Raw genomic sequence first — 55,972 nt, 5'->3', positions numbered from 1 at the left:
CAAGCCCACGCTGACCAAGCCGGTCCGCAACGCGAACGTCCAGCTGTGGGGCATGGAGAAGTCCACCGACACCCCGCGCCAGCTCACCGCCGACTACCAGTACACCGGCGTCGACGACGGCGGCTTCAACCTCTGCTACACGCCCACCTCCACCACCTCGATGAGCAGCATGTGGGTGCGGTTCAGCACCGAGAGCACCAGGCTGTGGAAGGTCAGCGACGGCAACGGCACCCTGTACACCGTGGACTCGCCGACCTTGACCAACGTCGCCGCCAGTACCTCCCTCGGCACGCTCAAGCCGTCCGCCGGCACCGCCCGGGCCTGGCACGCCTTCGACACCGTCAACCTCCTGTGGTGGAACCGCAACAACCTCACCAGCGACTGCTGGTCCTCCCACGAGGCGAACAGCAACGCCTGCACCGAACTCAACATCCAGTGGACCGCCAACTCGGTCGACGGCCCGTACTACGACCTGGCCAACACCGTGCACCTGTCCGCCGCCGACCCCGACTCCGAGCACACCGTGCTCCACGAGGCCGGCCACTTCCTCATGCAGCGTCTGTACAACGGATGGTGGCCGAACGTCGCCAACTGCAACCCGCACTACATCGACAAGGCCAGCTCCGGCAGCTGCGCCTGGGTGGAAGGCTTCGCCGACTCCACCGCCGCCTACCTCCTCGGCGACTACCGCTACGTCTGGCCCGACGGCGGCAGCTACGCCTTCACCTACACCACCGGCTGGCACACCGGGGACCAGGTCCAGGGCAACGTGGACGGTTCGCTGCTCGACCTGTGGAAGAACGTCGACGGCGGCTGGAACGGCACCATCGCGCTGATGACCGCGCACACCCAGTCCACCTTCGCGGACTACTTCAAGGCCGGTCGGCCCGCTGCCAACCCCCCGCTCTCCACCACCGGAAGCGCGCTCACCTACCTGGCCACCCACGCCATCAACTACGGCCCCACGATCGTGAGTGACGGCCGAACCCACGTCCTCACCAACGGCGGCGGCCTGGCCCTGGAACGTGCCGACCAGTGCGGCGCCTCCGGCAGCTCCCCCGCCATCCTCACCACCTACGACTCCACGCGCGCCAAGCAGCGGTGGACGCTGAGGGCATACCCGAACGGCACCGTGAAGCTCATCGACGGCTGCCCGGACGCCCTCGTGCTGACCGCGCCCACCACCGCCGGCGCCCAGGCGACCCTGCGGGCCGTCAACTCCTCCAACCCGTGGCAGGACTGGCAGGTCACCCAGAACGGCAGCGGCACCTACACGATCACCAACCCGGCGACCGGATACTCCCTCGACAGCGCCTCCGTCACCATCGGCGCCGCCGTCACCGCCAACCCGGCCGGTAACGCCAACACCCAGAACTGGGCCGCCCTCACCTGACACCCGGCAGCGCGTCGGCGCTCCCGCAGCCCCCGGCCGCGGGAGCGCCCCTCACCCGCCAGCACACGAACCCGCCGTGGCAACGAACCTCCACCATGATGACCCCCAGCGCCCTGACCATGACCTCAGCACGGATGCGGACAGACTCCTTCCCAGGCCCTCAACGGCCAGGTCCTCGTCGACCCAAGGTGCGCCCACCGGCCGGACCCGCGCCCAGTCGAGGCCGGCCTCGAACCACACGTCCGAGACGGACCAGATCATGCCGAGCTGCTCCAGCATGTCGATCCGGTGTCGCGCCGGTTCGCTGCTCAACTCGCCAAACGAAGTGCTACTGAACCTGAGAGCGTGATGTCGGAGCCGTTTGCCTGACAGCTGCTGGGCGGGTCCGGTAGCCCCGAGCCTGTGAGATACGCGCAGGGCGGCGGGTTGACCGACGCTGAGAGGGCCGCGCGGGAGCGGATCCGGCTGCAGGCCGTGGAACGCTTCGCCCTGGGTTGGGCGGCCAGTGGCTATGGCGGGCAGACAGCGGCCCTGGTGCTGACCGCGATCACCTTGCCCCGAACCGTGTTCCTGCTGCTGGGTGGGGCGGTCGGGGATCGCTCCGCAAGGACACCTCGGTCGCGAGGGCCGACAGCTTGCTGGCCATCGCCATCAGCAGGCTTGGCCGCAGCGAGTCGGAGGTAGGACTTCCCCAGCTCGGCACCGAACTTCTCTTCGAGGGCCTCGCCCTCGTCCTCCGGAGACCTCGTCGGAGGAAGCGTGAGCCGGTCCATGCCACGGTTGGCCAGCAGGCAGGCCAGGCGGACACACTCCTGATCAAGGACGGTCACGTCGACGTACACGTGGGACTCCTTGAAGCTCGCGCGGATAGGTGCGGTTGGGGACGTCGGCAACAGTACGGGCACAGATCCCGGTGATCATGGAGTTGCGACGCTCTGTGATCACTGGGGAGAGCTGTGCCCGCGCTTCGAGGATGCGTCCGGACGGCGGGACCGCCTGTCGACCGTGGCGGGGTCGCCCGTGCCGACCGCGGCGATCTGTCGGCCGCGCTCATCCGCCCCGACGGCATCGTCGCCTGGGTCGCCGCCCCGGGCCTGCCCCCTGCGGACACCGCGGCTCTGGCGACCGCGCCGCGCACCTGGCTCGGCAAACCGCACACACGGATGACGAACGGCCAACGAGGTGAACCTGGTCAACCTGAAGGCAGGAAAGGCACCGGACAAACCAGAGGGGAGGTCTGATTGTGTGCGATCCACTCTGACGGTCGGTTCGGCACAGATCTGCCCTGATGCTGCCGAAAGGCCGTCCCGCCTCCGCACCGGCAAAACATCCGAGGAGCAGGAACGACGATGGCGCCCGATCCGACAATCGCCCAGGTGACCATGACCCTGGCTGCCCTTGCAGCCACCGGGGCCACCCCGCGTCCGTCCGGGGAAACCCTGGAGCAGCAGACCGAACGAATCATCACCGGCATCAACGCGCAACTGCGCGATCCCAGCCTTGCGACGCAGAACGCGTGGAAGCTGGTGTGGCTCGCCCTGAGCGAGGGCAACGCCAATATGGCCTACGTCGCACAGAGCACCAACGGCTCGAACGAGTTCGCCGTGGTCGCTCGCGGAACGGACGCTGATCTGATCGACATCCTCCAGGACCTCGACGTCGGCACGGTCGTCCCGTTCCCCGAGAGCGGATCGCCGAAGCCCATCGCCGTTTCCAAGGGGGCGATGGATGCGTTCAAACGGGTTGTCAACGCCCGCTCGATCGCCTCACCCTCCCCGAACGTCACGCTCGCTCAGGCGCTCGCCGTCGCGCTCAAGGCGGCGCCCTCCTCGCCGCAGCCGACCGTCTATCTGACCGGTCACAGCCTGGGCGGTTGCATCGCCACCATGCTCGCGCCGTACCTGCAGGCACAGACCTGGCCGAAACAGCCGAAGTTAGCGGTGATCACCTATGCCGCTCCCACCGCCGGCGTGCAGAGCTTCGTCGACTACTTCAACTCCGTGCCGTGGGTCATCGACGAGCGCCAGAACAACGCCTACGACCTGGTACCGCACGCGTGGGCCGATCTCGACATCACCGCCGGCTGGTACCCGAGCCCGGGACCGCAGGCGACCGAAGAAGTGAAGCTGCTCATCGGGGCGATCTCCGAGCGCACCAAGGGCAACGTCTACGTCCAGCCCGGCACGCTCTGCCTGATGAACACCGGATACACGAGCCTTGACAAGAGCCTGGTCAACAAGACCACCCAGGACTTCCTCGGCCAGGTCGCGTTCCAGCACGCCAACTCCACCTACCTGGACCTGGTGGGGGCGCCTGACGTCCCTTCCCCGCCGGTGGTGACCGACGTGAGCCCCACCTTCGGCTCACCAGGCGACACGGTGACCATCAACGGCACCGGCTTCAGTCAGGACAGCATGGTCGACTTCGGCCACTTCGCCTGCACCAAACGCGACGTCGACCCCTCCGGCATCAGGATCACCGCTCAGGTCCCCAACGGAACCGGCGTCGTCCACGTCCGCGTCACCAACACCCTCGGCACCTCCCCGGCCGTCGCGATGGGGCAGTTCGCCTATGGCGGACCCGCGCCTGTGGTGGTCAGTGGGGTCAGCCCGAACAACGGAAAGGTCGGCACCCCGGTCACCATCAGCGGCTCGGGCTTCGCCGATGGCGCCACCGTGCACTTCAAGGACAAGGCATCCGATTCGGTCAGGTTCGTCTCCACCGGCCAGATCATCGCAACCGCGCCCGGTCTGCTCGACGACCACCAGACGGTGAACATCACCGTGACGGTCGGCAAGGCCACCTCTCCCACCAGCCCGGCCGACGAGTTCACCTACACCGGACGGTAGCGTCCGCACGCCCCGTTCCCGGGATCGCCCTTCGAGCAGCCCCTGGCCCCTGCCGGCGAGCAGGCCACGGAGCTGTGCGGCACGGCCGAGCAGCTGCCGGGCCACCAGGTGCCCGGAACCCCCGGAGAGACCGGGACCGGGATGAGTCGAGGCACCGATGTGCCAGAGTCCGGGTACTGCGGTGCGGCGCGGCTCGACGACAGCCCCGGCCGCCGGATCAGGCGCTGGTCGGTCGGCGCAGCCGCCGTAGGGGTCGCCGCGGACGGCGTTGCGGTCGGCCGCGGCGACCCCCGCCGGACCGACCGCACTCCACCGGGTCACCAGGGCGCGCAGACCCGGGGCATGCGCCTCGGTCCGGCCGGGCATCCGCTCCACACAGCCCGCGACCAGCCGTCGTTCCGCCCGGGTTGCTCGCCCGCGCGATCTGCGCGGCCGGAGACGGGACTTGCCCGCCGGAGCGGGGACGGAGCGACAACTGACACCTCGGCAACTACACGGTCTTCGATCAGCCCCGAGCATGCCCGCTGATCAGGCTGGCACACCGGCAAAGCTCCAAGATCCCCGACAGAGTCAAGCCGAACACGTTCCCGGCGTCGGTGCCGGTGACGTTGAACAGCGTGTTGACGCAGTCCGTCGTCGAGCCCTGCACGAAGGCGACAAGGTCCGCGCCGCTGCGCGAGCCGAAGTCGGCGGGGGTGCAGGCGGCGGCCTGCGCGCTCAGCGCGCGCCTGGCCGGCGCGGGCGTCGACGGTTCGGCCTCGGTGTGCGGCGCGCCCTGCACGGCCGTCCCGGCCGGCTGCAGCGCCTGTCCGAGCCACTCGGGGCGTCGGCGGGGCGGCCCGCGGCTCCGGTCGCTGCGGCTGGGTGCCGCCGTGTCCAGCCCTCGCCGCAGGCCAGACCCTGGCGCCCTGTGGCCACGCTGACGGGGACCAGCATGTCCTCCCACAGATGGGACTACAGCGGCCCCTGGTGAGTCGGGCCGCAAGCCGTCGGCGGTGACGGCAATACCCTGCGTGACCTGTCCACCCCATCAGCGAAACGGCTGGCTCGCGCCGGCGGTGGACTTCTTCGGAGTTGGCGACAACTTGCTTGCCGAACGATCGCCGGCCGTCAGATACCTCGCCGATTTAGCGACAGTTGTCGTGCCGACCCGCCCGGAGAGCCGCACGTCGAGTAGCGCTGTTAGCGACAAGTAGCGTGCTGAGTCACAGGCGGCGTATGAAGACGCTCGTGGAAGAGACCGTCGTGGAGGAACTTCTGACCGGGGGAGACGAGGCGATTCGCCTGTACGTTGCAGCCTGCGCGGAGCGGATGGCTCCGCTGTTCATCGGCCTGCGGGCGGGCGAGAGGGGTCGGGAAGCCGACGTGGACTTCCACGTGACGTCCGTAGGCGACCTCTGGAGGATCGACTGTCCGCTCTCTGACGCCGACGACCGTGCACATCTGCTGGAGCGGTTCCCCGAGTTGCAGCCGCCCGTATCGGACGGCGCGCTGTGCCATGGGCGAGGCCCTCGTCACGGGCGGACCCCCGCACCGGACCGTGCTGTTCGACCTATCCCCGGCTACCACGACGGAGTACGGCGAGTTTGCCCGGAGACTCCTGTACAACCCGTTCGACCAACAGACCGACGTTAGGACCGAAGCAGGCAGCTATGGGTGGTAGAGGGCGTGGGCGCGTGTCACGTCGATAGGCCCGTCCTTGCCGATGTGGAAGAAGTAGTTCATCTGCCATGCCTGCGTGCTGCGGGCTTGCCGGTTGGTCGTGGTCACCCACGGCGGGTAGACGCGGAACCCTCGTTTCCCGCCGGAGCCGCTGCGGGAGACGATGTCGCGCTCGCACAGCACCTCTCGCGGGAAAACGAACTGCCCGAAGCCGTTGTCGTCGCGGCTGCTGATGACGAAGAGATCCACCTCGTCGGCGGCGTTGAAGGGCCGGATCGGTCCCTCCTTGGACCGCTGCCACACGGTCACGAACTGGCCCACCTTCGTCGGGGTGGTTTTGGCCACGCGGAACCGGACCGAGTTGCCATCGATCGTGAATCCGCAAGCCGCGTATTCGGCGCTCTCCGGTTCGGCCACCGGCAGCGAACAGACGAAACCGCTCGGGTCGTACACCAATGCCTTCGCCGCCAGCAAGTCGCCGTGAAGCCCCGCCCACGGCTGATTCGTCACCATCCCGTCATCCTGCCATCGCCACCGCCGATCAGCTCCAGCGGCTGCTGCGCCCCGGGGCGGCGTCGAACAAGGCGATCCGGCAGGCGCTGGGTGACCTCGACCTGTCCCGCCAGCCCGCCGGCCCGGTCCGCGCCACCATCGACATCCGCGACCCGGCCGGGAGGAAGGCGACGTACGACCTGTACGACGTGCGCGAGTCGATCCCCAGCCCGGCCACCGCCGCACAGCTCGACGCGGCCGCCGCCCGCCGCACCATCAGCCGTACCTGCGAGGACTGCGGCGCCCACCCGGACGCCCCCTGCACCCCGGCCGCCGAGGAGAAGCGGCGCGGCTCCTGGTGGCGCCGCTCCTGACCCCGCCTCACCCCGCCGCAGGCCGCTGACCTGCGCCGGGGAGTTTGGGCACCCCTGCTGACCTGCGGGCTGGTGAGTTTCGCCCCCGGGGCGGTGGTGGGTTTGCCCGCCCCAGGTCGGCCGCCGCCGGTGAGTTTCGGGTGTCCGTGCAGGTCAGTGGCCGCCGCCGTTCTGCCCGGGTGGCGGCCAGGTTCGGTGGGACGGCGGGGCGGGCAGAGCCTCCGGCATGACGACACCCTCCACCAGGCGTCCCCGTCGGCGGCGCCGTCCGGCGGCGCCCGCCGTTCCCGCACCCGCTGCTCCGGTCCGCGCCGCCAGGACGTCGGTCCTGGTCCGGTCCGGCGGCGGGTGCTGCCGGACCTGGTCCAGCGAGCACCTGACTCCGGGCGGGTCGCGGAGGTCGTGCGGCGTACGCACTCGGTCTTCAGCACGCTCCAGAAGTTCTCCGCCAGGGCGTTGTCGAACGAGTCGCCGACCGTGCCCATGCTTGCCTCAATTCCGGCCTTGAGCAGGCGGGTTGTGAGCTTGATGGATGCGTATTTCGTCTGGGCCCGGGCGCCGCTGTACGGCGCGCACGTGGATGACGTCGGGCGGCTAGCCGGCCGGCTCGCCGCCCGGCAGGGGTTCAGCGGGCGAGTTCGATGGTGAGGTCCTCGTCCACGCAGTCGGCGGAGATCCGGTGCATCGCGGTCTGCTCGGTGGTGTCGATGGAGAGGCCCCAGCGGGTCTTCGCGACGGTCCAGCGCGTGAGGTAGTCGCAGACCTCACCGTCCATCGGCAGCCATTCCGCGATGTCCTTGTCCGATCCTTCGCCGTGTTGGCAGGCGTCGGTCGCGAAGGCCACGTGGATCCGGCCGACGTCGAGCAGGTACTCGCGCCCGTGCCGGACGGCCGGCTTCTCCGCGCCCGGCACCGGGACGCCCGGGCGCAGGGCCTCGGGGAAAGCGGCCGTCACGGCGGAGCCGGCCGCGGTGCGGTAGGCGCGCCATCCTCCTGTCACCGTGATCAACCAGCAGAGGACCCCTCAATCAGCGACAGAGCCGGAAGTTGAGCCGGAGCCCGTTCTCGCGGACAGAGCCATGCAACCCTTGCGGCGGCGCGGCGGTGAGTAGGGCAGAGCGATGGTCCGATCGGGTTGTCGCGCGGACGCGAAGAGGAATTGGATGACCGCGAGCGTATTGCACATCCCGGTGGAGGACCCGCCCCCGTCCATCACAGCACCGGCTTCCGCAGGCGGCCCCGGCCTGCGGGAGCTGGACTTCGAGGGGTTCGCCGCCACGCGCTGGCGGCGGCTGGTGCGCACCGCCTACCTGCTCACAGGCGACTACCACGAGGCCGAGGACGTGGTGCAGGCGACGTTCGCGAAGGTCTTCAGGAACTGGTCCCGGATCAGCCGTCTGGAGGAGCCGGACGCCTATATCCACCGGGCCCTGGTGAACAACAACCTGAGCCGTCACCGGCGGCGCCGGGTCAGGCAGCTGCTGATGCCGGTCCTTCCCGATCGGGCGTACACCGCGGGCGGTGGCCACCGCGGCGTCGAGGAACGCTCGGTGCTGCTCCAGGCGCTGGCGGAACTGCCGCAGCGCCAGCGGGCCGTGGTCGTCCTGCGCTACTGGGAGGACATGAGCGAGTGCCAGGTCGCCGAAGTGCTCGGCTGCTCGCTGGGCAATGTCAAGAGCCAGGCCAGCCGCGGCCTGGCGAAACTGCGCGGCCACCCGGCGCTGGCCTCGTACTCGGCGAACGCCGGTTCAACGATCGACGGCACGAACGGAGACAACAGGTGATGGACACCGAGGACATGGTGCGCGGCGCCCTGCGGGACGAGGCGGCCCGGGTCGCGGTGGCGGACTGGTCCGCCGCGCCCGTGCGGGTCCAGGTGCGTAGGCAGCGGCGGGGGCGCCGGGTGGCGATGGGCGCGTCGGCTGTGGTGGCCGCGCTCGCGGTGGTGGCCGGCACGGGTGCGGTACTGTCCGCGCAGCGCGCGGTCCAGGCCGTCGGACCGGGCTCGCAGGCTCCGCTCGTACCGGAGGGGCCGGCTCCCGAGGCCGTGGTGGTGGAACCCGGCCAGCAGCTGCCGTTGGGCCGCCAGGACTGGTGGATGCAGCTGAAGGACCAGGAGATCTGCATCCACGACGCCCCCGCCTACCGCAGCGGTCCGGGGTGCGGCGGGCACTCCTGGGCGGGCGGCACGACCGAGATCACCATGCAGTACTACGGGAGTCCCCCGCAGTACCAGGAGGGTCTGTACAACCTCATCTACCACGGGCCCGGGCAGGTGGCCCGGATGGCCATCGAGGTAGACGGGCACGCGTACTGGGCCACCGTCGCCTCGCTTCCCGGCAACCCGGGCTACGCCACCGGTTATGTTTGGGGGCCCAGCCGTAATACCCCCAATGATCCGAAGGCATACCCGCTCGAGGGCATCAAGCTCGCCGCGTACGACGCCCAGGGGAGGGTACTGGCGAGCAAAACGCTGTCGTCCTGAACCAGACCGGCATCGCAGTCCTGGTGCCTGTCGCTCGCTGGTCGGGGGGATCGGGGTGGTGAAAGCGGTGGAGCCCACACGACCCTGTCGGCCGGTCAACCCCCGCTGACCTGTGGGGTTGGCCGGGAACACGATGGTGGTCTCCATCCCTTGAGCAGGGGGCCTGGGCGATTCAGCCGACTACGCCGGGGACTTGTCCTCGGCCTTGAGCAGGGCGGTCCGCAGGCGCGGTCGGCACGCTCGATCACCGCTCTCTCCAACGAGCAGTGGGCCGAGGAGGTCCGCGCGGCCGCAGTGCGCACGAGCCTTTCCTCCGGCGAGAACATTGCGACCGTCGTCCTGCACAGCGTGAAGCACATCCAGGACAGGCTGGCCTACGCCTACCACGATGGCGAGTGGTGGCGGCTGAACCTCTGGAACCCTGCGTTGGACCGGAGAATCCCGCAGCGGGACCACGAGCCCAGCGGTCGGCACGTCGCCAACTTCGCGCACCTGAGCACGGACTGGCTCAGGGAGGCGGTGAAGTGGTGGTTGTCGGTGCAGCTCTTGACCGAGCAGTACGTATGGTCATCGGTGAAGAGCCGCCTGGACGGCCAGCTGAGAACCTGGATCCGCGGCTTCGTGGACCATCTCAACAACCACTCAACGCTCGCGGGCGTGAACAAGGGCGGGAAGCTCGCCAAGAACAGCCGTCGGTCCCCGTTCCCCGAACCACTCGAGTACCAGCCGCCTCGCGCGGGATCCTGCCAGGCCCGTGTCTTCACGCCGAAATGGTCGTATTCCCAGCCGTAGGCTGTCTCGTATCGCTCCCCGTCCAGGGTCCAGCTGTGCCGCACCTGGTAGCGCAGGCCGCCGAATCTCTGCTCGAAGCCCTCGCGTCGGATGATGAGTTCCATGGGGGCAGGGACGAGACAGCCTGCGCGGTCGCGCACTCGCCACATCTCGATCGGGACTTCGAACCTGGCCGGGCTCTCGCGTCGGCCTGTACAGCGGAGGAAATCCTGTGCCCGCTCCGATAGTTCGGAGGGATCATCCAGGATGTGCATCCTGTACTTCATTTCCAGAGGCGGCAAAAAAGCAGCAGGATCGGCACCTTATCGCGGAGCTCCCCACGTGGGCCAGGAGGCCGCTCCAATCAGCCTCGTCCACAACCGTCACCAGCATGCCGCCGACGCCATGAGCTGCTCAGATACCCATTCAGACTGTCGCAGGTACAGATACCATGTGGTCGACGTCAAGATCCTTTGCGTTGGTGAAGGTCTTGTCGTCGTACGGGCTCACCCAAGTGCCCGAAACGGCCTGGCACTTCTCGTTCTGGACGACGTCCTGGCCGTCCCGGGCAAGGGTGACCTCGCGGGTGTCGCACTCCCCGCGCGCCACGCCCACGGGCGAAGGTTCGGGCAGTGCGCGATGCGCGGCCGTTGCCGTAGCGGCGGTGTCGGCGAAGGCGGGGCTCGCGGCCGGCAGTGCGGTCAGGGCGAGCGCGGCGAGGACGGTGGTGGCGCGGCGCCACGCGGTAGCGGTGATCATGGTCCAGCTGTACCGCGCACGGACGCCGGGTGACGGCTGTTCGGGAGGCTGTTCACCTGAACAGCCGCGCGCCAGCCGTACGTGGTTGAGGCCGGGGCTCAGGGGGGCCGGCTTGGCGCATAGCCGACGGGTTCTGGGAGCGGCAGCGGTCCCGTCGGCCCGGGTGCTGTCGTCGCGTCCGCCGGCAGTCGGCGCCGCCCGGGAGCGGCTGCGGTCGGCTCCTCTTTCGCGTCTCTCGGACGGGCGCGGAGCGGGCGGCGCGCCTGACAGGTCATTGGGTGGCCGTGCTGGGTGTCGCCGCATCCGCCCCGCTGGTGCTTATCTCACTTGCTAAAAAGGCATTGACGGGGTGATGGTCGGGCGTAGAGTGGTAACGCATTTCAATCTAGCTCTATAGGCACTGGAGTTCGGGTGTTCGTGACGACGGGCCAGGCGGGTTCGGCACTGGGGTGCTCGATCCCGACGGTGAAGAAGCTCATCGGGACGGGGGTGGTCCCCGGCGTACGCGACGCGGGCCGACAGGTGTTCCCGTTCTCCGCTCTCCAGGCGCTGCAGCAGCGGCCCGCCGCCGATCTCACCGCGGTGGGCGCTGGTGAGGTCGCGGTGCTGCGAGCGGACACCCCGGCACGGGTGGACGAACCCGGCCGGGAGTGGATCGGGTTCGGCACCATGCTGAGTGCGGCGCAGCTGCTGGCCGGGCTGAACGGCTGGTGGCGGTGCGACCCCGCCCGGGTGGCGGCGGCCGGGGTGCTGCCCGTCACGGTCGCCCACTTCGTGGTCGCCGTGCTCACGAACCTCGACGACTACGACGCCCAGGGCGAAGGCCGCGACGCCCGGTTCCGGTTCGCCAAGGCCCGTCTGGCCGGCTACGTCACCGACCTCACCGCCCCGGTGAACGCCGCCGATCCGGAAGACCCGCAGGACGCCCGCCTGGCGGGCCTGCTGCTGGGCACCCGCCTGGTCTCGGTCTCCGGTGGCCCGATCGCCTACGTCACCACCAACCCGACCACCGACACCGAGGGGGAGTGACCCGCTGATGGACCGCAAGACGTACACCGCCGAGCTCGCCGGTCTGCGCGAGCTGCGCACCGAGATCACGGCCGCCGAGAAGACGGTCGCGGCCGCGCGGAAGGAGTTGGACAAGCTCACTGCTCAGCGCTCGCGCCGGGTGGCCGGGCTCGCGGGGTACGAGGGCGCCCAGGCGCCGGCCATCGCGAAGGCTTCGGGCCTGTCGGTCGGTGACGTCGTGCGGATCGCCCCGCTGCTGGACCCGACCCCGGCCGCCGTCCGCGCCGCCAAGGCCGACGACGAGGCCGTCACCGCCGCGCCCGCCCCGGCGCCCGTGGCCGCGCCGGTCGCCGAGCCCGCCGTCGCGGTCGCCCCGGCGCTGGCCCGCCCCGCTGCCGTACTCGAGCAGCCGGCCCCGGTCGAGGACCAGGCCGTCGTCGAGCAGTCCGCGCCGGCCGCTCCCGCTGTTGCTGCGCCGGTTGTTCCGGCGGCCTCGGTCGCTCCGGTCGCTGCCCCGGTGCGTCCGGTGGCCGAGACCGGTCCGCGTGAGCTGCCCACCCTCCCGGAGGGTCCGGCCGGTGCGCGGTTCGAGGCGGTGACGACGGGTCTGGTGTCCAAGCGCCCGAACTTCGTTCAGCAGGCCCGCAGCACGGTGTTCCTGGACATGGTGGCCGGGATGCTCGCGGTCCGCGACCAGGTCGTCCGGGTCGACCTCGGCGCCCGCACTCCGGGCGAGATCCTGGACGCCGTGCTGGCGACCGCGCCGGGCACGGAGCGGGTCTACATCACGGCCGGCGCTCCCTGGCACGACGGCGCCGAGCGCTACTCCACGCTCAAGGACGCGGTCGCGGCCTGGCTCAACACGCCCTCGGAGCGGTGGACCACCGCCGTTGGGTCCGGCCGGGACAAGCTCGCCGGCCACTTCGTCCACCAGCGCCAGCCGGTGGGCCGCTACGCCCCCGCGAGCGCGCCGGACAGCGACAGCACCGAGATCCGCAGCATGGGGGAGTGGTTCGACCCGGACGGCGCCGACGTCGTCACCTGCCGCCAGGCGTTCACGCTGCTGTGGCAGGCGCTGCGCCGCCACTGGGACGACGCGGTCCTCATGGGCTCGCCGTCGCAGACGGGCCGGGACCTGTGGTCGCGCACCATCCCGACCACGGGCAAGTGGGCCGGGGGCTACCCGGTCCTCAGCGAGGAGCTGCGGGGCCTGCTACACGCGACGGGCGGTCAGGGCCGCACCGAGCTGCTTCTGCCGCCCCGCGTGCCGGAGCAGCTCCCGGCCCTGGTCGAGTACGACCGCACCTTCGCCTACGCCAAGCACCTGTGGAAGTCCCCGGTCGGCACGCCCCGGCGGATCACCGCGGCCGCGTTCGCGGCGATGACCGAACAGGAGCAGACCAAGGCCCTGATGTCCTCCTCGCACTGGAACGTGCGCGTGACCGTCCCGGCCGGTTGGAACCACGTCGGCCTGCTGCCCGCCCCGGTGACCGGCGACCGGGCGTGGGTCTACCCCTCCGAGCCGGGCGCGATGTTCACGACCTGGGCGGGCGGCGCGGAGGTCCACCTCGCCCTCGCCAACCACCTGATGCCGTGGAAGATCGAGATCCTCGGCGGCCTGCTGTTCGAGGACGGCAAGCCCCTCGACGAGTGGGGCAAGCGCCTCAAGGCCGCCTGGGCGGACCTGACCAACCTCTCCCGTATCCACGCCGACGAGCGCCAGCGCACCGCCGCCTACCTCGCCAGCCGCGCGGTCCGCTCGGTGCTGCTCTTCGGCCTGGGCGGCTTCGCGCAGCGCCCGCGCCTGGTCTCCGGCACCACCCCGGTCGGCGAGGCGCTCCCGGCCGGGGTCGAGATCCTTGGCCAGGACGACCAGGTCGTCACGTGGCAGCGGCAGGCCGGCTTCTCCCGCGACCCGTACGCGCACCCCGAGTGGGCCGCCTACGTGTGGTCAGGCGCCCGCGCCGCGCTGCTGGACATGAAGTACCGCCAGGGCAAGGAGGTCATCGGCTACGCCGGTGCGCTGCACGCGAAGCCGGGCACGGTCGTGTACTTCGGTACCGACGGCATCGCCCTGACCGAGCGCCAGCCCTGGCCCTACCGCGGCGAGCCGGGCGACTACCTGCTGAAGGGCCACCTGACCGGTCCGGTGGAGCACCCGACGAGCCAGGAGCAGTACCTGAAGCTGCGCGGCTTGGGCCGCGCCGAACTTGCCGCGAAGGGGACTGACCAGTGAGCCCGGCCGACCCGAATAACCCGAACGAGGCCGCCCGCCTGACCCAGGAGCTGCTTGACCAGGGCTACACCAAGCGCCAGGTCGCCAAGATGCTCGGCCGCGACGCCTCCCTCGTCTCCCAGTTCTTCACCAAGGGCAAGGGCAAGGCGTTCGTCAGCGCGCTGCGCCAGGTCGTCCGCGCGGTGCGCGGCGGCGAGCGCGACACCGAGGCGCTCGGCGCCGTCGCGCAGGAGAACGTGGAGCGGCGCCGCACCAAGACCGGGCAGAACGCCCGGGTGCGGGGCAAGGACACCGTCGGCGAGGCGGGCGGGTCGATGGCCGGCCGGGCCGGGAAGCAGGCCATCAAGTCCGGCGCCTCCCACCTCGCGCCCGTGGTCCACGAGACCGGCCAGGCCGGCGGCCGCCTCGCCTTCACGGTCCGGATGAAGGCCAACCAGTACGTCTACAGCGCGGGCTCGGAGAAGGACTCCGGCGGGGTGCGCCGCGGCTTCATCCCCCGCGCCGACGGCACCGAGGAGCGCACCTACGGCTCCGCCAGCACCGGCGGGTTCGACGCTGCCGAGTGGTCCCAGCGGGTCGCCGACCACCACGGGGACGTCACCGAGGCGATGAGGGAGTGGCTGGTGGAGACCGGCCGCGCCGTCGAGGACGCCGACATCGCCTACCTCGAAGTCCGCGGCTGGATCCCCGAGGAGCAGTAGGGCTGGTTCGGCCTCTGTGACTGAGCGCTTCACTTGGCCAGTTAGCGGTCGAGTTGGCCAGCTGAGCACCTGGCGTTCTTCCGGGTCAGCGGGTTGCGAAGCTCCAAGCCCGTTCCACGAGGGAGTGACTTCGGGGCATCGTCGCAGGTCAGCGGATTTGCTCAACTCGCCAGGTGAAGCGCTCAGCCACAGGCCTCCCCGGACCTCCCGGGGAGGCCACCCGCCCCGCATCACCCAGCTCGCCGCCCAGTCACCCCGCACCACCCGGCAGACGAAGGAGAAGCACCGCCGTGGAGACCACCACCGCCACCGCCGAGCGGGACGTGCCGGCCGGGCTGCGCGCCCAGGCCGAGACTCCCGTCCCGGCGCAGCCGTCCGGCACCGCCGTGAACCCGCTGCCGCTGCACTGGTTCCAGAAGGACGCCGTCGCGGCCGCCGTGCGCGAGGTGAAGGACGGCGGCCGCGCGACGATCGTCGCGGCCACCGGCTCCGGCAAGACCCTGATCGCCGCCGGCTGCGCCCGGCGCGTGGCAGCTCGGGGCAGGGTGCTGGTGCTGGTGCCGACGATCGAGCTGCTGGAGCAGACCGCCGAGTCCTGGTCTACGAAGGGCGGCCGCCGCGGGCTGACGGTGGCGGCCTGTTCGCGGGAGGAGACGCTGGAGAGCGCGGAGGCCGGCGGCCGCGTCCACGCCCAGGTGACCACCAAGGCCGCTCGGATCGCCGACCTGGTCGCCGAGGAGAAGGCCGGCGAGCCGGTCACCGTGTACGCCACCTACGCGAGCCTGGAGCGTATCGTCCAGGCTCACCAGCTGTGCGGCCTCCCGGCCTGGGACCTGGTCGTCATCGACGAGGCCCACCGAACCGCCGGCGCCGAAGGGAAGGCCTGGGCGGCCGTGCACGACGACGCCCAGGTCCCGGCGAAGCGCCGCCTGTACTTCACCGCTACCCCGCGGATCGTCGACGACCGGCGCGCGAAGGACGGCCTGGCTGACCTCGCCGACACCGACACCGACAGCGAGGGCGAGGGCGAGGGCGAGGGCGAGGGCGAGGCGAAGCTGCCCGCGCTCTGCTCCATGACGGACACCCGGATCTACGGCAAGACCTGTTTCACCTGGACGCTCGGACAGGGGATCGAGCACGGCTACCTTGCCGACTACCGCGTCCTGGTCCCGGTCGTCACGGACGAGGATCTGCGCGAACTGCTCCGTCTCCCGGCCGTCGCGGACCTGCGCTCCCAGCGCTCGAACGAGGAGCTGCTGCGCCTGGCCTCGCAGATCGCGGTGCTGCGCGCGGTCGCCGACCTCGGCCTGCGCCGCGTCATCACGTTCCACTCCCGGGTGTCCGCGGCGCGGGAGTTCGCCGGCAGCCTGCTGGAGACCTCCGAGCTGCTGGAGGACAAGGACCGTCCGGAGCGGCTGACGGCGCTCGCCGTGGCTGGCACCGACCGGCTCAAGGACCGCCGGGCGGCGTTCGCCACGTTGAAGGCCTCCACCGGCGATGATGGCGAGGAGTGCTGCATCATCTGCAACTCGCGCCTGCTGAACGAGGGCATCGACGTGGCCGCCGTGGACGCGATCTGCTTCGCAGACCCGAAGTCGAGCGTCATCGACATCGTCCAGGCGGTGGGCCGGGCGTTGCGCCAGTCCTATCGGCAGGGCAAGGTCTCGTGGGTCATCATCCCGGTCTATCTGCCGACGCCGGAGGTCGGTGACGACACGGCGGCCGCCGACCCGGCCGAGGTCCACGATGCGGGCGAGGCGGTGAAGGCGGAGGCCGACGCCGAGATCGAGGCGAGCTCCTTCCGTACGATCTGGCGGGTCCTGCGGGCGCTGGCGGCGCACGATGCTCGGGTGGTCGGCCGGATCACCGAGCTGCGCGGCACCCGGTCCCAGGGCACCGCGCACGCCACCGCGGCCAAGGCCTCCGAGGGCGAGGCCACCGGGGCCGGGGCGGGCGAGCAGCCAGCGGCGCCGGTGGAGTCGCCGATCGAGTGGCTGAAGATCAACGCCCGGCACCACGCGGCGCAGATTCTGCAGACGGTGAAGTTGCGCGCGTTCAACCCGCGCGCGGTGGAGTGGCAGCGGATGCACGCCGTCGCCGCCAGGTTCCACGTCGAGCACGGCCACCTCGACCCCACCGACAAGACGACGCACGCCGAGCTGATCTCCTGGCTCACCCGCCAGCGCCACCTCAACGGTCAGGGCCTGCTCGACCCCGCCCGGGTCAGCGAGCTGGACGCGCTCGGCATGATCTGGTCGAAGAACGCCAATGCCTGGGAACGCGGCTACGCCTACGCCGCCGCGTTCCACCTCCAGCACGGCCACCTGGCGATCCCGGCGACCGCGAAGCTGGACGACTACGCGGTGGGCGCGTGGATGCGCCGCCAGCGCAAGGCCGAGAACCTCACCACCGACCAGGTGGCCAAGCTCGACATCTTGGACGAGCTGTGGTGCCTGGAGCCGGACTGGAACCGCTCCTACCGCCGGCTGCTCGCCTACCTCGCCGCCGGCGGCACCCTCACCGGCCCGGCGAACCGCACCGGCCTGGGCGACGACGCGGCGTTCCGGCCCGGCACCTGGCTGCGCAAGCAGGCGGGGGCCCGCACCGACGGGAAGCTGACCGGCCAGCAGACCGCGCTCCTGGACGCGCTCCACCGGCACGCCGAGACCGTCGCCGGCTGACCCGCCCGCACCGACCACCTCGCCGTCCCGGCCCGCCAGTGGCCCGCCCCGTTCCGAGGGGAGGCAGTGACGACCCAGCAGCACACCTATAAGCCGCCGACCGTGAACTGGTGCGCCGACTGGTACGGCGGCGACTGCGGCAGCACGGGCGAGGCCTGGTTCGAGGACGGCACCATCGTGGACGCCGACCACGACTGCGACGACGGCGACGGATACCAGATCGGCTGGGAAGGCCGCGCCGAGTGCGGGGAGTGCGGCTGGACGCTCGACACCGACTTCGCGGACGGCGACTACGTCGAGGCCTACCACGACTGCACCACCGACCAGTAACACCACACGCCGGCCACTGGACGGCCAGGACATCGGGCCGCACTGGCCGACCGTACCACCGGCCCGGCACCGGCGGCTGGCCATGCCGGGGGTACGCCGTGGTGCGCGGCACCGGCGCCCCCGAGGTGAAACGCGTGGTCGAGCGCGACCTCGCGCCCTTGCGTGATGACTGGAACCTGCGCTTCGCGCTGCGCGTCGCCGTGCCGGACGCCGTGGTCATCACCGGCACCGACGATATCGATCACCCCGAGCGGCGGCTGTAGTGATCGGCAAGGAGGTGGCTCGTCATGGGCCACACAGTGGTGCGGATGGTGCTGCAGGTCTTCGGAGCCGCGGTGCTGTTGTTCGGGCTCCGGAAGACCTACCGAGACAACACGGGCCCCGATTGGTGGCGCCTCCCTGGAGGCACCTGCGCGTCCCGGCTCCGGGTCGCGGTCGCCGGGCAGACGCTCGACCTTCAGGCGGATCAACGCGCCGTGCGGGACCTGGGCGGCCCACCCCCGCTTGAGGTTCCCGGCCGCACGGCCGACGGTGGAGACGTCACGATCCGTCGCCCGCAGCGCCCGAATTGACTCGGCTCGGGGCAGGTCATCTGCAGGCAACGGACGACGAACACCCAAGGGGAACCATGGCGTTCATCCAAGCCGGCCACCGTCGTAGTATCCGTGCCGCGGCGGTGGTCACCACGGCGGCGCTTCTGGCAGCGGGCTGCTCCTCCTCCGCGCCTGGCGGCGGTGCGTCGTCCAAGGCGAGCTCACCGTCCGCTGCTATCGCGATGCTGCGGCAGCGCCTCGCCGCCTTGGAGAAGCCGCTTGGACCCGATGAGGCTCAGCGTGCCTTCGAGGGCCTTTCGGTGGCGATGACGGGAATCAGCGAGGACTCCCTCAGCATCGAGCTGGTGAACTGGCAGCTGCAGCAGTTGAGCACCCCGGAGGGCCGGAAGACCTACCTGGCCAACAACTCCGCCCTCAACGGGCACATCCTGCCTGCTGGTGGCACCTCAGCGCCCTCCGCGCCGACGCTGGGCGCGGCGGCCACGCCCGGCCGGGGCCGGGCGGAACAGCCTGCGGCGTACCACGACACGCCGAACGCTGGCGCAGGCCTGTCCTTCTATTTCGTCAACGGTGTCCTCAACGACGCTGTCTCGGCGGGGGAAGGCAAAGGCCTGCTGGAGAGCTCACTCACTCAGATGCTGGGCTTTCCTGTGAACGTCAATCTGATCTTCAATGCGTCCGGTGCCGACATCGCGTGGTACACCTACAACGTCTGCCAGCATGCGCAGGCCGTCACCGCCAACCACCCCATTCCGGAGACCGAGCAGCTGGTGAAGGCCGTCTGCGTGATCAGTGCTGCTGGTGCGGTCGCGCTGCCGCAGAGGATGATTGCCGACGTCGGCAAGCTGTTCTTGCAGAAGACGCTGGACCCGAACTTCGCGTCCGACCCGGTGAACGCGATGCTGCTGGACCCCGTGACGCACGATCTCCAGAGCGGGAAGCGCGTCGTGCTGATCTCCCACAGCGAGGGTGGTCTCTATCTGCGTAACGCGCTGTCCAGGATCGGTGCGGGGGCGCCGGTCGGGGCGGTCTTCATCGCCCCGCCGTTCGGCACCGGCCAGGAGCTGAACGCCAACCCGACGCGCTATGTCATGTTCAACTGGGACTGGCTCCTGATGGACACCGGTGTGCCCGGTGGGCAGATCTCCCATGTCGACCCCACGGTCGAGGCCGCGGCGCCGCAGGTCGTCTACGACGGCAGCGTCAAGTCGCGCTTCGACATCCACTACCTGGCCAACTACCTGTACTGCGGCTCGGCTTCCGCCAAGCAGATCGGCGACCGCACGCGGGAGGTGGTGGACTACGTCAACTCGGTCCCCGCCTCCCGGGGTGCCGCACGTCCGCAGCTGCCCGGGGCGTCCGGTGCGGCGGCGCTCCACGGTGACGGCCTGCTGCCGCAGCAGACGGAGGTTTGCCCGGTGCCTCAGCCGTCGAGCGAGACCCCGACCACGCAAACCCCGTCCGAGACCCCGGCCACGCCGACCGAATCGCCGTCGACTTCGTCCGAGACCCCGGCCACGCCGACCGAATCGCCGTCGACCTCGTCCGAGACCCCGGCCACGCCGACACCATCCGCCGCCTACTACGTCTTCGTGCTCACCAACGTCTCCGGCGGGAACATCTTTGTGGGCACACTTCAGGACGTCCAGGGAGCCCGGACGTGCGACTTCGTGGACGGTGGCCTCTGCGCCCCGGCGGGCGGTCAGGACGTACCCGTCCAGTACACCGTCGGGCTGGGCCCGTATCCGACGCTCGTGGACGCGCAGGCCGCGTACTGTGCGAACGCCGCCGACCCTCACACGGGGCCAGGCGGGGCCGGTACCAAGGTCGACATCTTCGGCGGCAGTTACTGGGCCGACAACATCAACTTCACCTGCCCAGTCACTCCCAGCCCGTGATAGAGCTACGCTGCGGGAGTCGAGACGCGCCGAGCTCGGCGTTCTCCCGCCGACGCGGGGTGGCCCGGTGTCCCCCGACAAGCGGCCCGGCGAGACCGCCGGGCCCTGACGGCGGCCGTGGAAAATGGCTCTCATCCACTTTCTGTAGAGCGGTGACGTAGGGTCACGGGTTTCAGCCGGCGTAGAGGACGCGGCGGCGGAGGAGGTCGAACTCGACCCGCCCGTATCCGACCGCCGCCCTGGGCAATGGCCGCCGCCTGGATCCTCGCCACCCCCATCACCCACCTCACCGTGCTGCGCGCCCACCTGCTCAACCGCCGCCGCATCACCGACCTGCTCACCCTGCGAGAATGCACCGGGGTGCACCTGACCCTGGTCTGCCGCGAGTTCGGCGGTGGCACGGCGTGCGTGGGGTAGCCCGATCTCGTCGTGGCGGGCGAGTGCTACGACGTGCCGGTACAGCACCCGGTCGGCCGCGCGGGACAGGCCCGACAGCGGGTCGCCGACGAGGGCTTGGGCGGTGGCGACGAGCTCGGCCTCGGCGGCGGCGAACACATCGCTTCCGATGCCCCGCAGCGGCTGCGCCCCGCGCCTGCTTTCGTTGGGCTCGGGCTGCGCCTCGGTCACCGTGGCGCCGGCGCCACGGGTCTGCCCGTCGGCTCTGTCCGGCGTGTCGCTGAGGAGCGCTCGGGTGGCGGCCGAGGGCAACGGCGCCAAGCTCACCGATTGGATCACGTCGGTTCGCTCCGTCGACCTGCCACACCTGCGAGCCTTCACGAACGGCCTCGAACTCGACCGGGCCGCGGTCGATGCCGGCCTCACCCTCCCGCACCACAACGGCCGTACCGAGGGCGCCAACACGCGAACCAAGCGGATCATGCGCCAGATGCACGGCCGAGCCGGGTTTCCCCCTGCTCCGCCACCGCATCCTCCTCCAGTGATCACTACATAGCGCTACCACCGATTACGGGACAGAGCCGCCAGACGCCTGCACCCCCGACAACATGACAACGCCCTTGGGCGTGATCGCGTGGACCCGGTGGGTCCACGCGCCCCTACGACCCCTCAGCCTCGATCGGTGAGGATCTCCGAGAGCACGCGTCGCGCGTCACGGGCGTCAGCGCCGTCCTCGCCCAGGCTGTTGGCGCACGAGACGAGCGTCTTCCACAGCGCCCAGCCGCGTCCGCGCGCCCACGTCGCATCGTCGACGCCCAGCCGCTTCCGGAACAAGTCGCGGCCGTCGGCCGAGAGCAAGGTCCACGCGATCGCGAGGTCGCAAGCGGGGTCCCCCACGCCACACGTACCGAAGTCGATGACGGCGGCGAGCTGTCCGTCCTCAAGGAGCAGGTTTCCCTGGGCAAGGTCGCCGTGGAACCAGTCTTCGAGCGGGCCCAGGCACACGGAGACGAACATGTCATCAAGCTGACCGACACGGCCCTCGACATCGGCGACGAGCAGGCCCTGGCGGCGGCTCTGCGCTCCATCGAGCTGAGCGAACCGTTGGAATAGACGGCAGTCATCGGATCTCATGCCCACATCAGCAGTGATGCGAGGGTTACGGCTGCCCGGTAGGACATGGCCGTCTTGTCGTACCTGGTGGCGAGGCCGCGCCACTGCTTCAGGCGGTTGAAGCAGCGTTCGACGACGTTGCGTTGCTTGTAGAGCTGCTTATCGAAGACGGGTGGGCGGCCGCCCTTACGGCCTCGCGCTGCCGGTTGGCGACCTGGTCAGCGCGCTCAGGGATGGTGTGGGTGATGCGACGTTGCCGGAGCCAGGTGCGGATGGCCTTCGAGCTGTAGCCCTTGTCCCCAAGGAGGTGGTCGGGCCGAATGCGCGGTCGGCCCGGTCCGATCCGAGGCACTCGGATAGCGTCCATCACGGTGGTGAGCTGCGTGCAGTCATTGATGTTTCCAGCGGTGACGACGAAGGCGAGTGGACGGCCGAATCCGTCCACGACCAGGTGAATCTTGCTGGTCAGCCCGCCACGGGACCGTCCAAGGGCCTGGTCGGGTGCCCCTTTTTTTCGTGCCCCGGCGGCATGCTGGTGGGCGCGGACGACGGTGGAGTCAACCGAGACAAGCCAGTCGATGGAGCCTGCCGCGTCCGCTTTCGCCTGTGCTGCCCGCAGCATCCGCTCGAACGTCCCGTCACTGGCCCAGCGCCGGAAACGGGTGTGCAGGGTGGCCCACGATCCGTACCGCTCGGGCACATCACGCCAGGCCACCCCGGTCCGGAACTTCCATATGATCCCGTTCAGGACTGTCCGGTCATCCAACCGCGGCCGCTCCATTGTCGGCCTGGGCAGCAGTGGCTGCACCAGCTCCCACTCGGCATCAGACAGCTCGTGGCGACGTATCACCACACGGGCCGTACTCGCCGATCGGCAGGTACGGCTCGATGAACTCCCATTCCGCATCCGTCAGTTGCACTCGCGTCACGCCCGATCAGGCCTCGCCGTGAGGGCGATTCCCACAGATTGATCGCGACCCGATACCCGCCCTAGCGCCAGCGGCTACGGGCGCTGCTCGGCGGGCCGTGGACCGGGCTGGGGGGCGGGCCGGGTGGCGTCGGGACGGCGGCAGGGCGGGCTGCTGGCGACCCTGAGGGCGCTGGGAGCCAAGGGCGCGGCGCCCTGGGCCGGGGCGGGGAGTGGTCTGCTCACGCGCGGTTTCAACGGCGTGTCTGCGGGCACGCCCGGCTCCGTGCCGGGGCCGGGCGGTGAGGATGGGCTCAGTCGCTGGACAGCGCGTCGAGCGGCCGTCCGACCTCGGGGTCGGGCCGTGCGCGGGCCACGGCGGCCTGGGCGACGACGCCAATCGGGCCGTGGTCGTCGATTACGGGCAGCCGACGCACCTTGTGGGTCGTCATGGCGCGCAGGATCGCGTCCGCGCCGTCGTCGGCGCCGATCGTCGCCACCTCGCCCTGCCGGCGGACACCCTTGCCGGCGAGGGTGTCCGCCGGGTCCCTGCTCTTCGCGAGGATCTTCACGACGTTGTCGCGGTTGGTCAGCATCCCCTTCAGCCGGTCGGGCAGCGCGCGGACGCCCAGTTCGGCCATCTTCTGCGCGGCCCGCAGCACCGGCTCGTGCCGGTGCTGGGCGCTTTTGCGGCGGTACTCGGAAGGCGCCCCTGCCTTGACGTGCCAATCAGATGGACGCGTTGTCCTGGTAGGTGAAGGAGTTCCAGGAGTTGCTGCCACCGGCGGTGGTGACCGAGATGATGATGTTCTGGCCCGGGGATTGCTGCGGCGCGACGGCGGTGATCTGCGTGTCGGAGATGACGGAGAAGTCGGCGGGGACGTTCTCGAAGGTGACTTGTTGCGTGGTGGCAAGGTCGGTGCCCGTGAGAGTCACGGGGGTACCGCCGCTGGTCGACGCGGTGTTGGGGGTGACATTGGTGATGGTCGGTTGGGGCCAGTACGTGTAATAGGGGCCGGCGGCGGTTCCGCCCGGGGTCGTCACGGTGACCGGGACGCTGCCCGGGTTCTGGGCTGAGGCGACGGTGACGGTGAGCTGGGTGTCCGTGGCGGACTGGATGGTGGCGCGGTTGGGGCCGAAGGAGGCGGAGATCGCGCCGGCGAGGTTGAAGCCGGTGATGATGGCGGTGTTGCCGCCGTCGGAGGGGCCGTCGGTGGGGCTGACGTCGTTGACCTGGGGGGCCGGGAAGTAGATGTAGTCCCCCAGGAATCCGGTGCCGCCGGGGGTGGTGACCGTCACGGGGACCGCCCCGGTCCCGGCTGGGCTGACGACGGTGATCGAGGTCGCGGTGTTGGTGAGGATGGTGGCGCTGGCGGTGCCGAAGTGCACGGCGCTGGCGTTGGCGAGGTTGTGGCCGTTGATGGTCACGGTGGCGCCGCCCGCGCTGCTTCCCTCGTTGGGGATCAGGGTCAGGGGGATGACGCTGACCGTGCCCGCGTCGGTGTTGGTCACGTAGAGGCGGGAGTCGTCCGGGGTGGCGGCGACGCCGGTCGGGCCTTGCCCGGTGCTCAGGTTTCCGGCGAGCGTGTTGGTGGCGGTGTCGATCACACTGACCGTGTTGGAGGCGTAGTCGGCCACGTAGACGTGGGCGCCATTCTGGCTGACGGCCACGAAACGCGGCTGGCCGCCCACCACGATGGTGCCAGTGATGGTGTTCGTCGCGATGTCGATCACAGCGACGGTGTCGCTGCCATCGTTGCTGACGTAGCCGCGGGCGCCGTCCGGGGTGATCCCCACAACGGCGGGCCCGTTAAGCCCGGCGATGGTGGCGGTCACGGTGTTGGTGGCAGTGCCGATCACACTGACGGTGTTGCTGGCGAGGTTGCCCACGTAGACGTGGGCGCCGTCCGGGGTGACCGTCACGCCGGTCGGCCCATCGCCCACCGCGATGGTCGCGATGACGGTGTTGGTGGCAGTGTCGATCACACTGACCGTGCTCGCGTTCTGGTTCGCCACATAGACATGGGCCCCGTCCGGGGTGACCGACACGCCCGTGGCTCCCGCCCCCACCGCGACGCTCGCCGTGACGGTGTTCGACGTGGTGTCGATCACGCTGAGCAGCGCATCGTCGGCCACGCTCACGTAGACGTGGGCCCCATCAGGTGCGATCGCCACGAGGGTGGGCCCCGCGCCTGTGGCGATGGTCGCTATGACGGTGTTGGTGGCGGTGTCGATCACGTCGACCGCGTTCGACGACCTGTTGGCCACATAGGCGCGTGTCCCGTCGGGCGTGAGAGCTACCCCCAGGGGATTGCCACCAACCGGAATCACGACGGCGGAAAACGCGGTCAGCGCGAAACGCGTCTCACGCTGCTGAATGGAGCGGGCATCGGTCAGGACAGACATGGCGTACCCCTTGTTCGCGAAGCGGGATACCGCCCATGTCTCGCGCAAGCAAGAGCCGCATCGCCGCGGGAACCGGATGATCGATAGAAACCAACTCGCCTTTGGGCCGGAGACGATGCATCGATTGAGAATTACCCTGATAGCCAAGGATTTCAACACATAGCCCAAAAGTGTGATGATCGATCAATTTGTTCGGAAGTCACCTCACCATGATCGGACGCGTCTCCAATTCCCAGGCCTACGACTACATCTGAGGGCAGACCAGCATCCGACCAGACGCCGTCTAGCTGGTACTCCAGCCGCACTTCGTGGTCTGGAAGCAGTTGGTGACCTGCTGCCACATCAATAGTGAAAGGCGCCGCTTCGTCGGCGTTTTTTCGGGGCTATGAAGCAACGCGGGCCTGCACACCCGTTGGGGCCCGGCTTCCGGGTATCGGCGCCGGCACCGGGCGCAGCCGGACCGGTGGAGCGGGTGAGGTGGGCGGCTGGCGGGCGGTGGCGAGGAACTGCGGGATGACCGCGGCCAGGCCCTCGGCGGCCTCCAGGAGGAGCGGGTCCTCGCCGGGCCGCTCCAGGAGCGCTTGGGCGAGGTGGAGCGCGGACTCCAGGACGGCGGCCGGGGTCTTCACCAGGCGCAGCGCGGCGATGGCGTCCACGGCGGCCTGCTGGGCGGGCTGCGGCGGCTGCGGGCTGGCCGGAGGGTCCGGGGCCGGCCTGGGCCGGGTCCAGGCCGGTTCGGGGCGGCCGGCAGGATGTTGGAGGGCGTTGCTGACGCCGGGGCCGAGGCCGGGGCCGGGGCCGGGGCCGCGCCGGGCGGCCGGAGTGGTGCTCACGTCCGGGGCAACGAGCGCGGCCGGGCCGGGTGGCGCCTGCCGAGCGGTGGGTGAGGCGACACGCGATTGACGCCGTTGGCGACACCGAAGTGTCAGTACCAAAACGGCCCACGTGCTCGACCGATACCAAAGCCGGCGACGACCGACCGACACTTCGCCCGGACTGCGCTCCTTCGGGTGGCCATCGCCCCGGCGCCAGAGCCAAGGCGGTGGCACGCCAGCGACCCTGTTGCCATGGCAAGGACCGGGGCGCAGGAGCAGGCGACGGTCGTCGCCCGGCTCCGGCAACTGCGCGACGACGGCGCGCTGAGTTCCAGCCACGTGCGCGTGGTCGCCGCTTCCCTGGGAGTGGCCGAGCGCACCGTGTGGCGGTGGCTCTCCACCCCGCCGCCTACACAGCAGTGGCACCGTTCGTCGTATCGCCTGACCGACGTCGACCGGGAGGCGTTCGCGTTCTACCGCGGCAACATAGCGGCACTCGCCCGTGCTCGGCAGGCGGTTCTCGCCGGCGTCGGGCAGACAGCTGGTGCCGATGTACCGGACTTCCTGGCCGAGGGCTGGCGCGACGCCCGGCCTGTGGCCCCGCGAACGCTGCAGCGCGCGTTCGCCACTGCGCTTACCCCGGCGGAGCGGGCGGCCTGGCGGGTCGGGGAGAGCGGCCAGCGCGCGGCCCAGGTGTACCTTCGCCGGCCGGACGCGCCTCGGGGGCGGGTGTGGGAGATGGACCACAAGCAGCTGCCGCTGCTGGTGCTGCCGCCCCGGGGCGGCGCGCTGTCACCGTGGCTGACGGGTCTGTCCAGTCGCTGGACAGACCCGCTGGACAGACCCCTCGTGCCTGCCACTCCGTGCAGGCGCACGAGCGGGTGACGGGGCTGGTTCAGCAGGTCTGGCGCAGGTAGCCGGGGTTGCTCGGTGGAACGACGTTGAGGTCGCGCCGCACGATGCTGATGCGGGTCCCCCAAGTCGTGCACGCCGCCTGGAGGCCCTGCTCGTCGTACTCGATGTCGAATACGCTGTCGCCGAACGCGTGGGTGTAACGGTCGCACTCGCCGTACGTGCCGCACTGTTCCACCACCGCGAAGTCGAGGCCCAGTTGCTGCCGGTCCGGGGCCAGCTCCGCCGCGTTCTTCTGGGCGATGGCAAGGCCTTGTCCGTGGGCGTGCGCGACGAGTAGAGACTGGTACGCCTCGGCGTCGGCCGCGCCCAGCAGTCCGGCCGACCGTGTGTAGCTGTCGTAGTTGTCCGGCTCGACGGCGTTGAAGCCCTTGGTGGCACACTCGTCGATCCAGCCGTCCACCTTCAGAGCGATCCGCTGACGCTTGGTGTCCGCGCTGATGTCCAGCAGCGCCTCGTTCCAGGTGGTGTCGTAGACGACGTTGCCAGCCTGGTCCCGGAGCAGCAGGTCCTGGTCCCATTCCTGCTCTGCGTCCGGCTGGACCTGGAAGCCGTTGACGTAGCAGATGTTGTAGATCCCCGGTGCCGGGGACGCCCCGTGGTCGCGGCTGACGACGGACACACCGGCCGGCGGCTGGTACGGCCCGCCGATCTGGTAGTCGAACCCGGCGTGCACTGGAGGCACCGTCACGGCGGGCGAGGCCGTCGCCGATGCCGATGTTCCCTCGGACGTGGAAGGCGAGATCGTCACCGCCGGTTCCGCGGTTCCGCCGCAGGAACTGCACGAAGAGACCGCGAGAACGGCTGCCGTCGAGATCGTCAGCGCTGCGGCGATCCTGACCCGCGACCTGCGGGATCGACCATGGTCAACGGGCATCATCGAACTCCAGGATGACAGGGCATGTCCTCAGGGCAGCTCCCCCCGTGCGGTGCCGGAAACACGAAGGACCACCCCGGCGCTTTCCTCCCGAGAAGGGACAACCGGGACGACAGGGGAATCGAGGAATGTCCGGGGAAAGGGAGGATCAGGCGCATCGCGCCGGGCGACGGAACCGCCGTCGTGCGCCCGCGATTTGATCGTATGAGAACGTCGAGTGGCGCCGCATCGGCGTGGAAGAGCGCAGCGCGGCAGCCTTCGTCCCGGCCGGAAGAACCACGGCCGCTTCGCGGCAGCAGCGGTCAGGCACAGTGCCCCCTGATCGCCTGCCTCGTCGGGCAGGGCGTCGATGGGGCGGCGAGGCCGCGTAGTGGTGCGGCTGCGGTGCGACCGGGCAGCCAGGTTCCGTGCGAGAAGCAGACGCAGCAGGGTGATCGCGTCATCGGGGTCGGCGGACGGCAGCACTTGGTTGTCGGCGGTGTCAGAGACCGAGTGGTGATCGACGACGGCGGCCAAGGTCTTGGCCGCCGTCGCGGTGTGGAGGCTGCGGACAGCGGGCTCGGTGGGTCAGGCCACGCAGCCGGGGACCGTGGTGGGGCTGCCGAAGCAGTTGGTCGGGTTGTTGGCGAGCACGGCGGTGAAGTCGAGCGTGACGCTGCCGCTGTCGTTGTAGACGCCTCCAGGGGCGTTGGTCGCGAAGTTGCTGACGACCTTGCTCAGGGTGAGCGTGGTCGTGGCGCCGGCACCGCCGAAGTTGGCGATTCCGCCGCCCGCACCCGTGGGCCCGGATGCCGAGTTGTCGTAGACGGAGCTTCGCGAGACGTTCAGCGTACCGTCGTTGGCCACTCCGCCGCCCAGCTCGAGCGCGTTGTTGTTGACGACAGTGCTCCTGTCGATGGTCATGTCGCCGTCGTTGCCCAGACCGCCTCCGTTGTGGAGCGCGCTGTTGCCACTGATGAGGCTGTGGTCGACGTGCGTGGTGGACCCGGTGTTGCCGCCGATCCCGCCGGAGAAGTCGGCGTGGTTGTCACGGATGAGGCTGCGCCTGACAGTGAGGACTCCGTCGTTGCGGATGCCGCCCCCGACGCCTCCCGTCGCGTCACCGTTGGTGATGATGGCCTCGCGAAGGTCCAGGTTTCCCGTCGGGTCGACCGTGAGGATGCGGAAGGCCGGCGCGGCCGGGTCACGGGTGATGGTGGCGCCGTCACCCTTGATGGTGATCGTGTTCTGGATGGACGGCAGCGGGGTGGTCAGGGTGTAGATGCAGCCCGGGGCCAGGGCGAGCGTGCCGCCGGAGGTGTTCGCGTTGGTGATGGCGCTCGCCAGCGCGTCGGTGGTGCACGGGACGAACGTCTGCGCGGCTGCCGGGGTGGCGGCCACACCGGTGACCATGAGGGCGGCCGCCCCGAGAGCGCCCAGCGTTCGGATCGCCAGCTTGCTGTGGTTCATTGCTTCTCCCTGGTGTCGAGTGGATCGTTCACGGGGCTGCGTGCGGCGTGTCCGGGAACGGGTCGAGGGTGTGCTGGGACTAGGCTCGTGGTGGCTTGAGCCCTCTGGTGTGGTCTGGTCGCACCTGTTCGGGCACCCGGCCTGCGGCTGTCGGGGGCGCGGGGGTTGAACGTCCGTGCGTCAGCGATGGCAGAGCCCCCGGCACCGCCTCCGGTGGGTCCTTGATTCGGGCTGACGGCCTGTGGGGGTCGTGATGACGCTCACCGTGTTCGCGCCGTTGTCGCTCACGTAGGAGGAGAGAGCGTTCGGGGTGACCGCGATCCCGGTGGGCCCGCCCCGACCGGCACGGTCGCGGCCGTCGCCGCCGGCCCTGCTGGCAGGCGGTCAGTCGCTGAGGTCATGACGTCCCCTCCGGTCAAACGGGGACCGTCGACGTCCAAAGGCCGTCGCGTTCACGACAGCCGACATGACGTTGGCTCCTTACCGGGGGCGCCCGACGGCTGCCGGACCGGGAGCACATGTTTGTCTCCTGAGGTCCAACGCATTCCCCCGGCAAGGGATGGGCGGCCCACCGGGTGTAATCGCTACGAGTAACTCATAGGGTTACGGAAGGTAGCCATCAGAAGACCTGCTTCTCACCCGAACGGCCGAGCGCGCTCTACCCGGAAACGATCCCGCACGTGCTGTCCACGCCGCGACAGCCGCTTCCCCGCGTACCGCGGCCACACCTGCCAGCCCTACAGCGTCTCGTTCGCGTTCCCCTGGAACGGTCCCGTCAGCAGACGCGGAGCGGCCTCCAGCGACCTACAAACCCTTGCAGGTCCAGGCCCGGGCGGGCGCTCGGCGTGGGCGCCCCGGAGGCGTTCCTGGTCCTCGCGACGGGCGGCCTCGCCTCGCGCTCGGCGAGAAGGCGTGTCTCCCGCCACAGGTCGAGGAGGGCTGTCGCAGAGGGCAGCCACCTGTTGCACGACCTCCGTGTGCGGGTGCTCGAAGGAGGGCGGGCAGCAGTAGAGCTGCATGTTGTCGCTCCGCCCGATCTGGATGCGGGTATCGCTCGCAGCGCGGACTCGTCAGTCGCGGGCACGGAGGCTGGTTTCCTCGAGGTCGAGTTCGCGCTGGATCCGGCGCCGGGTGGCGTTGCTGATCATGTTCGCTTCGTAGAGGCGCTGGAGCTCGGCCGCCTCGATGCCGATGAGTGTCCGGCGTATCTCGCGGTAGGCGTCGGCGGGACGGGCGTCCGGGTCGCTGTAGTGGGCGTCTTCCGCTTGGTGGATGCGCGCTTCCAGATCGCGACGAGCCTGTTTCACGGCGGCCTCGGCGGCGGCGCCCAGTTCGGCGAGCTCATCCAGATCGCCGAGCTGTTTGAGTTCTTCGAGAGCGGTGTGGGCGATGCGTCGGCGGGTCCGGGCCTCCTCCCGGGCGGTGTGCTCCGGTTCCAGAGCGATGCCCGAGCGGCGGACGACGGAAGCGAGGGTGAAGCCCTGGAACACAACGGTGAGCGCGACGGTCCCGGTGGTGAGCGTGAGGACGAGCGCCCGGTGCGGCAGCGGCGCCCCCGTGTCGGTGACCAGGGGGATGGAGAGCGCGGCGGCCAGCGGCATGACGCCTCGGGTGCCCGCCCAGGACAGGACGGCCGGAACGCGCCAGGAGAGGCGACTGTCGCCCTCCCCGTGCCGGTAGTGGATCAGGGCGGACAGCGGGAAGATCCACAGCAGGCGGATCGCCAGCACGGTGAAGGCGATCACCGGCACCCACAGCGGCCAGCCGTGCTCGTCGTGCGCGAGGTGACGGACCGCGGAAGGGAGCTCGAGACCGATGAGGGCGAAGACGACGCTCTCCAGCAGGAAGGTCACGGTGTCGTAGACGGCGTGGACCTGGAGACGGACGGGGGCGTTGCCGAGCTTGTGGCCGGTGCTGCCGAGGACCACCCCGGACACGATGACGGCGGTCACGCCGGAGGCGTGCGAGTCCTCCGCGATCACGTACGAGGCGTACGGAGTGACCAATGCGATGACGGTCTCCAGCACGGGGTCCTCGGTCCGTCTGCGGATGAGGGTCACCACCGCGGCGACCGCCGCGCCGATGAGGGCTCCTCCGCCCGCGAGGATCAGGAACTGCTCGACCGTCCCGGACACGGTGATGGCGCTGCCGGACACCGCGGTCGCCACGGCGACCTTGTACAGAACCAGCGACGTGGCGTCGTTGAACAGGCTTTCCGCCTGCACCATGGCCTGCACCCGCGGTGGGAGGGACAGGCGCCGGCCGAGTGCGGTAACGGCCACGGGGTCGGTGCTGGCCAGGACAGCGCCAAGGATGAACGCGGTCGCGATGGTGAGCGGGGTGATCGCTCGGGCGACGTACCCGACGGCGACGGCCGAGGCCAGGACCAGACCGAAGACCAGGCCGGTCACCGGCCGCCACACGCTGCGCAGGTCGCGAACGGAGATTTCCCCGGCCGAGGCGTAGAGCAGTGGCGGCAGCACCAGCACGCTGATCACATGAGGCGGCAGGCGGACCTCGGGAACCCAGGGTATGAGCCCGACGACCAGACCGGCGATGACGAGGAGCGAGGGAGCGGGCAGGCGCCACCGCCGGGCACCGGTCGCCACGGCCGTGGCCAGGACCACGAGCAGCAGGATGACGGTCAGACCAGTCATACAGCGTCCCCAGTGGGTTACGGCTTGTTACCCCCTCTGACCAGGTGCTCTATCAACGTAACCGGATCACAGACGCCAGCGCACCGCCAACGGCGGCCCCGGCGACAAGGACGGACCCCCTGGACGGCGTACGGTGAAAAACAGTGCCGCGCCCATCGCGATGCGCTCACCGGGATGGGGCGCCGTTCGAGGCCGTGGTGGCACTCAGGCGGGGGGCGGCATCCGCTGAGATGACCCCCACGATGTGGACACACCTGCCTGGATCTTGTAGATCCAGGCAGGCGACGATCCGCGTGGCAAGGCCGTCGAAGTACAGTCCGGAGTTCAGAACCGACGCAGTCGCACTGTGGCGGGCGTCGGTGGGCAGGCGGACGTTCATGGCCGGTATCGGTCGGCGAGGTCGCCGTAGCCGCCCGCGGTCCAGACCGTCTTGCGGAAGTCCGCGAGGCCGAGTGCCTGGGTGCCCTGCCCGGCGGTGGGCGGGAAGTGCGTGGTGGCGCAACGGGCGCAGTACCAGGCCTGGTTCCAGAGCCGTTCGGCCTGGGGCCGGCCCTCCAACCGCCGTCGTCTGGCGAGGAACAGCGCGGTCGCGCCTGCCAGGAGCGCGATCGCGACGGCCAGGATCAGGCACGCCCCCCAGAGCGGGACCAGCGCGTCGTTCGCGTCGGCGAGCGGGGCCGCCGCGTGCGTGACCGGGGAAGCCGCAGCGGCCTTCGGAACGACACCCGGGAAGTCGGTGGGGAAGTCGTCAGGGAACCCCGGGTGCTTGGTCACCCAGTCCGGCGGCGAGAGGTCGGGCTTCTGGTGGACGGGCGCGTCGCGCGCCATGGTGCCCTGGATGAGGGTGAAGACCGCCCCGAACAGCGTCACGAAGCCCAGGCCCACCAGCGCCTGGACCGCCGTGCTGGTGGTGGGTGGCGCGGGCGCCAGCGCCCGGCCGAGGGCAGAGACCTCTTCGCGGGTCTCGGTGCGACCGTCGCGGCCGGAGGCGCGCACGGTGACGTTCCGCCGCTCGCCCAGGTGGACCGCCGGCACGCTGCGAACCTGGTCGGTCAGCCCGCAGTTCGGGCAGGGCGGCAGGGCGCCGGACGGCGGTGGCGTGAGTACGGCGTCGTTGATCGGCATGTGCGTAAATCCCCCCATGAGTACGGCGGTTGGGAGACCGCTCGTATCGGGGTGGACGCCGCCGCACGGCCTCCGGTTGCCGCCGGACGGCCGGGCGTCGGCGGTTGCCGGGGCCGGCCGTCTTCCTCCTGGTGGTGGTGCTCGGGGGCCTGGTGGTGGTGCTCGGCGGTGGGGGTGAGGGGTGCAACGCGGGGGTGCAACAGGGCGTTGCGCTGGGGTGCAACACGGGGCAGTGTTGCGGGTCTGAACAGGCGTTATGTGGCTCGGAGCGGGGCCGGGTGGGTGTGTTGCACTGCCGTGTTGCACCGGCCGCCACTCGGTCCGCCGGCCTCGTGCTCGCTGCCTGCCGCCTGTCCTGTGACAGCGAACCCTGGCCGATTGCCACTGAAGGTTGACCAACGCGGTTTCGTGCCAGTGAAGGTTGATCGCTCTGCGGTTTGTGTCAGCGAAGTTTGACTGGTTCGGGGGCCCGGTGTGTTTGGTCAAGAAGGTCGGCGACAGTTCCGAGATCGCCTGGCACTCTGACGGGCATGGAAGACGAGCCGACTGTCCGGGTGTCCGCTGGTGAGGGCTTGCGGCCGTGTGACTTCTGCGGGCACCCGGTCGCCCTGGACTCCGTCGATGAGTACGACTGTCCGGTATGTGGGGATCCCGAGTCCCGGTGACTCAGGCCGAGGCGGCGGGCGGGAGCTCGCAGAAGGTGCCGCCACCTCGCCTGATGGTGCCGACCGCGACCAGGGCGGCCCGCGCGCGGTGGAGTTCCCTTCCCGCCGTCGTACGGCGGCCGGACACCCCGGACACCCGCTGAGCACGCCGCTTCGCCTCATTCCGACTGCGCGGTAGTCCCCGACGACAACGGCAGGCAGCCGGTCGGCCGTTCACCTGGCCCCGGCGGATGGCGGAAAACGGGACCCCGGCCGTACGTCAGCACCTCGCCGTACGCCGCGAGTCGGATCTTGAGCCCATCCCCGCGCCGTACGTGGTGCGGGTACGGCGGAACGGAGACTGGAGACAATCCGAGACACCGATTCTGCACAGAGGACTGGCATGGTTCTGCGAGACGGGCGAACGATTTCCGCGCTGACGGTCGGGGCGGCGACGGCCGTGCTGGCGGCGCTCACCCCCGCGACGGCGTTCGCCGCGGGCGACCCGCTCCAGCGGTACGCGCGGCAGCAACTCCGTTGGGAGCGTTGCGACGCGGGCCGCCCGGCGGCGTTCGAGTGTGCGAAGGTCACGGTGCCGCTGGACTACGGCGACCCCGCGGGCCGGAAGATCGACATCGCGATATCCCGGGTCAAGGCGGGCAGCGCGAAGGAGCGGCACGGCGTGCTGCTGATGAACCCCGGGGGCCCGGGCGGCCCGGGGCTGACCATGCCCGTGGAGATGGAGCCGCTGCTGTCGGCGCAGGTGCGGGATCGGTTCGACCTGGTCGGGTTCGACCCGCGCGGGGTCGGGCAGAGCTCGCCGATCGGCTGCGACCTGACGGAGGACGAAAGGAGCCTCCAACACCCTTACGCCGCAGGGACGTTCGCGAAGGACGTGGAACGGGCCCGGACGGTGGCCGACAAGTGCCACGCCAAGGCGGGGGACGTGCTGCCGCACATCACCACCCGCAACACGGCGCGGGACATGGACGTCGTCAGGGCGGCGCTGGGGGAGCGGAGGATCTCCTACTTCGGGCACTCCTACGGTACCTACCTGGGCGCCGTCTACACGCAGATGTTCCCCCAGCGCTCGGACCGGTTCGTGCTCGACAGCGCGCTCGACCCGGCGCTCGCGTGGCGCGGGACGCTCCGGGAGGGGGCGGCGGGGGCCGAACTCGCCTTCACCCGGTGGACCGAGTGGGCCGCCGCACGCGACGCCACGTACGGGCTGGGTGCCACCGCGGAGGAGGTCCGCAAGACGTACTGGGACCTGGTCGCCCACGCCGACCGCACGCCCGTCCCGACCGAGGACGGGGCGCTCGACGGCGACGCCATCCGCTCCGGGTACGCCGCGTTCGTCCACCTCGAGGCCGTCACCCCCTGGATCGTCGCGCTGAAGGCCGCGGCCGCGGGCGGCCCGCCCGTACCGGCCGTGCCGGCGGTCGTTCCGTCGGACAACACGACCGCCGCCGTGTGGGCCGTCTTCTGCGGCGACACCCGCAACTGGCCGCGCGACCCCGAGCAGTACCGCCGGGACGCGGTCCGTGACCGGGCCAGGTACCCGCTGGCCGGCGACCTGGGGGCCAACATCCAGCCGTGCGCGTTCTGGAAGTCGGCGGGCGGCGAGTCGGCCACCGTGGTGAACAACGACGTCAACGCGCTGATCGTGCAGAACCAGTGGGACCCGCAGGCGACGCTGGCCATGGCCCAGGGCATGCGGCGGGTCCTGCACGGCGCCCGGATGGTCACGGTGGCCGGCGGCGAGGGCCACGGCGTGGTGGTGGCCGGCCCGTCCTGCGCGGACGGCAGTGTCACGCGCTACCTGACCACGGGCCGGCTGCCCGCGAAGGACCTGACCTGCGGCGGCTAGCTAGTGCAGCAACGCACTGATCCTGCGAGGGTCCCGAGTCTGCGTTCGGGCTGTTCAGTCCTGTGCGTGGAAATGCTGGAGCCATGCGTCCCCCGCCGGGGTGTTCTCGATCCAGCAACGCTGCGCCGCCTCGGTGTGGTCGACGACTAGGTGGGCCGCCAGCTTGAGCGGGCCCGCGGGCGGGCGATCGGCATGCCGGACGATCGCGCCGGGCCGTTCGCCGGCGGCTGGCCCGGCTGGGAGCCGGATCCGTCCTGGCCGCTGCCGACGCTGCCGCCCGGCGCCGATGAAGCGGCCACGTCGGCGACCCCGTACCGGCTGTGACGGGCAACGGCCTCGGGGCCTGCAACCGGGCTAGTGCCTCCACCTTGAAGGCTGTTTGAGTGACTGGATCGTCACCTTTTGTGCGCGGACACGCAACGTGTGGCGCGATGCCGACGTGAAATCCGGGGGTCGGGCTCGGAAAGCGACGCCCGCCCTGGAGTCGTGGACGATTGAAGGGAAGCCCATGGTGCTCCGCGCGCTGGCTGCGACTGGTGTCGCCACATCATTGTTCGGCTCGTCGGTCTTCGGCGGCAGCCCGCCCCCGCCCCCGCCCCCGCCCCCGCCTCCGCCTCCGGACCGGATCGTCATCGACAGCGTGGCGCTCAACGGTTCCGGCTGCCCGGCGGGGACGAGGTCGAGTGGGCCGCAGGCCTCGCCGCGGGTGCGGGCGTCAGTGACGAAGGCGGCGTGGATCCGGCCGATGTCGAGCAGGTGCTCGCGCCCGTGCTGCACCGCCGGGTTCTCCGAGCCGGGCACCGGCGCGGTCGGGCGCAGGGCTTCGGGGAAGGTGGCGGTGACGGCGGAGCCGGCCGCGGTGAGGTGCCAGGCCTTCGCGCGCCCGGCCTGCGGCAGGGTCACGAGCTCCGCCAGGCCCTCGGCCTGGAGCCGGGTCAGCCGCTTCTGGGTCTGCTTGATTCCGGCGGCGCCGCCGTGCAGCTGGTGGAGCTGCTCGGCGGTCGCCAGGGTGAAGCGGTGGAGCGTCACCAGGACGTCGTGGTCGGTCTCCAGGAGTTCCCGCTCCCGGGCGGCCCGGCGGAAGGTGCGCCCGGACGGCGTGTGGCAGGCGGCGGAGATCGGCGTGCCGGTGCTCATGGTGGAGGTCGACTGCTCCCGCCCGGGGGTCAGCGCCAGTCGATCCCGAGTGCGGCGAGCTGGTCGAGCCGCTCCCCGCTGAGCTTGGCCCGGCTGGTCTTGGCGTTGGAGATCCACACGCCCACCCAGCGGCTGTCCGCTGTGAGCAGGCGTACGCCCGCTCACAGGTGCTTGGTACGCGAGCGGTCCTCACCCGTTCGGGCGATAGGCCCTGAAGTGGGCGATTCCTACCTTGTCAGAGGCATATCCCATCGCCTTCGTTCGGGAGGAACCATGTCAACGCTGCGTACCGGCCTCATCGGCATCGCGGCACTGCTGCTCGTGGGCGCCACGACCGCGGCAGCTGCGCAGAGCAACGCGAAGGCGGCCCCGGCCGCACCGGCTGCGGTCAGCGGGATCGCGAAGCTGCACACGATCGTTGACCTGCCGCCCGGCAGGTGGACCGACACGCCGTTGGAGGTCACGCTTCCCCAGGCCGGCACGTATGAGCTCGACGCGGATGTCCGCGGACGCCTCGCGGGCAATCCGTCGCTCAACGTCTACATGAGCGCGCGGCTGTGGAACGTCACGGCCGCCGCCGAGGTACCGGAGAGCGAGCGGCTCGTCTACCAGATCATCGACGGGAACCCGGGCACCGCCCAGGCGGGCGGCAACCAGACCGCGCCGATCAGCGAGCTGATCAGGGTCAGTGGGCCGACAACGATCCGGCTGCAGGCACAGGAGACCAACGCCGTCGGGGCGGCCACCGTCGCACAGGTCTACTCCGACGGCGTTGGCTTCACCGCGCTCCGCTACGACCGGGTCGGCCCCTGATACCGGGCCGTAGCTCGGCCACCAGGCCGTCCGCGACCTCACCCGCGACCTCGACCCTGCCACGCTGCGCCAGGTCATGAGCTGGCTGGAGCGCATCCGTACCGCGGCCCTCGCACTGCGCGGCACCGATCAGGCCCCGCCCGTCCATCCCAGGGTGCGCCGCACTCAGTTCTGACGGACCGCCCGGGCCCCAGGTCCTGCTGCCCTTCCGCTGCGCGCGGCTCAGCCGGTGACCTCCGGCTGGGCCGCGTTGTTCTGTCGACAGCGCCGCTGTCCACAGCCGGCCCCGGCCAGGGTGGCGCCATGACGACGACGAAGAGGACCGCAGCGCCTGCCAGGCCCACGCCGCCGGTAGCCGGGGCAACTGCCTCGGTGGCGTACCTGCGCACCCCCGGCGAGTTCCACACCGTCCACATCCCCGGCGCCTCCAACGCGCCCCTGGACACGCTGCGCGAGTACCGCGCCGAACTGCTCCACCACCTCGACGAGGACACCGTCCTGATCTGCCGTTCCGGCGCCCGCGCCGCCCAGGCCGAGCAGGCCCTCTCCGACGCCGGGCTGCCCAACCTGCGCGTCCTTCAGGGCGGCATGGCCGCCTGGGAGGCAGCCAAGGGCCCGGTGACCCGCGGGGCGGCTCGCTGGGAACTGGAACGCCAGGTGAGGCTGATCGCTGGTTCGATCGTGCTCGTCTCCGGACTGGTCGGCCTCGCGATACCCGGCCTGCACCTGATCGGCACCGCCGTCGGAGCCGGCCTCACCTTCGCCGCCGTCACCAACACCTGCGCGATGGGCATGCTGCTCGCCAAGCTCCCCTACAACCGCGGCCCGCGCACCGACGTCAACTCGGTGATCGCCGCACTCAGGAGCCGTCCGTGATCACCCTCGCCATCGCGGCCTCGCTGCTGATCGGAGTCCTCCTCGGAATCCTGGGCGGCGGCGGATCCATGCTCACCGTCCCGATCCTGGTCTACCTGGCCGGCCAGGACACCAAGCAGGCCATCACCACCTCCCTGTTCGTCGTCGGCGTCACCAGCATCGCCGGCCTGATCTCCCACGCCCGCGCCGGCCGGGTGCGCTGGCGCACCGGAACCCTGTTCGGCCTGGCGGGCATGATCGGCGCCTACGCCGGCGGACGAGCCGCCACGTACATTCCCGACACCGTCCTGCTGATCGCCTTCGCCCTCATGATGCTCGCCACCGCGGCCGCGATGCTCCGCCGCCCCCGCAAGACCCCGGCGCAGGCGCACCGCGAACTCCCGCTCCACCGGCTGCTCCTGCGGGGCCTCGTCGTGGGCGCGGGCACCGGCATCCTCGGCGCCGGCGGCGGCTTCCTCATCGTGCCCGCGCTGGCCCTGCTGGCCGGCCTGCCCATGGGCATCGCGGTGGGTACGTCCCTCCTGGTCATCGCCATGAACTCCTTCGCCGGACTGGCCGGACACATCTCCGGCGCCCACCTCGACTGGAACCTGGCCCTCGCCGTCACCGCCGCCGCGGTCCTCGGCAGCCTCATCGGCGGCCGCTACGCCGGACGCATACCCCAGCACGCCCTGCGCACCGGCTTCGGCTGGTTCGTCGTCGCCATGGGCTGTTCGTCCTCAGCCGCCAGACCGGCCCGGCCGTCCTGGCCGCGGTCCCCGCGATCGCAGCCTGGCCGCTGCTCCAGCGCAGACGCGCCCACCGCACCGAAAACCCACCCGCACAGGGGGCGATGGCGCCCAGCCCGGAACCCGCCACCCGCCACTGACCCCGCATATACCCACTGGGGTATTCTGAAGGACGTAGTCGGCACGAGCCAGGAGGAAACCGGTGCAGGTGGAAGAAGAAGCGGTGAGCGCGGTCCTCAACCGGCTGCGCCGTGCGCAGGGGCAGCTCGCCGGCGTCATCGCCATGATCGAAGCCGGCCGCGACTGCAAGGACGTGGTCACCCAGCTCGCCGCCGTCTCCCGGGCCCTCGACCGGGCCGGCTTCAAGATCGTGGCCAGCGGAATGCGCCAGTGCCGGGCCACCGCGGACGGCGACGCGCCACCGATGTCCGAAGCCGAACTGGAGAGACTCTTCCTCGCCCTCGCCTGACCGAACCCGAGCGGCCCCTCGGCGGTACCCAGCCCGGGCAGGCAGAACAGCGATCAGAAGGGGCGAGGCCGATGGCCTCGCCCCTTCGCACTCCAGAGCTGTCCGCCGGGATCAGCGCCAGTCGAGTCCGAGTTCCGCGAGCTGATCGAGCCGCGCCTCGGCGAGCTTGGCCCGCCGGCTCGTGGTGTTGGACAGCCACACCCCGAGCTTCACCTTCACCGTGCCCTTGCCGCAGCTGTCGGGGATTTCCTCGACGCGGCTTCGGGGCACGGTTGCTGATGGTCGAGGCGGACCGCTCCACGATGGCCCGGCCCGCCCCGGACGACCAGCGCCAGGCCGCCCGCACGTCCAACGCGGCGCTGCGCCCGTGCTGGACCTGTCGGGGCTCGATCGGTGGGAAGGCGGGCTCACCGCTGGAACTCGACGAGAAGGCTGGCCCGGACCGGCTGGAGTGTCCGCAGTGCGCGGCCGACCGGGAGGTGGAGGAGCTGGGCCCGCTGGTGCTGCCGGTGCCGACGAAGCGGGAGCTGGTGGCCGCGCTGGTCTCCGCCCCGGACGATCCGTGGTGGGAGGCGCGGGTGCTCCACGCGAGGCTCTGCCCGGCGAAGGACCGGAAGGCGTGACCTGTTGCACCGGGTGGGCGTGCTTTGGCCTCTCGTGCCGTGTTGTCCGGACCTTTGGTTGGACCTGTTGGGGTGGCGGGTGGGGTGGTGGTCGGCTACTGGCCGTCGGTGACCCGGATGATGGTCTTGCCCCGGGCACGTCGGCCGGGCCCGAAGGTGACGGGGGCTTCCTCCAGCGATCTGACCTCGCCGACGATCGGCCTGAGCCGGCCGTCCCGGACACGCTGGGCTAATTCGGCCAGCCGGGCGCGGTCGGATTCCACGACGAAGAACACCGCCCGGCCGTCCCGTGGCTGTACCGGGGGCGGCGAGGCGATGGTCACCAGCGTGCCTCCGGCCCGTACCAGCGCAACCGACCGCTCCTGGATCTCGCCGCCGATCACATCGAAGACCAGGTCGACCTCGCCGACGTCCTCCAGCCGGTCGGCCTGCAGGTCCACGAATGCATCTATGCCCAGGCCCAGCGCGGTCTCCCGATCGGCGACCCGGCCCGTGCCGACCACCCGGGCCCCGGCCTCCCGCGCGAGCTGCACCGCGATCGACCCCACCCCGCCCGCCGCCCCATGGATCAGGACGGTCTGCCCGGCGGCCAACCGGCCGTGGTCGAACAGGCCCTGCCATGCGGTCAGCCCCGAGATGGGCAGTGCGGCGGCCACCGTGTGGTCGATGTCCGCCGGAAGCGGCGCCAGGTTGCGGGCCTCCACCGCGGTGTACTCGGCCAGTGAACCGTCGCGGGTCCAGTCGGTCAGCCCGAACACCCGCTGGCCCAGCGTGAGGCCGGTAGTGCCGTATCCCAGCTCCGAGACCACCCCCGACAGCTCGTGCCCAGGCACGCTCGGTGTCCGGTCCCGCCCGGCACGGTCGGTCCACGTGCCCGGCCACGCCAGCTCCCCGGGGGTGAACCCGGATGCGTGCACCCGCACGATGACGTCGTTCTCGGCGAGATGGGGGTGGGGAAGCTCGGTCAGGGACATTCCTTCGACGCCGGCGGCGCGGTCCCGGACGGTGATGGCCCGCATACCAGTTCCTCTCCTGTGATGACTGCGGCCCCGCCCCTTGTCCAGTCGGTCGAAGTCAGGCTGCCACACACCCCCGAGACCCGCCTTCCCGCTACGGCAAGCAGACGGAACACCTGCTCCGCCCCCGTACCACCCTGCACAACCCACCCTCGCCAACCCTGCTTCAGCTGCACACGAACCTGCCTGGTCGGAGGACAACTCCGGCTAACTGATCGCCAATCGCGCGGGGCCGAACAGGCCCCGGCTATCTGTCCGTCGTCGGACCGCAGGGTGTGACCTGTTGGTGTTGTGGGGGCGTGGGATGGCCTCGCTTGATGATCGGCGTTCGGTTTTCAGCGGCTCGGCGTGGCTGTTCACCGGGGTGGTCGGGGGTCTTGTCCCTGGTCACGGCCGCCGTCAACCGGGGATGGTGAATGGGGGAGCCGGGTGCGCGGTGAAGTGTTCCGCGGTATCGCGGTGAAGAGCCGGTGCCGATCGTTATCACCGGCCTCGGGGCGTGGCTTGCGGCCGTGGTCCTGGAGCGGGAGCTGAGGATGCTCCAGAGCTTTCTACGGAGTGCTCTGTCTCCCGGAGCCCTGCGAACCGAAGGCCCGGGCCACACAGCGATCTAGAAGATCACCGAAGGCCCGGGCTGAATCGATGTCAGGGGTCGGCAGCGTTCCCGCGTCGTCGATGGTTGCGATGAAGTCGATGTCGGCCCAACCGCCACGGAACAGGACGACCGAGAGCTGTGCGTCGCCGTGGCCTGTGATGAGGATGCCGATCGAGTCGGGTTCGGTCACCGAGGACCGGTCCGTTTCAAGGCGCTGTGGCCACGGCGCGGCCTCGTCACGCCAGGTCACGTGCCCGACTACCAGCCCCCGGCGCTCCCAATCCGTCCTGCGCTCGGCGACTTCGACAGCCGCGTGACCAAGATCGACGATTTGTTCCATGTACAGATCATGACGACCGGCGAGCGCAGCCTCCACCTGTTTCAGCCGGCGGCAGGCACGCCCCACCGTATGACCACACGTTGCAGCGCTCCCAGGTTCCCGACCTGCGGTACGCAGCGCTCCCCGAACTCATCACTCAGCGCCTTCCGTTGTCGAGGACGAAGTCACTGTGCGCGGTGTGCCGGGGGCGTCGGGGCTCGGTGAAAGGCGTGAAACGGCCGGAGGTGCCGGAGTCCGATTCGCGGGAGCTCCTGACTTGAAACCGCGAAGAATTCGCAGAAATCGCCGTCTGGGAAAGTCAGTTGGCCAGGGCGACGGGATTCGAGGCTACGAAGCGCAGCGCCTCGATCACCGGCTGCGCAAAGAAATCTCAGCGGCTTACTCAGTCGCCGCGAAGACGTCCTGGACATACGCTGGTGCTATTGACGGCGGTCATGTGGCCGCCGGACAGGGCGATCTGTCGCCGATGGCATCCTGGCCATCGCATGAGCCAGGCGTGCGGCCCGCTTCCGTGACGGCCGTGGTCCGCGCCGGCACTTGCTGCTGCTTTCTGTGCGACCAGGGGGGTCGCAATGAGAAATCCAACTCGGGTACACCATCGCGCCGCGAACATCTTCGCAACGGCGCTGATGACCGGAGGCATGATGCTGGCGACGGTTGCCACCGCGACCGTCTCCCCTGCGGCGGAGTTTCCCGCCCAGATCAGCTCCGGCGACCAACAGGCCATCCTCTCCGAGACCAACAGCGTTCGCGCCCAGGCCGGCCAGTCAGGTCTGACCTGGGACAGCGGGCTTGCCTCCGCGGCACAGTCCTGGGCTGACAACCCGGCATCCACCGCGGGCGGCTCGTTGCACCACGGGCCGACAAGCAACGCCGCCGAGAACATGTCGAGCGCCGGGCCGAGCCAGGCCACGGGGCAGTGGGCCAGCGAGAAGAGCGCCTACGACTCCGATCCCAACCATGACCCGTACGCCAACCAGACGGGGTACTACCGCTGGGGTCACTACTACAACATGATCAACCCTAGTTACAGCAAGATGGGCTGCGGAGCGAAGAGCGGCGTCACGGTGTGCAGGTACTCGCCCTGAGCCACCCGGCACCTCCGGACGCGGACCGGGTCGTCGCCGTCGACTCCGCCGTCATCCGATCGCTGCTGGCCCGGGCAGCGAGCTCGGGCCAGCCTTCCCCTGACAGGCTGCGCCCCGCGAGAGGTTCGGGTGCGGCGACTCGCAGACTCGGCCGGGGCCCCGCGGCCGTCGCCGTGCTGGACGAAAGCCGTAAGGGCCGCCAGGGGGCCGCGGAAGGCCGTGTGCTGCACTTCGGCTCACCGCGTCGACGCCCGCGTCCTCGCCAAGGCCCTGGCATCCGCTCGGGCCTGCGAGGACGCCGAGTGGCCCGTCACCATCGCCCCCGAGCAGCCGGCGCAGGGCGTGTGCGCCAAGATGCAGGCCGGGGTGCGCCCCGAGGAGACCGGGATCGACCCGCTCAAGGCAGCTGGCGGGCGCATGCGGGTGATCGCCAGCGACGCCTACGGCGATTTCGAGTTCTTCGACGCTTCCCGACGCGGTCCGGAGCGCCGCGAGTTCGCCGTCGCCCTCGGCCGGTTCTAAGGGCTCGCTCCCAAGCGGGTGCCCGTGTGGTCGACACCGGGCTCGCCCCCAAATCCCAACGGCTCGACCAACGCCCTGCGCGGCGATGTCCTCGGCGCGCTCGGCGTCCTCAAGGTCGCTACCGCTGAACGGCGACCGCACGGTGCACTGGTGGCGCCGTACCTGGCCCGGCCACACCCGCGCCGGCTACCCGCCGGTCGCCCTGGTCGTCACCGACGCCGGACCGGTCGCGCTGGCCAACCGGCAGCAGAACGCGGCCGAGCTGTCGGCCGAGGTCTGGGGCGGGCGGTGGTGCACGGTGCGCCGGGACGACAACGACGGGGACGGCTGGCGGGTCTACGACGACGCCGTCCCGGTCGTCGTGACCACCCTGGAGCTGCTGGCCGAGCCCGGCCCGCTCGGCCCCGTCTGGTGGCGCTACGGCCGCCCCGGACGGCACTGTCTGACCGACGCGCTGGACAACCCGGACAACCGCACCGCCTACGACCAGTGCCAGAAGGCCCGCGAGAAGAAGGCCCGCCAGGCCCACCACGAGCTGATGCAGCCCCTGGCCCGCGCCGACTGCGGCCAGGTCCCCAAGCAGAAAGCACCTACGAGTACGGGCTCCACGGACAGTGGACCCGCCGCCCCGGCGGCCACTGCTACCCCTGCCACCACAAGCACGAGGAACGCCAGGAGAAGGCCGCCGCCAAGGCCCTCAAGCGCCTGGAGAAGGCCCGGGAGACCAACGCCGCGCTGCGCCGGTGCTGGACGTGCCGGGGCTCGGTTGGTGGGACGGCGGGCTCACCACTGGAACTCGACGAGAAGGCGGGCCCGGACCGGTTGGAGTGCCCGCAGTGCGTGAGCGACCGGGAGGTGGAGGAGCTGGGCCCGCTGGTGCTGCCCGCCCCGACCAAGCGGGAGTTGGTGGCCGCGATGGTGACCGCGCCGAGCGATCCGTGGTGGGGGGTCCGGCTGCAGCATGCCCGCGACTTTCCGGCTTGATCTGGCCCTCGCGTTCGAGCCGGTCGAACTCGTCCGGGTCGAGGTTGGGCATGAAGGGCAATCTGTTCACATCAAATGCCCTCTCAGTCCAGGGCGGGCCGCACAGCCGGGGTGAGCAGGGCGGTCAGCTGGGAGATGTCGTCGAGGGCTTCGAGGCCGAGGACGGCGTTCTCGATGGCGGCCTGGCGGCCCGGGGAGACCACGGAGTGCGTCAGGCTGCGGTACTTGTCGACGATCTCCGCGTTGGCCAGAAGGCGGTCGCCGGTGCCGCGGGGGTGCCGGACGACCGCCTCGCGGACGCCGCCGTCTTTCAGGGTCAGGCGCAACCGTGTAGTGAGCCTTTCATCGGCCGGGAGCCGGTCGTACGCCTCTTCGTGGCGTGTTTCCGTGCGGTCGATCAGGTTCCACACGTCGTCGCGATTGATCCGTTCCTCGGTGAACTGGCCGATGAGCACGTCCCCGTCGATGAGCGCCACCGCCACCGTGTAGGCCACGTTCATCTGGGCGCCGATCGGCTCGAGCGGTCGGACCGCCCGCCACCCTCCGTGTCCATAGGCGGCTTCCGGTAGGTCGATCTCGATTCGTTCGACCTGGTCGGCCGTCAGCTTGTGCTCCGACCGCAGGTGGAGGGCAGCGTCGATGGCGGCGTGCAGCAGGCCCATGGCGGCGTATGCCTTCACCGCGATGCGCTCGGTCTCCCAGACCGTGCCCAGGCCCGCGGTGATCTGCCCGGCGTCGGGGCTGTGCCCCTCTCCGAAGGTGGACAGGAAGCCGCCGTACTCACGCTCGAAGACCCGCTTGATGCCGACGTAGCCCGACGCGGCGAGCGCGGCCGCGGTCAGGCCGTTGCGCGCGGCGAAGCCGTGCTGCATCCGCTTGACCATCGACTCGAACTGCGCCGACATCAGGCCGCATGACTGGGTGGCGGCCATCCCCAAGGCGTCCTCGAATCCGGCGGCGTCCAGCCCATAGAGCGTCCCGGCAGACACCGCGGCGCTGTGGGTACCGAAGACCACACCCGAATGCCAGCCGCGGGAGATCATCTCCAGGCCCCCCAGGGCCATGCCCACCCGTGGCCCCGTCTCATAGCCGAGGATCGCGCCGAGCAGGAAGCGGGCCCCTGACACCTCACCGACGTGTGGGACCGCCGCGAGCATGGCTGGCACGACCAGCGCGTTGCTGTGCAATGGGGCGAGCGGGTGGTAGTCGTCGAGTTCGAAGCCCTGGATGAAGCTGGAGTTGAGCATCGCCGCCGACGGCGCGCTGGTCGTGAGGGCTCCCCAGCCGATCAGCGCGGCGCTCCCGGCGTTGTCCAGCGCGGTGACCCCCTCGACACCCTTGCGGGAGACAGGAAGCCTGGCTCCGACCAGGGCACAGGCAATACCGTCGAGCAGCAGGTGCTTGGCGCGCTCGCGCACGGAACGCGGCATCTCTCCCAGCGAGGTGCCGGCAAGCCAGGTGGCCAGCCGGCCCGTGGGACCCGTGGGGTCGCCGCCGTCGTTGTCGGCCACCCGATCGGGCCGATCGGGCTTGGGTTCGGAGATACTCATGGGCTTTCTGCACTCCTGCCGTTTCCAGTGCGGTCCTGCGAACGTCGTTGCTGACGGTCGCTCATGGTGACGCAGTGGAAGGCCCTTACATCGGCAGCCCTGTCCACCTGTCGCCTGATTCACTGAGATGCCCGAGTGCATCGCCCTCACCTGCGCCCTCACCTGCGCCTTCGGCCTCGGCGCCTTGCCGATTGCTGCCGACCAAGCGGGAGCTGGTGGCCGCGTTGGTCTCCGCTACCGGTGGTCAACCTGGTTGGTGCCCAGGCTGAGTTCGCGTCAGGCAGTGGTGCCGAACAGATCGGCGAGCAGCCTGGTGCAGGCGGTCAGCTGCGCTACGGTCTGCTCGTCGCCGCCTCCGGGGCGGTGGAGTTCGACGAACGCCCGCGGCCGGAGGCGTTCGGCGCCGGCGCCGGCGGTGCAGGCGAGTTCGGCGGTGGGCCGGTACACCTCGGTGCTGTCGGCGGACAGCTCGGAGGCGGAGGCTGTCGGCGCCGTAGTGCTTGACGATCGCCCTGGTGGTGGGAGCCAGCGCGGGGACAGTGCGGACGGGCGGAGCAGGGCAGGGACGACGGGGAGGAGGCTCTCACCTCGGCCGCCGGCTCCAGGGCACCGACCTGCCTGACGCTCGTCAGGACCAGCAGAGCTCTCACCAGCGCGGTCGCCCACCTCGGGTCGGTGCGTACCTTGCCGAGGACACGCCAGTTCTTCAGGTGGGCGAACCCGTGCTCGACCGGGGCCCGGACAGCCGCCAATGTCTTGTTAGACAGCTTCTGCCCTCGCGTCAGAGGCCGGTTCCGGGCGGTCTTGTAGCCGGTGATCACCGCCGGGTCGGTGTCGGGACCACTGTCGTCGAGCCCGACGAATCCCAGGTCGGCGATCGCGCCGAGCCCGGCCGCCCGCAACTTCTGCGTGAGCTTGTTGTGACGGCAGGCGGTGATCTCCGAGGTCCGCCCGGGGCGGGCCGCCGAGACCCACAGCAGGCGACCTCTTTCGTCGGTGAGTGCGATCACGAGCAGGCCGTGGCATTTGCGCTTGCCGGAGTAGTTCTTCCGGTTCTCCGTCCCGGTGCGGCGTCGGGTGCGGATCAGCGTGCCGTCCAGCAGGACCACCCCGCCGCCCGTTCCGGCGATCTTTTTCAGGGCCCGGTCCAGGCGCGGGGCGCGGGCGGCCAGCAGGCCGACGACTTCTCTGACCCACCGTGCCACGGTGGTGCGGTGTATCCCGTTGCCGCCGTCCAGGTCGCCCGGCCGCTGGTCACAGCGCAGCACCGCCAGCACGATGCCGGCGATCCTCCCCGCGGGCAGGGCCCGCCACCGCGAGCCGATTCTCTTCATGTGTGCGCGTATCAGGTCGGCGAGCCAGTTCAGGGTGGCACTCGACAGCGGCAGGTGGGCGGTGTAGACAAGACCGTCAGGGCCCTCGACGGCATGGTTGTTTTTCTTCACACCAAACTCAACTGCCGGCGGTGGCCGGCTGGTTACGCCGCTTCCGTACCCGTCGCGCGCGGCTACGGGCGTGCGGTGAATCTGCCGTCGGGTCGCTTGTGCAGCCAGCCGCGGTCGGCGAGTTTGGTCAACTTCGCGCGCAGCGGTTCCAGCTTGCCGCGCGCCGTCACCTCCAGGCCCAGCTCCTCGCCGACGCCCCTGACCTGCACCGGTCCGTCGGCGGCCCGGACGATCGCCAGGATCTTGCGGTAGTCGCCGGGTAGGGCGCCCTCGTCGGGAGTCCCGCTGCGGTGCGGGACCAGCAGCACCACCCGCCCCGCCGGGGTGATCTGTCCGGGCTGCCAGGCGCCGTTGGACGCGGCGGAGGCCGGGGCGAACGCGGCGGAGCTTCGGGTCGCGGCCGAGGTCGGTGGCTGGTTCGTCGCGGACCCGGTGGTCTGCATGACCGGCACGATGACCGACCCGGGCGCCGTCCTGTACGGCGACGACCACCTCCGAAGGGTCCTCCGGAGGGTGCTGTCACGTTGACCGATGAGTGAGACGATCTTCGGGTTGGTCGCGGCTGGGAGGTCGTCGTGGGGAGCGTGTCGCCGTCGTACAGAGGCCACCGCTTCCCGGTGGAGGTGATCTCGCACTGCGTGTGGCTGTACTTCCGGTTCCCGCTCAGCTTCCGCGAGGTCGAGGAGCTGATGCTCCAGCGCGGTGTCGTCGTCTCTCACGAGACCGTGCGTCGCTGGTGCCTGAAGTTCGGGCAGGCGTACGCCGACGGCCTGCGCCGCCGACGACCCGCGGCCGGGGACAAATGGCATCTCGACGAGGTCTTCGTCGAGATCAACGGCGAGCGGCGGTACCTGTGGCGCGCGGTCGACCAGCACGGCAACGTCCTGGACATCCTGGTCCAGTCCCGGCGGAACGCGAAGGCCGCCAAGCGCTTCCCGGCCAAGCTGATGAAGAAGCAGCGCCGGGTTCCGCGGGTGCTGGTCACCGACAAGCTGAAGAGCTACGGCGTCGCTCACCGGGAACTGATGGGCTCCGTCGAGCACCGCGCCCACAAGGGATCGAACAACCGGGACGAGAACTCCCACCACCCCACCCGCCAGCGTGAGAGGGCCATGAAGTACTTCCGCTCACCCGGCGCCGCCCAACGGTTCCTGTCCGCGTTCAGCGGCGTCTCCCCCCACTTCCGACCCCGACGACACCTGATGACCGCCGCCGGACACCGCCTCGAAATGACCCTCCGCTTCACCATCTGGGACCACATCACCGGCAGCATCGGCCTGCCCGCCGCAGCCTGAACCAGGACCCGGAACCCGACCCCACCACACCCTGGCGACCCGTCAGACGATCACCCGCCCGTCAACGTGACAACACCCCCGGGAGGAAGGCGCCGGGGCGGAACGCTCGCTGCTGGAGGCCGTGACCGGCGAGTTCGGTGTCCGCCTGCCGCACCACGCGATCATGAACGGGAGGCTGCACACGTTCACCACCCGCTCATGGACGCGACCGCCGGGAAACGGGGAGACCTACGCCGTGATCAGCATGAACCGGGATGTCGCACGCTGACGGACGAAGCACCGCCGGGGCGCCGGGCCGGGGCGCCGGGCGCGTCTCCGCCGCGGCGCGCGGCCCGATGCCCCCGGTGCCCTGCAGGCGGCTCGGTCGGCCGGGGGGCTCAGTTCTTGACGTACCACGGGGTGACGAACCCCTTGTGGGTGCGGTCGCGGGACCAGGTCGTCACGCCGTCGGAACCGAGGGCGTTGATGGTGAAGTTGAGGTCGTTGAGCTTCTTGGTGAACGTCACCTTGCCGGTGAAGTAGCCGCCCAGGGAGTTCCAGCCGCTGTTGGTGGTGCGGAACCAGACGGCGTGGTCGAGGCCGATCACGAAGTCCACCCAGTCGCCGCTGTTCAGCGGCCACAGGCTCTCGCCGTCGCCGTAGGCGCCACCGCAGTAGAAGCTGCCGTTGTCGAAGCCGTGCTTGCTGGTGCAGACCTGGGGGAGGTCGCCGGCCTGCGCGGGGGTGGCGGTCAGTACGGCGGTGGCGGCCAGGGCGAGGGTGGCGAGCGCGGTTGTGGTCTTGTTCACGGGCACCTCTTGTGGGGCGGGACGGGCAGGGGAGGCCGGACGTGGAGGAAGGCCGACAGCCGTTCGCGCCAGGCTTCGATCCCCATCCTCGCGCAGTGACCGACCTTGATCAATCTGGTCCCGTGAGAGTCATCTCTCCCTGGATGTAAGGGAGTTGTCCGGTTGCCGAGTGAACCTTGCGCCCCCTTCAGCCGTTTCCCGTCGGCCGAGGCGCTGCTACGCATCGTGCGTTCGGTGCCCTACGTGCCGGCGGGCGCGATGTACCGACGGCCCCCGCGGCGGGCGGCCCCGCCCGGCCTGCCGCCGGTGTCGGGGCACCGGGTGGGGCGTGTCCGAGGCGGATGCTCGCCTCCGGCCGGCGAAGGGGATGAGGCACTGTATCGGCGGGTCCGTGGCCGGGCGGGCGACCTCGGGGTGTGGTGTGGGCCGTTCGTCAGGGCGCCGTATTCGAGGACCTGCTGATGATGATGTTGTGCAGCGCGTCGTGGAAGAAGTAGACGTGGATGTCGTACTGTCCCTCCACGCCGGTCCAGTCCGCTTCGCTGCCGCCGGGCGCCAGACCCGTCGTGGTGGGGGCTCCGAGCTTCCGGCCCGCCTCGGCCGCCGTATCGGACCAGAGCAGCCCTCCCGGAAGGCGCCCGGTGGACGCGCTGTAGCTGGTGCTGGACTGCGCAAGTCCGATCGACGCCTCGTCGTTGTAAACGTTCACGGCCGTCACTGTGCCGTCCGAGTGGACGGTCGCCTCCCAGCCGCGCGAGAACTCATGAATCCCGGACCCCACCAGGTCGTTGATATAGGGCCTGAAGAGCGGGTCGGTGAAGACGTTCCTTCCGAGAGCCCACTCCCAGACCTCTCCGGCGGGCGAGGCGATGACGGTCGACGGTGTGCCGGAGTCCGAGGACTCCGCCGTCGGCGAGACCCCGCCCGAGGTCAGTGGCCCGGTGCTCGGTGCGGGGGAGGGCTGCGTGCCTGGCGCGGAGGAGGTGCCGCTTCCTGCACCGCTCGAGCATCCGGCGACCACGGCAGCCTGGCCGTCGTCCCGGGCCCGCTCGCCGGGGCCGATTCTGCTCGCCCCCGGCCTGGGCCGTTCGGGCGGTACGCGCCACGGGCAATGGGATGCGGCGCGCACCGCCCGCCCGATCCTGCCAGGGGCCCGCCGCCCACCTCGCACCGGGTGATCTCTCGCCCACTTCGCCTGACGACGCAGCCCGGGTTACTTCGGCACTGCCAGTGTGGGGGTTTGGACGTTCACCCAGGAGGCTCCGCCGTCGACGGAGACGACGCCCCTGCCCGTGATTTGGTCTCCGGGAGACACGTGGACCTCTATGTCGCCGGGGCAACTGCCGAAGGCTCCTGGCGGCGGCGTGCCGCTCCCTTCTGACTGCAGCGTCAGGTTGCACGCACCGGCCTGGTCGCGCACCCACGTCCACGGTGCTCCGTTGATGCTGATGGACGTGGCTATCAGGACGCCGTGTGCGTAGTCCTTGTCCAGGTTCTGCACAGGGACCCGGATCAGGGCGACCGGGTTGCTTGACGTGGCGTCAGGCGCTGCCGACCCAGGGCTGGTGTAGGCCGAGATGCAGGTCTGAACGCCCACTTTCCCTACGTTGGTCAGCTGCCCGTAGGGAGTGGCGCAGTACTCAACGACGTTTGCGGGGACCGCGGCTGACGGTGCCGACGGGGACGCGGCCGAAGCGGCCACGACAGAACTGGCGAGCATGGGGATCACGCCCAGCAGGCTGAGATATTTCCTGCGCATGGGGCCACCTTCTTCAGCGCTGGCCCGCTCCGTGCGGGATATCATCGCGCGGTGCCAGGGCCGGCACTTCCGCGGCGGCGCGGCCTCCTCAGGCGAGGCCGGCTCCCCCCGCACATCGCTGCTCAGCGCTTCGGGATCTGTTGCTCTGCTCCTTCCAGGAGAGCACAGTCGCTCGAATGGGGCATCCCACCGCGACGCCTTCCCCTGTTACTGAAGTTGAATTCGTGATGTCGGTCTGCAGGTCCTGAAGCCGGATCCGCTCCCGCGCGGCCCTCTCGGCGTCGGTCGAACCGCCGCCCTGCGCATACCTCACAGTCCAGGGCCACCGACAGCATCTGCCGGTTGCCAGGCGAACGGCACCGACTCCACCCAATCAAGTTGACCGCATGTCACTCTCCACGACGGCGCTTGTAGTACGCGTACGTCAGAGCCAGGAGAAGAGGGCCCCACAGAATCAGCGGGAGAGTGGCCACTGCCGCGAGGGCCTTCCACCAGCCGCTGGAGTACTCGACGAGGGGGACCCCGCCGATGTGGAGAAAGGCGAGCGGCAGTGGGTCCCACAGCGCGATGAGCGCCAGACCGCCCAAGGCGGCCGGAACGATCGCTGCGAGCGGTGGAATACGTCGGCCGCCGATGATCGGGATCCAGGAAGGAGCGACTTCGCCCCATCCGGCCACCAGGCCGAAGGAGAGGTAGGCGAGCCCCTCGGAGAGAAGGCTGAGCCCGAAGACGTAGAGGATCACCCACCAGTGCCACGTCTTGTGGACGGCGTAGACCTGGCCCATCTCGAAGTCGAACGCGAACGGCAGGCGCCAGAGGCACGATGGCAAAACAGCCAGGGGTATGACCTGGGCGGAGCGGATAGCCCACTTGGGGACCGGCTGCGCGGTGTCACCGACCGTCGGGGACGGATGAAGCGTCTTGAATCGCATGGGCCGATCTTCCTTGCTCGGCGGGCGCAGGGGATCGGCCTGAAGTAGTGTCCGACGGTCACCCTCGCGAGGGGCATCGAGTCCTCCGCTGGAAGGGCGGCCGCGGCTCCGGGCGAGCTTCGATGGCAGGGATGGCTGCTACGAGCCGGGCGAACGGCTGCTTCGCCGACACCAGCCATACCCCGGAAGGCCGACCGACATCACGCTTTCAAGTTCGGTAGCGGTTGGCGGGGCCGGCCGCGCCTGCCTACCTGGCGGACCGATCCCCAGAACGGCCCCAGCAACCCAGGCCCCCCACCAACGCCCCGGTCGGTCTGCCCCACAAAACGCCCGGAGGCCGCCACCCGCAGGTGACGGCCCCCAGCACCCTCCCGACAGCCCACCGCCGGCCCTACGCCCACTCCACGCCGTACTCGGCGAGCTGCGCGAGCTGCCCCGGGGTCAGCTTCGCCCTCCTCGCCTTGGCGTTGTTCAAGAATGAACCCAGCGCCACCTGCTGCACCACGACCTGGTCCTCACCGCCGGGGCCGGCCTCCACGGTCTCCACCGGCTCCTTGTGCGGGCGGGGCACCCGGGGATGCCGCTCCCGTTCCACGAACTGGGCGAGCGCGGCCAGTCCTTGCTGGAACCGGTCGGTGTGGGACATCGTCGGCTTTGCCTCGGCGGCCTGCTTGGCGGCCACCAGCTCGGGGTCTTCCTCGATCCCGATCACCGCGAGTAGGCCCTGCTGGTCCTCCTCCAGATCCGGCAAGGCGGCCCGCTGCGCCTTCACCCAGCGGCCGAGCTGCTCACCCTCGTACACCGTGTCCAGCGGCAGGACGGTCCAGTCGACCAGGCCGTCCGACTCCAGCCACCACTGCCGCGCCACCGCGTACGTGCGCTGCCAGACGATCGGCCAGGCCGGGCACCACCACGGGTCGATCTCCTCCAGCGCGGCCCGCCGCTTCAGGACGTTCCGTCCTCGCAGGTGACGGTCAGCCTGCCGCTCTCGCCGTCGGCCGGCTGGATCGAGGACCAGCGCGTGCGCCTCGATCATGTGCGGCGGGCGTTTGTGGGCTGACTGTCCCGGGGCCGCGCTCGAAGGGAGCGCATTCATCCGCGCAGTTTCCTTTCCCACCTGAACACGGCGCCACCGGTTTGGCACCCCCGAGCATCAGTAGAGCGCCTGAGGCGGGACCGTCCTGCGGCCATGGTGTCGCCGCTCAGCCCGCTCAGGCCGCAGAGGCCTCGGCGTCCGGCCGGGCGGCCTGCTTGAGCCGCATGCTCGCCTCGTGCCGGTTGCCCGCCTTCGCCCGGTGCTCGTGGGCGTACAGCTCGGCGCTGACCGCAGCGAACGCGGAGCACTTCTCCTCGGTCGGGTCGGCGGCCCAGGCGGCCTCGGCGGTGTACCAGCGGCGCTGGAGTTCGAGCAGGTCAGCGGGGAAATCGGTGTCGGACACCGGCCCATCGTAGGTCGCACACCCGTGCGGCCGACGGCACGGCACCGGGCAGCGCCACCGGTTTCGCGCACCGACGCGCGGATCACGCCCACAGGCCATTACGCGGCATGCCCACGGACGGAAGATTCCAGATCAGAGCCCTGGTCATCGCCGCTTTGCTGGGTCTGGCATTCGCGGCACGGCGGCCTCACCGCAGCACCCCACGGCCGCCGTGCAGAGCAGCCGCGCTTCCCGTCGGCGCTGCTGCTCTCCCACCGGCCGGTCCCGGCGGAACGCACCCCCGTCCGCGGCAACGGCTCGCTGCCGCAACTCGGGCGGATACTTCATCGGTGCAGCCATGGCAGAGGCTCCCTTCTCACGACCCATCAGGTCATGTCCGGTAACCTTCCGCACCTCGGGGGAACCTCACCGGCGTCCCAGCCGAAAGCCCCGGCCGCCGCGGAATCCACCGCGGCGGCCGGGGCTCACCCGGCGAGGGAGACGCGACCCGTCAGACGAAAGCCGTCAGACGTAAGCCGTCATCGGACGCGGGCGTCAGGAGGTCACGATCTTGGTCTTCGAGCAGTGGGACGTGACGCCGCCCTTCGTCAGGCAGGCCCACATGATGTACTGATGGCCCTCGGGCAGGTTGCCGCTCTTCCACGCGGTGTAAGGCGAATTGTGGCCGGAGGTGCTGACCACACGTTCGGGGATGCTGCCGTCGGGCGCGCTCAGATGGGCGACGACGCCATATCCGTCGGCGGTGGCGTCGAAGGCGCCGAGGGTGTCTCCCGTCACGCCACAGCCGGGGTTCGCACTCCACTGGGCGCCGCCGGCCCACTTGCCGGCGTCGTTGTAGACCTCGGTGGACGGGTACGCGCAGATCTCGTCCGTCGCGGCGGAAGCCGAGCCGGATGTCGCGGTGGCGAGGCCCCCGGCCATCACGAGACTGGTCAGCGCGACGCCTGCCTTACGAGCAATACGCATGACTACCCCCTGAACACCGCCAGGATTTCCGGCGGCGGCACTCAGTATGGAATACGGGGGCGGAGCAGAGCAATGATCTTTCTGACGGTGGATCAGGGCCGGACGGGCCCTCTAGTGTCTCGTGATCCTGATTGCGTCATTTCGCGTTGTTATTGACGAGTTTCTTCATGTTGGTCTGGACGAGCCGGACCTTGGCGAGAATTTCGTCGGCGGTCGCGGTCCAAACGAGACACGCAAGATTAAGTAACGCTGACAGGATCACGAGACACTACTGAATTTGAATGCGTGATGTCGGGTCTGGTCGTGATCAGCCGTCCATGATCAGACCGGCCTGAGTGAGTGCTCCGTCGATCAGGTGCGGGCGGTACTGGATCTTTTTGAGGCGTCGTTTGACGGCTTTGGCCAGGTGGTCGATGCTGGCGACCGCGAGGTTGCCGATGCCACGTTTGACCAGTGACCAGATGCCTTCCTGAGGGTTTAGAAGCCGTTGTCGTACCGATCATGCTGGGCATTGGTTCGAGTGCGGCCACGCGGCTGAGTGATCTTTCCTCAGGGCATGCATGAAGGCAGGGCCTCCTGCCCAGCTCGGGATTGTCGAAGTCCGAATGAGCTGGCCGGGAGGCCCTTGTGTCGCAGTCTTGCGTTCCAATGCCCATGTCGTCCAACTTGGTTACCCGGTCGTGTGATTGTCTCGCTCACCGGTTCGGGAATGCGGGTGACCGTCCGGACCGTGTGCGCCGCTACGGCGCCGTGCCGGGGCACGAACCTTCGCGGGTTCCGGCTCGTCGTCCGGCCCCGCCTTCGCATCACCCTCAGTACGGCCCGCTGCTGCGGCAGCGGAACCCCCTTTTCCTCGGTCAGGGCCTGTTTGAGCGCGTCCAGGGTCTCCCCGGCGACCGCCAGTCCGGACGACTCGTGGTGGGCCCGCACGATGGTCGAGTCGACGCTGACCAGTTCCAGCCCGACCTTCCCCCGTGAGGCGGCCTCCGCGATCAACGCCTCCATCAGGGCCTGGAAGAAGCCGGAGGCCACCCAACTACGGAACCGGGAGTAGACCGTCGTCCAGGAGTCGTAGCGCTCGGGGATGTCCCGCCAGCCGCTGCCGGTGCGAAACCGCCACAACACGCCGTTGAACCGGTCCCGAACCCGCCGCGGCAAGGGCCCGGTGGCCGCCACCGGCACATGCGGTTCGATCAAGGCCCACTCGGCATCCGTCACATCAAAACGCGCCACGAGCCCGAAT

At 70.2% G+C, this 55,972-nt stretch carries 55 protein-coding genes and 4 pseudogenes (1 of these 59 running past the window's edge); 30 read left to right on the top strand and 29 right to left on the bottom strand.

Annotated features, from left to right (window positions below; all coding sequences use genetic code 11):
* Positions 1–1,393, top strand: the 3' portion of a protein-coding gene (locus ACIO5E_RS14975; RefSeq protein ID WP_400667381.1) for an RICIN domain-containing protein. The gene continues 164 nt to the left of window position 1, outside the view; 1,393 of the gene's 1,557 nt are visible here — the last part of the coding sequence; its start codon lies off the left edge, out of view; it ends in the stop codon at positions 1,391–1,393.
* 509 nt (positions 1,394–1,902) lie between these two features.
* On the opposite strand, the gene ACIO5E_RS14970 is transcribed toward ACIO5E_RS14975, so the two are convergent.
* Positions 1,903–2,235, bottom strand: coding sequence for a hypothetical protein (locus ACIO5E_RS14970; RefSeq protein WP_400667380.1), 333 nt, complete (start codon positions 2,233–2,235; stop codon positions 1,903–1,905).
* Between the two features lie 114 nt (positions 2,236–2,349).
* Between ACIO5E_RS14970 and ACIO5E_RS14965 the strand changes: the two genes are divergently transcribed.
* Entirely contained in the window at positions 2,350–2,634 is a 285-nt protein-coding gene (locus tag ACIO5E_RS14965) for a hypothetical protein (RefSeq protein ID WP_400667378.1), read from the top strand.
* Between the two features lie 141 nt (positions 2,635–2,775).
* Complete coding sequence (locus ACIO5E_RS14960; RefSeq protein WP_400667937.1) at positions 2,776–4,242, top strand: IPT/TIG domain-containing protein; 1,467 nt, start codon at positions 2,776–2,778, stop codon at positions 4,240–4,242.
* A gap of 505 nt (positions 4,243–4,747) precedes the next feature.
* Here ACIO5E_RS14960 and ACIO5E_RS14955 read toward each other — a convergent pair.
* Together ACIO5E_RS14955 and ACIO5E_RS14950 are read right to left on the bottom strand one after the other, a co-directional pair.
* Positions 4,748–5,023, bottom strand: a complete 276-nt coding sequence (locus tag ACIO5E_RS14955; RefSeq protein ID WP_400667376.1) for a M9 family metallopeptidase N-terminal domain-containing protein — start codon at positions 5,021–5,023, stop codon at positions 4,748–4,750.
* Positions 5,024–5,892: 869 nt separating this feature from the next.
* Positions 5,893–6,417, bottom strand: a complete 525-nt coding sequence (locus tag ACIO5E_RS14950; RefSeq protein WP_400667374.1) for a MepB family protein — start codon at positions 6,415–6,417, stop codon at positions 5,893–5,895.
* Between ACIO5E_RS14950 and ACIO5E_RS14945 the strand changes: the two genes are divergently transcribed.
* Positions 6,360–6,770, top strand: coding sequence for a hypothetical protein (locus ACIO5E_RS14945; protein ID WP_400667372.1), 411 nt, complete (start codon positions 6,360–6,362; stop codon positions 6,768–6,770). The two genes, ACIO5E_RS14950 and ACIO5E_RS14945, sit on opposite strands and share 58 nt — an antisense overlap.
* A gap of 625 nt (positions 6,771–7,395) precedes the next feature.
* Here the strand turns inward: ACIO5E_RS14945 and ACIO5E_RS14940 are convergent.
* Entirely contained in the window at positions 7,396–7,779 is a 384-nt protein-coding gene (locus tag ACIO5E_RS14940) for a hypothetical protein (protein ID WP_400667370.1), read from the bottom strand.
* 154 nt (positions 7,780–7,933) lie between these two features.
* On the opposite strand from ACIO5E_RS14940, the gene ACIO5E_RS14935 reads away from it, so the two are divergent.
* The 3 genes from ACIO5E_RS14935 (at position 7,934) to ACIO5E_RS14925 (ending at position 10,047) form a co-directional block, all read left to right on the top strand.
* The gene (locus ACIO5E_RS14935; protein ID WP_400667368.1) at positions 7,934–8,554 is read left to right on the top strand and encodes a SigE family RNA polymerase sigma factor; all 621 of its coding nucleotides are present in this window, start codon (positions 7,934–7,936) and stop codon (positions 8,552–8,554) included.
* Positions 8,554–9,255, top strand: a complete 702-nt coding sequence (locus ACIO5E_RS14930) for a hypothetical protein (RefSeq protein ID WP_400667366.1) — start codon at positions 8,554–8,556, stop codon at positions 9,253–9,255. Before ACIO5E_RS14935 ends, ACIO5E_RS14930 begins: the two co-directional genes overlap by 1 nt.
* A gap of 294 nt (positions 9,256–9,549) precedes the next feature.
* Positions 9,550–10,047, top strand: a complete 498-nt coding sequence (locus ACIO5E_RS14925; RefSeq protein ID WP_400667364.1) for a hypothetical protein — start codon at positions 9,550–9,552, stop codon at positions 10,045–10,047.
* 405 nt (positions 10,048–10,452) lie between these two features.
* On the opposite strand, the gene ACIO5E_RS14920 is transcribed toward ACIO5E_RS14925, so the two are convergent.
* Positions 10,453–10,785: a hypothetical protein gene (locus ACIO5E_RS14920; RefSeq protein WP_400667362.1), complete on the bottom strand. Its 333-nt coding sequence runs from the start codon at positions 10,783–10,785 to the stop codon at positions 10,453–10,455.
* A gap of 411 nt (positions 10,786–11,196) precedes the next feature.
* On the opposite strand from ACIO5E_RS14920, the gene ACIO5E_RS14915 reads away from it, so the two are divergent.
* The 9 genes and pseudogenes from ACIO5E_RS14915 to ACIO5E_RS14875 form a co-directional block, all read left to right on the top strand.
* Positions 11,197–11,814, top strand: coding sequence for a DNA-binding protein (locus tag ACIO5E_RS14915; RefSeq protein ID WP_400667360.1), 618 nt, complete (start codon positions 11,197–11,199; stop codon positions 11,812–11,814).
* Between the two features lie 7 nt (positions 11,815–11,821).
* Positions 11,822–14,029 (top strand): hypothetical protein, encoded by a 2,208-nt coding sequence (locus tag ACIO5E_RS14910; protein ID WP_400667358.1) that lies wholly within the window; start codon positions 11,822–11,824, stop codon positions 14,027–14,029.
* On the top strand, positions 14,026–14,730 hold the full coding sequence (locus tag ACIO5E_RS14905) for a helix-turn-helix domain containing protein (protein ID WP_400667356.1): 705 nt from the start codon (positions 14,026–14,028) through the stop codon (positions 14,728–14,730). Before ACIO5E_RS14910 ends, ACIO5E_RS14905 begins: the two co-directional genes overlap by 4 nt.
* Before the next feature lie 290 nt (positions 14,731–15,020).
* Positions 15,021–17,411 carry a Helicase associated domain protein gene (locus tag ACIO5E_RS14900; protein WP_400667354.1) on the top strand — a complete coding sequence of 797 codons (2,391 nt, stop codon included), beginning with the start codon at positions 15,021–15,023 and terminating at the stop codon, positions 17,409–17,411.
* 102 nt (positions 17,412–17,513) lie between these two features.
* Positions 17,514–17,741: a hypothetical protein gene (locus ACIO5E_RS14895; protein ID WP_400667353.1), complete on the top strand. Its 228-nt coding sequence runs from the start codon at positions 17,514–17,516 to the stop codon at positions 17,739–17,741.
* Positions 17,742–17,839: 98 nt separating this feature from the next.
* Positions 17,840–18,004, top strand: coding sequence for a hypothetical protein (locus tag ACIO5E_RS14890; protein ID WP_400667351.1), 165 nt, complete (start codon positions 17,840–17,842; stop codon positions 18,002–18,004).
* A 365-nt stretch (positions 18,005–18,369) separates the two neighbouring features.
* Positions 18,370–20,193 carry a hypothetical protein gene (locus tag ACIO5E_RS14885; protein WP_400667349.1) on the top strand — a complete coding sequence of 608 codons (1,824 nt, stop codon included), beginning with the start codon at positions 18,370–18,372 and terminating at the stop codon, positions 20,191–20,193.
* Between the two features lie 246 nt (positions 20,194–20,439).
* A complete protein-coding gene (locus ACIO5E_RS14880) occupies positions 20,440–20,610 on the top strand; it encodes a hypothetical protein (RefSeq protein ID WP_400667347.1) in 171 nt (56 codons plus the stop codon).
* 283 nt (positions 20,611–20,893) lie between these two features.
* Positions 20,894–21,134, top strand: a pseudogene (locus tag ACIO5E_RS14875) (transposase); the annotation flags it as partial.
* A gap of 124 nt (positions 21,135–21,258) precedes the next feature.
* Here the strand turns inward: ACIO5E_RS14875 and ACIO5E_RS14870 are convergent.
* From ACIO5E_RS14870 to ACIO5E_RS14850, 5 genes and pseudogenes are all read right to left on the bottom strand, one after another.
* Positions 21,259–21,570: pseudogene (locus ACIO5E_RS14870) on the bottom strand (phosphotransferase); the annotation flags it as partial.
* Between the two features lie 149 nt (positions 21,571–21,719).
* Positions 21,720–22,549, bottom strand: a protein-coding gene (locus tag ACIO5E_RS14865) for an IS5 family transposase (RefSeq protein WP_400667935.1) whose coding sequence is annotated in 2 segments (ribosomal slippage) — positions 21,720–21,898 and positions 21,898–22,549 — 831 coding nt in all. Because the reading frame shifts where the segments join, the coding sequence is not laid out codon by codon here.
* A gap of 374 nt (positions 22,550–22,923) precedes the next feature.
* Positions 22,924–23,271 carry a CBS domain-containing protein gene (locus ACIO5E_RS14860; RefSeq protein ID WP_400667345.1) on the bottom strand — a complete coding sequence of 116 codons (348 nt, stop codon included), beginning with the start codon at positions 23,269–23,271 and terminating at the stop codon, positions 22,924–22,926.
* Between the two features lie 67 nt (positions 23,272–23,338).
* Positions 23,339–25,015, bottom strand: a complete 1,677-nt coding sequence (locus tag ACIO5E_RS14855) for an IPT/TIG domain-containing protein (protein ID WP_400667343.1) — start codon at positions 25,013–25,015, stop codon at positions 23,339–23,341.
* A 383-nt stretch (positions 25,016–25,398) separates the two neighbouring features.
* Positions 25,399–25,848, bottom strand: a complete 450-nt coding sequence (locus ACIO5E_RS14850; protein WP_400667342.1) for a hypothetical protein — start codon at positions 25,846–25,848, stop codon at positions 25,399–25,401.
* A gap of 234 nt (positions 25,849–26,082) precedes the next feature.
* Here ACIO5E_RS14850 and ACIO5E_RS14845 point away from each other — a divergent pair, with 234 nt between their 5' ends.
* On the top strand, positions 26,083–26,715 hold the full coding sequence (locus ACIO5E_RS14845; protein WP_400667340.1) for a hypothetical protein: 633 nt from the start codon (positions 26,083–26,085) through the stop codon (positions 26,713–26,715).
* Positions 26,716–26,725: 10 nt separating this feature from the next.
* On the opposite strand, the gene ACIO5E_RS14840 is transcribed toward ACIO5E_RS14845, so the two are convergent.
* The 4 genes from ACIO5E_RS14840 to ACIO5E_RS14825 form a co-directional block, all read right to left on the bottom strand.
* Entirely contained in the window at positions 26,726–27,619 is an 894-nt protein-coding gene (locus ACIO5E_RS14840; protein WP_400667338.1) for an endo alpha-1,4 polygalactosaminidase, read from the bottom strand.
* A 567-nt stretch (positions 27,620–28,186) separates the two neighbouring features.
* Positions 28,187–29,068, bottom strand: a complete 882-nt coding sequence (locus tag ACIO5E_RS14835; RefSeq protein WP_400667336.1) for a hypothetical protein — start codon at positions 29,066–29,068, stop codon at positions 28,187–28,189.
* Between the two features lie 1,070 nt (positions 29,069–30,138).
* Positions 30,139–31,725, bottom strand: coding sequence for a Na+/H+ antiporter (locus ACIO5E_RS14830; protein WP_400667334.1), 1,587 nt, complete (start codon positions 31,723–31,725; stop codon positions 30,139–30,141).
* A 375-nt stretch (positions 31,726–32,100) separates the two neighbouring features.
* Entirely contained in the window at positions 32,101–32,850 is a 750-nt protein-coding gene (locus ACIO5E_RS14825) for a hypothetical protein (protein WP_400667332.1), read from the bottom strand.
* 1,047 nt (positions 32,851–33,897) lie between these two features.
* On the opposite strand from ACIO5E_RS14825, the gene ACIO5E_RS14820 reads away from it, so the two are divergent.
* A complete protein-coding gene (locus tag ACIO5E_RS14820) occupies positions 33,898–35,364 on the top strand; it encodes an alpha/beta hydrolase (RefSeq protein ID WP_400667331.1) in 1,467 nt (488 codons plus the stop codon).
* A 192-nt stretch (positions 35,365–35,556) separates the two neighbouring features.
* Complete coding sequence (locus ACIO5E_RS14815; RefSeq protein ID WP_400667329.1) at positions 35,557–35,688, top strand: hypothetical protein; 132 nt, start codon at positions 35,557–35,559, stop codon at positions 35,686–35,688.
* A 30-nt stretch (positions 35,689–35,718) separates the two neighbouring features.
* Here ACIO5E_RS14815 and ACIO5E_RS14810 read toward each other — a convergent pair whose 3' ends face one another.
* Positions 35,719–36,501 carry a replication-relaxation family protein gene (locus ACIO5E_RS14810; protein ID WP_400667327.1) on the bottom strand — a complete coding sequence of 261 codons (783 nt, stop codon included), beginning with the start codon at positions 36,499–36,501 and terminating at the stop codon, positions 35,719–35,721.
* Between the two features lie 273 nt (positions 36,502–36,774).
* On the opposite strand from ACIO5E_RS14810, the gene ACIO5E_RS14805 reads away from it, so the two are divergent.
* The 4 genes and pseudogenes from ACIO5E_RS14805 (at position 36,775) to ACIO5E_RS14790 (ending at position 39,387) form a co-directional block, all read left to right on the top strand.
* On the top strand, positions 36,775–37,314 hold the full coding sequence (locus ACIO5E_RS14805; protein ID WP_280685134.1) for a hypothetical protein: 540 nt from the start codon (positions 36,775–36,777) through the stop codon (positions 37,312–37,314).
* A 381-nt stretch (positions 37,315–37,695) separates the two neighbouring features.
* Complete coding sequence (locus ACIO5E_RS14800) at positions 37,696–38,190, top strand: rhodanese-like domain-containing protein (RefSeq protein ID WP_400667934.1); 495 nt, start codon at positions 37,696–37,698, stop codon at positions 38,188–38,190.
* 68 nt (positions 38,191–38,258) lie between these two features.
* Positions 38,259–38,843 (top strand): annotated as a pseudogene (locus tag ACIO5E_RS14795) (sulfite exporter TauE/SafE family protein); the annotation flags it as partial.
* A 277-nt stretch (positions 38,844–39,120) separates the two neighbouring features.
* Positions 39,121–39,387: a metal-sensitive transcriptional regulator gene (locus tag ACIO5E_RS14790; protein WP_400667324.1), complete on the top strand. Its 267-nt coding sequence runs from the start codon at positions 39,121–39,123 to the stop codon at positions 39,385–39,387.
* 111 nt (positions 39,388–39,498) lie between these two features.
* Here the strand turns inward: ACIO5E_RS14790 and ACIO5E_RS14785 are convergent, their stop codons facing one another.
* The gene (locus tag ACIO5E_RS14785) at positions 39,499–39,657 is read right to left on the bottom strand and encodes a hypothetical protein (protein ID WP_280685128.1); all 159 of its coding nucleotides are present in this window, start codon (positions 39,655–39,657) and stop codon (positions 39,499–39,501) included.
* 8 nt (positions 39,658–39,665) lie between these two features.
* Here ACIO5E_RS14785 and ACIO5E_RS14780 point away from each other — a divergent pair, with 8 nt between their 5' ends.
* Complete coding sequence (locus tag ACIO5E_RS14780; RefSeq protein ID WP_400667953.1) at positions 39,666–40,010, top strand: hypothetical protein; 345 nt, start codon at positions 39,666–39,668, stop codon at positions 40,008–40,010.
* 95 nt (positions 40,011–40,105) lie between these two features.
* On the opposite strand, the gene ACIO5E_RS14775 is transcribed toward ACIO5E_RS14780, so the two are convergent.
* Both ACIO5E_RS14775 and ACIO5E_RS14770 read right to left on the bottom strand, forming a co-directional pair.
* Entirely contained in the window at positions 40,106–41,029 is a 924-nt protein-coding gene (locus tag ACIO5E_RS14775) for an NADP-dependent oxidoreductase (protein WP_400667322.1), read from the bottom strand.
* Between the two features lie 548 nt (positions 41,030–41,577).
* The gene (locus ACIO5E_RS14770; protein ID WP_400667320.1) at positions 41,578–41,961 is read right to left on the bottom strand and encodes a hypothetical protein; all 384 of its coding nucleotides are present in this window, start codon (positions 41,959–41,961) and stop codon (positions 41,578–41,580) included.
* Positions 41,962–42,533: 572 nt separating this feature from the next.
* Between ACIO5E_RS14770 and ACIO5E_RS14765 the strand changes: the two genes are divergently transcribed.
* From ACIO5E_RS14765 to ACIO5E_RS14750, 4 genes are all read left to right on the top strand, one after another.
* On the top strand, positions 42,534–43,049 hold the full coding sequence (locus tag ACIO5E_RS14765) for a CAP domain-containing protein (protein WP_400667318.1): 516 nt from the start codon (positions 42,534–42,536) through the stop codon (positions 43,047–43,049).
* Positions 43,050–43,268: 219 nt separating this feature from the next.
* Positions 43,269–43,571, top strand: coding sequence for a hypothetical protein (locus ACIO5E_RS14760; protein ID WP_400667316.1), 303 nt, complete (start codon positions 43,269–43,271; stop codon positions 43,569–43,571).
* An 85-nt stretch (positions 43,572–43,656) separates the two neighbouring features.
* On the top strand, positions 43,657–44,415 hold the full coding sequence (locus tag ACIO5E_RS14755; RefSeq protein WP_400667314.1) for a hypothetical protein: 759 nt from the start codon (positions 43,657–43,659) through the stop codon (positions 44,413–44,415).
* Positions 44,412–44,555 (top strand): hypothetical protein, encoded by a 144-nt coding sequence (locus tag ACIO5E_RS14750; RefSeq protein ID WP_400667312.1) that lies wholly within the window; start codon positions 44,412–44,414, stop codon positions 44,553–44,555. Before ACIO5E_RS14755 ends, ACIO5E_RS14750 begins: the two co-directional genes overlap by 4 nt.
* A gap of 83 nt (positions 44,556–44,638) precedes the next feature.
* Here the strand turns inward: ACIO5E_RS14750 and ACIO5E_RS14745 are convergent, their stop codons facing one another.
* The 3 genes and pseudogenes from ACIO5E_RS14745 to ACIO5E_RS14735 all read right to left on the bottom strand — a co-directional run bounded on the left by ACIO5E_RS14745 (position 44,639) and on the right by ACIO5E_RS14735 (position 47,993).
* Positions 44,639–46,105: an MmgE/PrpD family protein gene (locus ACIO5E_RS14745; protein ID WP_400667310.1), complete on the bottom strand. Its 1,467-nt coding sequence runs from the start codon at positions 46,103–46,105 to the stop codon at positions 44,639–44,641.
* A gap of 620 nt (positions 46,106–46,725) precedes the next feature.
* Positions 46,726–47,550 (bottom strand): annotated as a pseudogene (locus tag ACIO5E_RS14740) (transposase family protein); the annotation flags it as partial.
* 62 nt (positions 47,551–47,612) lie between these two features.
* Positions 47,613–47,993 carry a hypothetical protein gene (locus tag ACIO5E_RS14735; protein ID WP_400667308.1) on the bottom strand — a complete coding sequence of 127 codons (381 nt, stop codon included), beginning with the start codon at positions 47,991–47,993 and terminating at the stop codon, positions 47,613–47,615.
* Positions 47,994–48,125: 132 nt separating this feature from the next.
* On the opposite strand from ACIO5E_RS14735, the gene ACIO5E_RS14730 reads away from it, so the two are divergent.
* Positions 48,126–48,845, top strand: a complete 720-nt coding sequence (locus ACIO5E_RS14730) for an IS6 family transposase (protein WP_400667306.1) — start codon at positions 48,126–48,128, stop codon at positions 48,843–48,845.
* 377 nt (positions 48,846–49,222) lie between these two features.
* Here ACIO5E_RS14730 and ACIO5E_RS14725 read toward each other — a convergent pair whose 3' ends face one another.
* From ACIO5E_RS14725 to ACIO5E_RS14705, 5 genes are all read right to left on the bottom strand, one after another.
* On the bottom strand, positions 49,223–49,633 hold the full coding sequence (locus tag ACIO5E_RS14725) for a hypothetical protein (RefSeq protein ID WP_400667304.1): 411 nt from the start codon (positions 49,631–49,633) through the stop codon (positions 49,223–49,225).
* A 433-nt stretch (positions 49,634–50,066) separates the two neighbouring features.
* Complete coding sequence (locus ACIO5E_RS14720) at positions 50,067–50,342, bottom strand: hypothetical protein (RefSeq protein ID WP_400667302.1); 276 nt, start codon at positions 50,340–50,342, stop codon at positions 50,067–50,069.
* 504 nt (positions 50,343–50,846) lie between these two features.
* Positions 50,847–51,392: a hypothetical protein gene (locus tag ACIO5E_RS14715; RefSeq protein WP_400667300.1), complete on the bottom strand. Its 546-nt coding sequence runs from the start codon at positions 51,390–51,392 to the stop codon at positions 50,847–50,849.
* 389 nt (positions 51,393–51,781) lie between these two features.
* Positions 51,782–52,324 (bottom strand): hypothetical protein, encoded by a 543-nt coding sequence (locus ACIO5E_RS14710; protein WP_400667298.1) that lies wholly within the window; start codon positions 52,322–52,324, stop codon positions 51,782–51,784.
* A 391-nt stretch (positions 52,325–52,715) separates the two neighbouring features.
* Positions 52,716–52,970: a Helicase associated domain protein gene (locus ACIO5E_RS14705; protein ID WP_400667932.1), complete on the bottom strand. Its 255-nt coding sequence runs from the start codon at positions 52,968–52,970 to the stop codon at positions 52,716–52,718.
* Between the two features lie 321 nt (positions 52,971–53,291).
* On the opposite strand from ACIO5E_RS14705, the gene ACIO5E_RS14700 reads away from it, so the two are divergent.
* Positions 53,292–53,384, top strand: coding sequence for a hypothetical protein (locus ACIO5E_RS14700; RefSeq protein WP_400667296.1), 93 nt, complete (start codon positions 53,292–53,294; stop codon positions 53,382–53,384).
* A 151-nt stretch (positions 53,385–53,535) separates the two neighbouring features.
* Here ACIO5E_RS14700 and ACIO5E_RS14695 read toward each other — a convergent pair whose 3' ends face one another.
* From ACIO5E_RS14695 to ACIO5E_RS14685, 3 genes are all read right to left on the bottom strand, one after another.
* Positions 53,536–53,763: a hypothetical protein gene (locus ACIO5E_RS14695; RefSeq protein ID WP_400667294.1), complete on the bottom strand. Its 228-nt coding sequence runs from the start codon at positions 53,761–53,763 to the stop codon at positions 53,536–53,538.
* Positions 53,764–54,297: 534 nt separating this feature from the next.
* A complete protein-coding gene (locus ACIO5E_RS14690) occupies positions 54,298–54,729 on the bottom strand; it encodes a hypothetical protein (RefSeq protein ID WP_400667292.1) in 432 nt (143 codons plus the stop codon).
* Between the two features lie 549 nt (positions 54,730–55,278).
* A partial coding sequence (locus ACIO5E_RS14685; RefSeq protein WP_400667291.1) for a transposase occupies positions 55,279–55,972 on the bottom strand: 694 nt, incomplete at its 5' end.

The organism is Kitasatospora sp. NPDC087314, from assembly GCF_044744365.1.
In the GTDB taxonomy this organism is placed as follows: Bacteria; Actinomycetota; Actinomycetes; order Streptomycetales; family Streptomycetaceae; genus Kitasatospora.
This window is presented reverse-complemented; position numbering and strand designations above follow the sequence as displayed.

Coding starts and splice junctions, on each gene's coding strand:
- ACIO5E_RS14960 (WP_400667937.1), top strand. CDS start 2,776: ATGACCCTGGCTGCCCTTGCAGCCACCGGGGCCACCCCGCGTCCGTCC.
- ACIO5E_RS14945 (WP_400667372.1), top strand. CDS start 6,360: ATGCCTTCGCCGCCAGCAAGTCGCCGTGAAGCCCCGCCCACGGCTGAT.
- ACIO5E_RS14950 (WP_400667374.1), bottom strand. CDS start 6,417: ATGGTGACGAATCAGCCGTGGGCGGGGCTTCACGGCGACTTGCTGGCG.
- ACIO5E_RS14935 (WP_400667368.1), top strand. CDS start 7,934: ATGACCGCGAGCGTATTGCACATCCCGGTGGAGGACCCGCCCCCGTCC.
- ACIO5E_RS14930 (WP_400667366.1), top strand. CDS start 8,554: ATGGACACCGAGGACATGGTGCGCGGCGCCCTGCGGGACGAGGCGGCC.
- ACIO5E_RS14920 (WP_400667362.1), bottom strand. CDS start 10,785: ATGATCACCGCTACCGCGTGGCGCCGCGCCACCACCGTCCTCGCCGCG.
- ACIO5E_RS14910 (WP_400667358.1), top strand. CDS start 11,822: ATGGACCGCAAGACGTACACCGCCGAGCTCGCCGGTCTGCGCGAGCTG.
- ACIO5E_RS14885 (WP_400667349.1), top strand. CDS start 18,370: ATGGCGTTCATCCAAGCCGGCCACCGTCGTAGTATCCGTGCCGCGGCG.
- ACIO5E_RS14880 (WP_400667347.1), top strand. CDS start 20,440: ATGGCCGCCGCCTGGATCCTCGCCACCCCCATCACCCACCTCACCGTG.
- ACIO5E_RS14855 (WP_400667343.1), bottom strand. CDS start 25,015: ATGTCTGTCCTGACCGATGCCCGCTCCATTCAGCAGCGTGAGACGCGT.
- ACIO5E_RS14845 (WP_400667340.1), top strand. CDS start 26,083: ATGGCAAGGACCGGGGCGCAGGAGCAGGCGACGGTCGTCGCCCGGCTC.
- ACIO5E_RS14840 (WP_400667338.1), bottom strand. CDS start 27,619: ATGCCCGTTGACCATGGTCGATCCCGCAGGTCGCGGGTCAGGATCGCC.
- ACIO5E_RS14835 (WP_400667336.1), bottom strand. CDS start 29,068: ATGAACCACAGCAAGCTGGCGATCCGAACGCTGGGCGCTCTCGGGGCG.
- ACIO5E_RS14830 (WP_400667334.1), bottom strand. CDS start 31,725: ATGACTGGTCTGACCGTCATCCTGCTGCTCGTGGTCCTGGCCACGGCC.
- ACIO5E_RS14825 (WP_400667332.1), bottom strand. CDS start 32,850: ATGCCGATCAACGACGCCGTACTCACGCCACCGCCGTCCGGCGCCCTG.
- ACIO5E_RS14820 (WP_400667331.1), top strand. CDS start 33,898: ATGGTTCTGCGAGACGGGCGAACGATTTCCGCGCTGACGGTCGGGGCG.
- ACIO5E_RS14815 (WP_400667329.1), top strand. CDS start 35,557: ATGCCGGACGATCGCGCCGGGCCGTTCGCCGGCGGCTGGCCCGGCTGG.
- ACIO5E_RS14810 (WP_400667327.1), bottom strand. CDS start 36,501: ATGAGCACCGGCACGCCGATCTCCGCCGCCTGCCACACGCCGTCCGGG.
- ACIO5E_RS14805 (WP_280685134.1), top strand. CDS start 36,775: ATGTCAACGCTGCGTACCGGCCTCATCGGCATCGCGGCACTGCTGCTC.
- ACIO5E_RS14780 (WP_400667953.1), top strand. CDS start 39,666: ATGGTCGAGGCGGACCGCTCCACGATGGCCCGGCCCGCCCCGGACGAC.
- ACIO5E_RS14775 (WP_400667322.1), bottom strand. CDS start 41,029: ATGCGGGCCATCACCGTCCGGGACCGCGCCGCCGGCGTCGAAGGAATG.
- ACIO5E_RS14770 (WP_400667320.1), bottom strand. CDS start 41,961: ATGGAACAAATCGTCGATCTTGGTCACGCGGCTGTCGAAGTCGCCGAG.
- ACIO5E_RS14765 (WP_400667318.1), top strand. CDS start 42,534: ATGAGAAATCCAACTCGGGTACACCATCGCGCCGCGAACATCTTCGCA.
- ACIO5E_RS14755 (WP_400667314.1), top strand. CDS start 43,657: ATGTCCTCGGCGCGCTCGGCGTCCTCAAGGTCGCTACCGCTGAACGGC.
- ACIO5E_RS14745 (WP_400667310.1), bottom strand. CDS start 46,105: ATGAGTATCTCCGAACCCAAGCCCGATCGGCCCGATCGGGTGGCCGAC.
- ACIO5E_RS14735 (WP_400667308.1), bottom strand. CDS start 47,993: ATGCAGACCACCGGGTCCGCGACGAACCAGCCACCGACCTCGGCCGCG.
- ACIO5E_RS14715 (WP_400667300.1), bottom strand. CDS start 51,392: ATGCGCAGGAAATATCTCAGCCTGCTGGGCGTGATCCCCATGCTCGCC.
- ACIO5E_RS14710 (WP_400667298.1), bottom strand. CDS start 52,324: ATGCGATTCAAGACGCTTCATCCGTCCCCGACGGTCGGTGACACCGCG.
- ACIO5E_RS14705 (WP_400667932.1), bottom strand. CDS start 52,970: ATGTCCCACACCGACCGGTTCCAGCAAGGACTGGCCGCGCTCGCCCAG.
- ACIO5E_RS14690 (WP_400667292.1), bottom strand. CDS start 54,729: ATGCGTATTGCTCGTAAGGCAGGCGTCGCGCTGACCAGTCTCGTGATG.